The organism is Rhodovulum kholense, assembly GCF_003053725.1.
Taxonomy (GTDB): domain Bacteria; phylum Pseudomonadota; class Alphaproteobacteria; order Rhodobacterales; family Rhodobacteraceae; genus Rhodovulum; species Rhodovulum kholense.
Genome location: NZ_QAYC01000018.1, coordinates 1 through 56,344, shown reverse-complemented (window position 1 = coordinate 56,344; position 56,344 = coordinate 1). Strand labels below are relative to the sequence as shown.

Below are 56,344 nucleotides of genomic sequence, written 5' to 3'. Positions count from 1 at the left end.
GATGAGCGCCTTCATGTGCGGTCTCCCTTGCTGTCGGCCTTCTGCCCGACGGGTGCCAGATGCGGGCCGCCCGCGCGGCGGCGCTGCAATGCGATCAGCGCGGCATCGACCCGGTCGACCAGCTCGCGCCGCGCCGGGTCGCCCTGGGGCGGGGCGGCGTCCAGCATCCAGAATTCGGCCGAGGGGTCGCACCAGGGCCGCGCGCCCGAGCGCGCCAGCCGCAGCGTCAGGTCCTGACCGATGAAGCGGTCGCCCCAAAGCCCGCCGCGGAACCCGCCCGCCTGATCGAGAGCGGCCCGTGCGATCAGCGCGATCTCGGCCGGGATCGCGGCGGCCGGGCGCGGCGCGCCATCGGCGATACGGTGCCGCTCGAACCCGACCAGCGCGCAGACCGCGCCCCGGGGCGGCGTCGCGGCCTCGCTGCCGCCGAAATAGACCGACCCGTCCTCGTAGCAGAGCATCGGCGAGACGACGGCCGCGCCCGGAAGCCCCGCCGCGCCCGCACGCAGCCGGTCGAGCCAGCCGGGCGATTTGGGCAGGACCGAGGTCTGCCAGACCAGGATCTCGGGTGCGTCCGAGGCCGCCGCTCCGGCGTCGAGCCGGCCCGCCAGCGTCTCGTGATCGGGCACCAGCACCAGCGCCCCGGTCAGCCCGAAAAAGCGGAACTGATGGTCGAGTTCCTCGGCCAGCCGGGCCGCGCCCTCACGCCCGGCGACCAGGATCAGGTCAAGCTCGGATGCCTCGGGCTGGCCCGCGAGGCAGGCCATGACCGGATGCAGATGGGCCAGATCGGTGACCGGCATGACGGCGGCGACGGTGCGCCCGGCCGGGCCGCCCGCCAGCGGCTGCACCGTCAGACGGTTCGGTGCGCCGCGCCGGGGCAGGCTGGCGAGGAAGGGCGCCGCATGGTCCGAGATCAGGCTGCCCAGCGCCGGGTCGTGCGGCTGCAGCGCGCTGAAGACCGGATGCGCGGCGCCGGGGCCGTCGCAGGGGGTCAGCTCGACCGGCAGGAACAGGCAGCCGTCGTCCTTCATGACGAGTTCCAGGTAGGCCTCGGCGCCGTCCAGCTTTTCGGCCGGGGCCGAAACTGCGCAGACGAAGCCGTGCAGCCGTTCGCGCGGGTCGATCAGCCCCTGAAAGCGCGGATCGGGGGCGAAGGCGTCGTTCAGGTCGGGCCGGTCGGTACGGTGCCAGCGGTCGTGCAGCGGCGCGTACAGATTGGCCGAAGTCTTCAGGATCACCCTCTCGACCCGGTCCAGCGGATCGAGCAGCCAGCCGGTGACGAAGATCCCGCCCGCGGGCGTGCGCAGGATGCGGTCGATGGCGGCGGTGGTCGGGCCGGGATGTTCGGCCAGCGTGTTCCGCCCGTCGAAGCGCGGCCGGACGATCCGCTTGAAGGGTTCGACCGAGGCGCCCGAGGCCGCCAGCCGGGGCAGCATCGCGCGAACATGTTCGGTGGCGTCGGCACCTGCAATCGGCGCGGGCGCGTCGGGCACCAGATCGAGCCTGAGAAGCCCGCCCTCGTGTTCGACGAACAGCACCTTGCAGCCGTCGAGCCGCCCGGCCCAGTCCTTGACGAAGATGCAGAAGCCCGCGGCCGGGGCGAGGATGTCGTCGCGGCGGAAGACGGCCGCGACGGCCTCGACGCCCGCGGCCTGACCCAGAAGGCTGAGCGGCCCGGTCAGGCTGCTATGGGCCCAGCCCTGCAGGAAAAGCCCGCCGCATTCGGGGCGCACCACCAGTTCGACAAAGCCGTCGGCCTGCGAGGTCTCGCGCAGAAGATCGGTCTGGAACCGCTGCGCGGCCTCGCTGCCCGAGGCCTCGAACGCCTCGTCGAGAAACTGCACCAGTTCGGCGACCGGCGCGCCGGTCTCGCGCAGATGGGTGGCCAGTGCTGCGGCCTCGGTCGCGACCGAGGCGGGGGTGCCGACCTCTGCGACCGGGGCGCCCGAGGCATCGGTCAGCGCAAAGGGGCCAAGGGTCGCGGCGCCGAGGATGGCCAGCCCGTGCCAGCGCCCGTCTGCCTGCCAGAACCGCGCGGCCCAGGCCGGGGCCGCATCGCCCTCGGGCCGCGCCGCCTCGGGGGCGGGGGCGTCGAGGTCCGAGAAGCAGTGGATCGCGAGCGCCCCCCCCGGCAGCACGATCGGCCGGGGCTGCAGAATTGCGAGCGGGGCGGCGGATATGTCTTTCAGGGCGGTCATGCGGGCAGAACCTCGGTCAGCCGGGAATAGTGGTCGAGATGCCAGCGGGCGCTGTCCTCCAGCGTCGGCGGCGGGCGCAGGTTGGCCGACAGCCGCGCCCAAAGCGCGGGATCGGCGGCCGCGGCCTCCATCCGGTCAGCGAGCGCCACCGGATCGGCGCGCGGCACATGCAGCCCGTCGATGCCGTCGCGCACCAGCTCTTTCAGCCCGCCCTGAGCGGTGCAGATCACCGGACGCCCGGCGCGCTGGGCCTCGAGAGCGACGAGCGGCGCGTTCTCGTACCAGAGCGACGGGATCACGACCCAGTCGGCCTCGGCCATCAGCCCGTGCACCTGATCGCGGTCATAGGGGCCAAGGTGGCGCGCCAGCGGTGCTGCGGCGGCCAGTCCTTCGGCAAAGGCGGCCTCGGCCTCGGGGGCGGGGTGGTTCAGCCGCCCGTGCAGCGCCAGCCGCAGATCGGCGCCCCGGCCTGCCAGATCCGCGGCGGCCGTCAGCAGGACGCCCACGCCCTTGTGGGGCGCGAGATTGCCGAAATAGGCAAAGCGGTTGGGGCGCGGCCGGGCCGTGGCGGCGGGCAGCGCCAGCGGGGCAACCGCATTCGGCAGCACCGCGATCCGCTCGGCGGGCAGGCCCCAGGCGACGAAGCGGTCGCGCAGGTCGCGGCTGGGCGCCAGGATCGCGTCGATCTGATCGAGGATCGCCAGGAGCCGCGCCTTGCGCAGGGCATGCGCCCCGACCGCGATCTGCGGCAGGCACCGGCGGCAGGCATCGGCCGCGGGCCGGGTGCAGAGCCCGCCATCGCGGCGCAGCATCAACCCGTCGGCCGGGCAGATCGCCTGAAAGTCGTGCAGGGTCAGCACCAGCCGCGCGGCGGGACGCAGCCGCCGGATCAGCGGCACGATCTCGGCGCCGATCCGGTCGAGTCCGTGCAGATGCACGACGTCGGGTTCGACCGCCTCCAGCACCCGGGCGACGGCGCCGGCCCAGTCGGTGCCGTCCATCCGCCGCATAGAGAAGGCGTCATAGGCCCCGGTCCGCAGCAGAAGATCGCGGCCGATGCCGTGCAGGCTGCCGGGCCGGACCTCGGGATGGGTGAGCGAGGTCGAGGCGGCAAGGAACCGCGCCGAGATGCCCGGCCGGGCGTCGAGCGTGCGGCACAGGTCATGCGCGGCATGTTCGGTGCCGCCATCGGTGAAAGCGGGGTGGTCGTGGCAGATGACGAGGATCTTCACGGCTGCACCTCGGCGGACAGGATCAGGTCTTCGGCCAGGCGCACCGCCTCGGGACGCGGCGCGGGGGCGGCATGGGCGGTGGCGCAAAGCCCGGGATGCAGTGCGATCCGCGCGGTTTGATCCCGGCGCAGCGCCGCCGCCAGAAGCGCCATGTCGGCGCCGATGCCGGGCACGCGCAGCGGGCTGGCCAGCAGCCGGGCGCGGGCGGCGGCGTTCAGGCCGAGGCAGGCCTCGGGCAGCAGCCGCGCCGGGTCGTCCCCGGCGGTCAGACCGTCGCGCAGCGTGCCATCGTGGTTCATCAGGATCGCGCCGCCAAGTGCCGGGCCGGGCCGGTCGAGATCGGCGACCCAGTCGGTCAGCCAGTCGGCACCTTCGGGCAGCGTGTCCTGCGCCAGCAAGATCGACACCGGCGCCGTCACGGCCGCCAGGATCGCGCGGACCCGCTCGGCTGGCAGCAGGTCGCGGCGCGGCAGATCGGCGATCTCGACCCCGATCCCGTGGACGGCATGCAGATCGGCCGCGATCCGGCGCAGCGCGGGCACCGCATCGGGGTCGCGGTGATGCAGGATCAGGCCGGTCTCGCGGGCATCGCCAAGGGTCGCGGCCAGCGCATGGGGATAGTCGAGCGAGCCGTCGAGCGCGACGATCAGCGCGCTGCGCAGGGGGCGGGCGGGCCGGGCGACCGGCAGCAGCTCGGCCGCGATCCGGGGCCGGGAGGGCAGCGCGTCGCCAAGGACGGAGGCCAGCACCGGGGCCAGATCGGTGGCGGGCAGCGCCTCGAGAACCGGGGGCAGCGCCGCGGGCAGTGCGTCGATCCGCGTGGCCCCGGCGTGGGCGCGATGGCCCGAGCGATAAAGCAGCGACAGCGCGGCCTCTTCGCCCGGCTCGAACCCGGCGATGCCGGGCAGGAAGCCCACCTGCAGCCGCCCCAGCCGGGGATGGTGCAGCGGACGGCCCAGCGGCAACTCGGCGGTGGCGTCGCCGCTGGCAAGCGCGATCCCGGTCAGAAGCCGCCGGGGATCGGACACCGCCAGGATGTAGAACAGCCCATGCGGCGTCGCCATCAGCCGCTCGGCGCGGGCGGTGGGGCGGTCGGCCTCGGGGCAGGCGATCTCGGCCAGCAGCGCGGCGGCACTTTCGTCGCGTTCGGACAGCCGCGCCAGCCGGTCGCGCATCCGCTGGCGCAGCCGCGGCGCGCGCCGGGCGAGCCAGGGGCCGAGCGGGCGGCCGGGCTGGCGCCGGGCGGGCCCGGCCAGCCGGAGCGGCGCGTCCGACAGCGCGACCAGCGTGCTGTCGGCGGGCAGGCCCTGGGGCAGGAAGACATGCAGCAGCCGCCCCTTGCCCGAGGTCTCGACATCGATCTCGAAGCCCGACAGGCGGCGCACCCGCTGGCGGCTGACCACCACCAGATCGGTGAAGCCGTCCGCGGTCAGGCCGCGCGGCAGCAGATAGCTGGCAACGGCCGCGCTTTGCCCCACCGGGCACCAGGCGCGCAAGGGCAGGCTGGCGGGCGTCAGGCTTTCGAGCAGCTGGGCGATCACGTCGCGGAAGCCGTCGACCGAACCCTTGCCGAACAGCGACAGCCCGGTGGTCAGCAAAAGCCGCAGCAGCCGCCGGCCGCCATCGGGCGAGAGCCCGGCCATCAGCGCCAGCGGATCGACCAGCGGCGATTGCAGCGCCATCGGGTCGATCTCGGCCAGCGTCTCGCCGTCGCGCAGCACCCGCAGCCCGTCGCGGCAAAGCCGCCGCGCGGGCAGGCCCAGAAGCGTGACATGGCGCTGCCCGCCACCGGCGCGGGCCAACTGGCTGGCGATCTGCGGCAGGCACAGCAAGTCGTCGCCGCTGCGCGCCGAAATCGGACCCTGGCCCTGGCGGGCGTCGTCGGGCGCGTCTGCGGGACTGTCGAAGAACGCGGCCGCGACCGAATCCGACAACGGAACCACCTGCAGCCGGTGACGGCGGGCGGGCAGGCCGGGGCGGGAGGCGGGCTCGGCAAACTTGGGAAAGGGGGCGATGGCACTCATGGCTGGGGCGCTGGGTCCGGACGTGAGGGAGCAGGGGGGCGGGTCGTGGAAGGGGAAGGGGTGCGGACCGGCCCCAAGGGCCGGCCCGCCTCAGTCCGTTCAGACGACGGTAAAGAACTTCGACGGATCTGCCGCCACGTCGTCGTAGGAGACGCCGTAGAGCATCACGCTGTCGCCCTGGCCGAAGTCGATCAGGGTGTTGGCGCCGCCGATATCCATGGCGTAATCGGCCACGCTTGACGCGTCGGTCAGGGTGACGCCGCCCGGCAACGAGGCCGAGAACTGCACCAGGTCGCCCTCGGTGAAGTCCATCACCACGTCGCCGCCGCCGGAGAAGACGAACAGGTCGTCGCCCGCTCCGCCGATCAGCACGTCGTCGCCCAGGCCGCCGCTGAGCACGTCGTTCCCGGCTTCGCCGTTCAGGATGTCGTCTCCGTCGCCGCCGAGGATCGTATCGTCCCCGTCGCCGCCCTGCAGCAGATCGCCACCGGCGCCGCCATCGAGCAGGTCGTCGCCAGCGCCGCCGTAAAGCTGGTCGCCGCCGGTGCCGCCGAAGAGCTGGTCGTCGCCCGCCCCGCCGTCGAGCACGTCATCGCCTTCGCCGCCGTAAAGCTTGTCATCGCCAGCCTCGCCGTAGAGGTAGTCCGAGCCTTCGTCGCCGTAGAGCGAGTCATTGCCGGTCCCGCCTTCGAGCAGGTCGTCGCCCTCGCCGCCGTAGAGCTTGTCGTTGCCGGCATCGCCGTGCAGCGCGTCGGCCCCTTCGCCGCCATAGAGCATGTCGTCGCCGGTGCCGCCGTAAAGCTGGTCGTCGCCGGAATCGCCGAACAGCATGTCGTTGCCGTCATTCCCGTGAAGGATGTCCGACCCCGACCCGCCCGAGACGACATCGTCGCCCGAACCGCCCATCAGCATGTCTTCGCCACTGCCGCCCGAGAGCTGGTCATTGCCCGAGCCCCCCATCAGCAGGTCGTTGCCCGACCCCCCGTCGAGTACGTCGTCACCGGCGCCCCCGTTCAGGAAATCGTTGCCTTCCTCACCGAATACGGTGTCGTTTCCGTCCCCGGAAAGGGCCGTATCGTCTCCTGCCCCCGCGGCGATCAGATCCGCGGCGGACGTTCCGTAGACAAAGTCATTGAACGCACCACCTGGAATTGTGGCCATAGGTCCCTCCTTGACGTTTGTGCGCGTGTTTAGACCAAGGCCGTGTTGCCGCAATGCAGCTTACCAAATCCTTAACGGCCCTCGGGTGGGGGCTGCGGGAGTCGGTCAAAATGTGGTAAAAAGTGGCCGCATTTGTTACTTGCTGGATGCAAGTCATTGACGACGCAGGGTTAAGGCGGTCACATTCCTTAATGCCCGCCGATGGGCAGAGCCATTGTGCAATTGCAGCAATTTTCGGGATCGGTGTGGCGGCTGTTCATCTTTTGCCCATTGTCGCGCCACAGAGCAGGCGAGATGTGCAACCGCTCTAAGACAACCTGCGGTGGGGCCCGATCCCGGCCCGTCCGGGCCGTACGGCGGGGCGCAGATTCTCTGTCCGCCGGACAGGCGGCCGTAGCGGTCCCGTGGCCGGGAGGGCTTTTGCCCCCCCGGCACGGCCCCCGCTATAGCAGGAAGTCGGCCTCTGTCAGCAGGTGCAGCCCGTCGAGACGGATTTCCAGATCGACCCGTCCGTTGCCGCTGATATCCCCGAGGATCACCGTCGTTCCGGGCAGCGAGGTTGTGTCGACCCGCAACTCGCCCGCCGTGCCGCTGAAGGCCGCCGCCCCGACGAAGACGAAGTCCTGGTCTCCCGCCAGACCGTTATTGGCGTCTATGCCCGAGAGGTCGATCAGGTCCTCGCCGCTCTGGAAGTCGGAGATCACGTCGACCGACGCGCCCCGGCTGTGGCTTGCATTGTTGAAATCGAACACGTCCGCTCCGGCCATCCCGGTCAGCAGGTCGGCGCCCGCGCCGCCCTCGATCAGATCGGCCCCGGCCGAGCCGGTGATGGTGTCATTGCCGCTCTTGCCGTCGATACGGGTCACGCCGCTCAGGGCGATGGCGGAGAAGTCCATGACATCGGCGCCGTTCAGCCCGACCAGCGTGAAGCCGACATGGCCCCCGGACGAGATCGTCTCGATGTCGGTCAGCGTCGAGCCGGTGACCGTCATCGCCACCGAATTCGCGATCGCCAGGATCGTGTCCTGTCCGCTGCCGCCCCGGTAGATGTCGGTTCCCGCGCCGTCCGCCACCTGGAAGATGTCGTCGCCCGCGCGCCCCTCGAGAATGTCGTTGCCCTTGCCGCCGATGATGGTATCGGCCCCGGCCGTTCCCAGGATGGTGTCGCTGCCCGACCCGCCGTCGATGATGCCGATGCCGATCAGGGTGCTGGCCGAAAGGTCGATGAGGTTGCCGGCGGCCGAGCCCAGCAGCCGCACGCCTGTATGGCCGTCGGCATCGACGATCTCGACGCCGGTCAGCCCGGCAAGCCCAATGGTGACATTGTCCGCCAGGGCAAGGATGCGGTCTGCCGTCCCGCTGCCGCCGTCGATCATGTCATAGCCGTTCGACCCGGCTGCATAGAGGAAGGTGTCGTCGCCCGCCTCGCCGTTCAGCACATCGTCCCAGGCGCCGCCGGTCAGCGTGTCGTTGCCGCTGCCGCCGTCGATCAGGTCGTTGCCCGAGCCGCCGTCGATCAGGTCGTTGCCCGCGCCGCCCGAGAGGGTGTCATTCGCGCCGCCGCCAGAGATATCGTCATTGCCGTCGCCGCCGAAGATCGTATCGGCTCCGGCGTTCCCCGACAGGGTGCAGCCGAGGGCGGCGATGCTGGCATCGATCAGATCGCTGCCGCCGGTGCCGATGACGGTGAAGAGATCCTGTTTGAGGTCGCAGGAGATCGAGGACCCGTCGCTCAGCGTGGCCGTGCTGAGATCGGCCGCGAGGTCGAACGAGGCCGCAGTCGCGGTGCGGCCCGTTTCGTCGGCCTCGGAGTAGTCGAGGATCAGGTGATCGGTGCCTCCGGTCCTGGCGATCCGGGCCGAGGCGATGCCGATGCGGATGGTGTCGTCGCCGTGGGCAAGTTGGATCGAGGCGTATTCGATGCCCTTGATCCCGCCGTTCTGGCTGATGTCGAGATCGTAGTTGATGCCGTAATAGGGGGCGTTGATTCTCAGGTAGTCGTATCCGGCGCCACCATCGATGTCATCCTGCCCCAGCATGGTCAGGATATAGTCATCGCCGTCGCCGCCATCGAGCAGCGGGCTGCCTTCGCCCCCGATCAGCGTATCGTTCCCCGCCCCGCCGTGAAGCTCGCCGTCGCTATCGCCCGAGTCGAGATAGTCGTCGCCGTCGTCGCCCCAGAGTTCCGAGGCCGAGTAGAGATAGCCGTAGATGCTGTCATTCCCGGCGCCGCCATGCATGATGTCGTAGTCGGAATAGCCGGTGATTTCGTCGTCTCCATCTCCGCCGTAAAGGACCGAGTGCTCGTACCCGCCCCAGATCTTGTCGTTTCCGGCACCGCCATCGACCACGCCTCCATCGACATCTCCGAGGAATATGGAATCGTTGCCCGAAGAGCCGATGACTTCGACCTGGCGAAAGCCGTAAATCGTGGTATCCGCGACGCTGCCGTCATCCAGCGCTACGGAAATCTCGCCGTCGCTGAAGTTGATCGACGTGGCGCTGCGGCCGGTCATATCGGTTCCGGAATAATCGACATGGACCATGCCCTGGCCGTCCATTTCGCCAAGCGCGAACCCTGCATGGACGTCGCGATCCATCCCAGAGAGGTACAGATCGACCCGCTCGAAGCCGCTCCAGGTCACGCCGGTTCCGGCGCCGGTGGTCAGGTCGATGCTCTGGGCGCCGGACGTGCCGAGATTGAGGATCAGCGTATCGGTTCCCGCGCCGCCGGTGACCACATCACCGGTTCCGGCCCAGACTTCGTCATCGCCAGCCCCGCCGTCGATCAGGTCGGCGCCATCGCCGCCCCAAAGATAGTCGTTGCCCGCCCCGCCCAGCAGAGTGTCGTTGTCATCTCCGCCGGAAAGAAAGTCGTCGCCGGACCCGCCGATCACCATCATCCTTTCGACATTGTCGATGTCGAGATGGACGGAATTGTAGGTCGCGGACCAGCATCCTGCCGTGAAGGAGCCGCTCAGGCTGAAGCCGAGTGCCGAGGCGTCGAGAATGACGGTGTCGATGCCCCCCAGTGCATCGAAGCTCTGGTTGCTGCCGGACGGAACGATGGTTTCGGTATCGCCCCCATTGGTGAACATCGCAAGACCCCCATGTCATTGAAATTCGGAAATTAAAGGAATGTGCCCATTAAAAGACGCGCTCCCCCGGGGCATCGGGCCGAGGCAGGGCGATGGGTAGACGGACGACTCGTTAAAACAATGCAATCTTGATTAATCTTAATTAGGCGCGCCCGGGCATTGCGAGTCAACCTGCAATAAAGCGGAAACGGATTTGGAATCCGGGACTTTCGGGCGTTAATGAATGTAAGCGGAACCGGCGCCGGGGGCGGCGGTGAAAATTCCTCGTCAGGTCAGGACGATGGCCGGGGCCGCGTGGTCGCCGGAGCAGGCTGCGCGGCCGACAGGGCGGTGGACGACGGGCGATCTGACGCAGGCGGAACGGGTGCGGATGGGGCGGGCGCGTCAGGCACCGAAGGGGGTGGCGTAGACAAGCCGCGCCAGCGGCGGACTTCCGGTCGGGGCGGGCTCGTAGAGCGCGGTCACGTCCAGCGGATAGGGCGAGACGAGGTTCGCGGCCCGGCCCACGGAAAAGCCGAAGCGCGTGTAATAGTCCGGGTCGCCCAGCACCACCACCGGCCCCTCGACCACGTCGAGCGCGGCATGGATCAGCCGTCCGCCAAGGCCCAGGCCCTGCGATCCCGGCGCCACCGCGACCGGGGCGAGCGCGTACCAGCCCCTGGGCTCGACCATGTGAACCAAGGCCAGATAGGCGCGGATCTCTTCCTTGTCATTGGCCAGCACCCATTCCCGGGCCATGGCCTTGCCCAGGCGCAACGCCTCGACCAGCCTCGCCTCGTCGGGACGGGCGAAGGCGGCTTCGAGAAGCCGGGCGATGGGGCCGTAATCGGACGCGGTGGCGGGGCGAATGGTCATGGGGCGAACCTAGCAAATTCCGGCCCGGCGGACAGCGCCCGGGCGCCCGCGCATCTTGACGCAGGCGGCACAGAACTGTCGCGGGGCTGAGGCCAAAACGAAGAAAGGGGCCGCACATGGCAGCCCCTTTCCGGTGACCTGATAGGGCCGGTCGGCTTACATCATGCCGCCCATGCCGCCCATGTCGGGCATGCCGCCGCCGGCGGGCGCACCCTTCGGTTCGGGCTTGTCGGCAACCATCGCCTCGGTGGTGATCAGCAGGCCGGCGATCGAGGCCGCATCTTCCAGAGCGGTCCGGGTCACCTTGGCCGGGTCGATCACGCCGAACTTGAACATGTCGCCATATTCTTCGGTCTGGGCGTTGAAGCCGAAGTGCTTGTCGTCGCTTTCGCGGATCTTGCCCGCGACCACGGCGCCGTCGACACCGGCGTTCTCGGCGATCTGACGCAGCGGCGCTTCGAGGGCCTTGCGCACGATGGCGATGCCGGCGTGCTGATCCTCGTTGGTGCCTTCGAGATCGTCCAGCGCCTTGGCGGCCTGCACCAGGGCGACGCCGCCGCCGACCACGATGCCTTCCTGCACGGCCGCACGGGTCGCGTTCAGGGCGTCATCGACGCGGTCCTTGCGCTCTTTCACTTCGATTTCGGTCATGCCGCCGACGCGGATGACGGCAACGCCACCGGCCAGTTTCGCGACACGTTCCTGAAGCTTCTCGCGGTCGTAGTCGGACGAGGTTTCCTCGATCTGCTGACGGATCTGGGCCACGCGGGCTTCGATCTCGGCCTTGTCGCCGTGGCCGTCGATGATCGTGGTGTCGTCTTTCTTGATCAGGATCTTCTTGGCCTGACCCAGCATGTCGAGCGTGACGTTCTCGAGCTTCATGCCCAGGTCTTCCGAGATCACCTGGCCGCCGGTCAGGATCGCGATGTCCTGCAGCATGGCCTTGCGGCGGTCGCCGAAGCCCGGAGCTTTCACGGCCGCGATTTTCAGGCCGCCGCGCAGCTTGTTGACGACGAGGGTCGCCAGCGCTTCGCCTTCGACGTCTTCGGCCACGATCAGCAGGGGTTTCTGCGACTGGATCACGGCCTCGAGCAGGGGCACCATCGGCTGCAGCGACGAGAGTTTCTTCTCGTGCAGCAGGATGAAGCAGTCTTCGAGTTCGGCCGTCATCTTGTCGGCGTTGGTCACGAAGTAGGGCGAGAGGTAGCCGCGGTCGAACTGCATGCCTTCGACGACTTCGACTTCGGTGTCCATGCCCTTGTTTTCTTCGACGGTGATGACGCCGTCATTGCCGACTTTCTGCATCGCATCGGCGATGAAGCGGCCGATATTGGCTTCGCCGTTGGCCGAGATGGTGCCGACCTGGGCGACTTCGTCGGAATCGTTGACCGGACGCGAGGCGGCCTTGATCGCTTCGACGACCTTGGCGGTGGCCATGTCGATGCCGCGCTTCAGGTCCATCGGGTTCATGCCGGCGGCAACCGATTTCATGCCTTCGCGCACGATCGCCTGGGCCAGAACGGTGGCGGTGGTGGTGCCATCGCCGGCCTCGTCATTGGTGCGCGAGGCGACTTCCTTCACCATTTGCGCGCCCATGTTCTCGAACTTGTCTTCCAGTTCGATTTCCTTGGCGACGGTGACGCCGTCCTTGGTGATCCGGGGCGCCCCGAAGGATTTGTCGATCACCACGTTGCGGCCTTTGGGGCCCAGGGTGACTTTGACCGCATCGGCGAGGATGTTCACGCCTTTCAGCATGCGGTTGCGGGCATCGGTATCGAACTTGACGTCCTTGGCAGCCATGTCGCTTGCTCCTGACTATCTGTTGGTTTCTAGGGGCGATCCACTCAGGCGATGATGCCGAGGATGTCGCTTTCCTTCATGATCAGCAGTTCTTCGCCGTCGATCGTGACTTCGGTGCCCGACCATTTGCCGAAGAGGATGCGGTCGCCAGCCTTGACGCCCATCTCGATCAGCTCGCCCGAATCCTTGCGGGCGCCTTCGCCACAGGCGATCACTTCGCCTTCGGCCGGTTTTTCCTTGGCGCTGTCGGGGATGATCAGGCCGCCCTTGGTCTTCTCATCGCTTTCGACGCGGCGAACGAGAACCCGGTCGTGCAAAGGTTTGAATGCCATGTTCGAACGCTCCTTGGTTCTGGGTGTCGAGGTTTTGTCACTCGCACCCGGTGAGTGCTAACGAAGCCGGAGATAGGAAAGCCGCGACAGGCTGTCAAGCGCCGCGATATCGAAAAATCGGCCTCTGCGGGGCAGTCCGGCCGGGTGGCCGGGCGGGGCGCCGGGGCGGTCCCGGAAATGCCGCGGCGCACAAAGAGCGTGCAGGCGCCGGGTGACAAGCGGCACGGCCCCTTCTATAAGGGCGCCGACTTCAGACACCTGCAAATTGGGCGTATCACATGACGATCAAGGTTCTCGGCCACAAGGCCCCCGACACCGATTCCACCGGCTCGCCGCTGATCTGGGCCTGGTACCTTTCCGAGATCAAGGGCAAGGCCGCCGAGGCCAGGCTTCTGGGCGAACCCAATACCGAAGCCAAGTTCGTCCTGACCCGCTGGGGCTTCGAGCAGCCCGAGATCATTGCCGATGTCGCCCCGGGCGAGAATGTCGTCGTGGTCGACACCAACAACGTCGCCGAGCTGCCCTCGAGGATCAACGAGGCGAATGTGATCGCGATCATCGACCACCACCTGCTGCAGGGCGGGCTGAAGACCCGCTCGCCGATCGAGATCACCGTGCGCCCGGTGGCCTGCACCGCCACCATCATGCACGACCTGATGGGCGAGGACGCGGCGAAGATGCCCGACAACATCAAGGGCGCGATGCTGTCCTGCATCCTCAGCGACACCCTGGAATTCCGTTCGCCCACCACCACGCCGGTCGACAAGGCCGTGGCCGAAAAGCTGGCGGCCGAGCTGGGCATCTCGATCCCCGACTATGCCGCCGAGATGTTCGCGGCCAAATCCGATGTCTCGGCCTTCTCGGATGCCGAACTGCTGCGGATGGATTCGAAGGAATACGAGATCGCCGGCAAGAAATTCCGCGTCTCGGTGCTGGAAACCACCTCGCCCAAGACCGTGCTCGACCGCAAGGACAGCCTGATGCAGGCGATGACCGGCGTGGCCGAAGAGGATGGCGCCGATCAGGTGCTGCTGTTCGTGGTCGACATCCTCAAGCAGGAAGCGACGCTTCTGGTGCCGAACGATCTGGTCAAGGCGGTGGCCGAGAAGAGCTTTGCCGCCAAGGTCTCGGGCAATACCGTGGTGCTGCCGGGCATCGTCAGCCGCAAGAAGCAGATCATCCCGAACCTTCAGCTCTAAGCCCCGACACGACCCCCGGGGGCGCCGCATCCGGCGCCCCTTCTTGCAAGGATGCCCGCCCATGACTCCGATCATCGAGAGCCTCGACGAGGTCTCGTCCCGCTACAAGGCCTTGTTCGTCGATCTCTGGGGCTGCGTGCATAACGGGCGCGAGCCCTTTCCCGACGCCGTCGCCGCGCTGCAGCGCTATCGCAGCAAGGGCGGCAAGGTGGTGCTGATCACCAATGCGCCGCGCCACCGCAAGGCGGTCGAGGGGCAGCTGGAGGAGATCGGCGTCGCCCGCGACAGCTGGGACACCATCGCCACCTCTGGCGACAGCGCCCGCGCCGCGATGTTCCGCGGCATCGTCGGCAAGCGGGTCTATTTCATCGGCATCGATTTCGACCTGACCTTCTTCGATCCGATCCGCATCGTCCGCGACCCGGTCGAGATCGAGCGCGTGCCCCTGGAAGAGGCCGAGGGCATCGTCTGCACCGGCCCGTTCGATTCGCATGCCGATCCTGACGAGCTGCGCCCGCAACTGCTTTACGCCAAGCAGAAGGGGCTCAAGCTGCTTTGCGCCAACCCCGATGTGGTGGTCGACCGGGGCGAGACCCGCGAATGGTGCGCGGGCGCCATCGCCGAGCTTTATACCAGGATGGGCGGCGAGAGCCTTTATTTCGGCAAGCCCCAACCGCCGATCTACGATCTGGCCCGGCAGCGGCTGGCGGAATTCGCCGATGTGGCGGATGCCGACATCCTCTGCATCGGCGACGGCATCCGCACCGACATCGCGGGGGCCATCGGCGAGGATCTCGATTCGCTCTTCATATCTGGCGGGCTCGCCGCGGCCGAGACCGCGACCCGGCACCAGCCGGATCCCGAGCGGCTCGAGGCCTTCCTGAAACAGCACATGGCCAGCCCGACCTACGCCATCGGCTTCCTGCGCTGACCCTGCGGCACGTCTGTCCTGCCCTCGCGCCCCGGCCCCGTCCGGGGCGCAAGTCTTTGCGGCCCCTTCCATTTCCCTTGCCTTGCCGCGCGTTCCGGCCCAGCATTGACGGTGTGGGCGGCCCGGTTCGGGCGGATGGAGGCGAAATCGACGGCGCAAGTGTGGCGCAAGAAAGTTGCGACCGGACAACGAAACGTAACGAAAAATTACTCTCCCGCATTGCAGCATGGGCGCGGCTTCGCTATGCTGCAGCGCAACATGATCCACCGGGGGCTGGGAATGCTCGACAACATGCCACGCGGAACGATTTGCATCGAGGATATCGAGATCGGCATGTGCCGCCATCTGCGCAAGCAGGTGACCGACCGCGACATCGAACTGTTCGCCGAGGTCTCGACCGACTGCAATCCGGTGCATCTGGATGACGATTACGCCATGGAGACGATCTTCGAAGGCCGGATCGCCCATGGCATGCTGACCGCCAGCCTGATCTCGGCGGTGATCGGCGAACAGCTTCCGGGCCATGGCACGATCTATCTGGGCCAGAGCCTGAAATTCCTCGCCCCCGTGCGTCCCGGCGACATGGTGCTGGCCGAGGTCGAGGTCACCGGCATCGACCATTCGCGGCGCCGCGTGACCATGGATTGCCGCTGTATCGTCGACGGAAAGCCGGTTCTTAAGGGCGAGGCCGTGGTGCTGGCACCCAGCAAGAAATTCGATTGACGCGGCCCGGCCCCCGGTGCAATCGGGGGCCATGCAGACCTTTGCCTCCTGGACCGGTAACGCGACGGGCGACCGCGGTGCCGCGGCCGCCATCGGCAATTTCGACGGCGTTCACCTTGGCCACCGGGTGGTGATCGAGGCCGCGCGGACCGAGGCCGCGCGCCGCGGCGCGCCGCTGGGCATCCTGACCTTCGAGCCGCATCCGCGCGAATTCTTCGCGCCCGAGGCGCCGCCCTTCCGGCTGATGAATGCCGAGGCCCGTGCCAACCGTCTGGCCAAGCTTGGGGTCGATCACCTTTACGAACTGCCCTTCGATGCGCCGCTGGCCGGGCTCTCGCCCGAGGCTTTCGCGCGGCAGGTCATCGTCGACGGTCTGGGGCTGTCGCATGTCGTCGTGGGCGAGGATTTCTGCTTCGGCAAGGGCCGCGCCGGAACCGTCGGGGATCTGGCACGGTTCGGGGCCGAGATGGGCTTTGGCGTCACCGCCGTGCCGCTCTTGTCGAACCATGTGGGCGAGGTTTCCTCGACCTCGATCCGCCATGCCCTGACCGAGGGCCGCCCGCGCGATGCCGCCGCGATGCTGGGCCACTGGCACCGGATCGAGGGCGAGGTGCTGCATGGCGACGCGCGCGGCCGCGATCTGGGCTTTCCGACCGCCAACATGTCGATCCAGGGGCTGCACCGGCCGCGGTTCGGGGTCTATGCGGTCAGGGTCGACGTGCTGTCGGGGCCGCATCAGGGCACCTATGACGGCGCCGCCTCGATCGGTATCCGCCCGATGTTCGGCGAGAACGTCCCGAATTGCGAAAGCTACCTGTTCGATTTCGAGGGCGATCTTTACGGCACCCATCTGTCCGTCGCCCTGGTCGAGTTCCTGCGCGACGAGGCGAAGTTCGACGGGCTCGAGGCGCTGGTCGCGCAGATCGATGCCGATTGCGGGCAGGCCCGGGCGATCCTGACCGGCGACCTGCCGCTTCCCTTCGCGCCGGACTGAGACGGTGGCGCGCCTCACCCGCAAGCCCGCCCCCGACACGCTGCGCCCGCAGTTCTGGGACCGGGTGGCGCTGAAGGACATGACCCCCGCCGAATGGGAGGCGCTGTGCGACGGCTGCGGCAAGTGCTGTCTGAACAAGCTCGAGGATGCCGATACCGGCGAGGTTGTCTTTACCCGCATCGCCTGCCGCCTGCTGGATGACAGCACCTGCCGCTGCGCCAATTACCCGATCCGCAAGAGCATCGTGCCCGAATGCGTGGTGCTGTCGCCGAAGACGCTGGGCGAGGTCGCCTACTGGATGCCCTTGAGCTGCGCCTATCGGCGGCTCTGGGAGGGCCGCGGGCTGGCCGACTGGCATCCGCTGGTCTCGGGCGATCCCGAAAGCGTGCACGAAGCCGGGATGTCGGTTCGGGGCTGGACCATTCCCGAATTCGATGTTCCGCTTGAAGACTGGGAAGATCACGTCATCGAAGAGGAGCTGTGACAGCCATGCATTTTGCCTCGGACAACACCTCGCCCGTGCCGCCGCAGATCCTGGACGCGCTGATTGCCGCCAATCACGGCTATGCCATGCCCTATGGCGCCGATGCGATCATGGCCGAGGTCCGCACGGCGATCCGCGAGACCTTCGAGGCGCCCGACGCCGAGGTCTATCTGGTCGCGACCGGAACCGCCGCCAATGCGCTGTCGCTGTCGCTGCTCTGCCCGCCCTGGGCCACGGTCTTCTGCCACCGCAACGCCCATATCGAGGAAGACGAATGCGCGGCGCCGGAATTCTACACCGGCGGCGCCAAGCTGACGCTGGTCGAGGGGGCCGACGCCAGGCTGACCCCCGAGGCGCTGCGCGAGGCCATCGGCTTCGCCGCCCGGGGCGGCGTGCATAACGTCCAGCGTGGGGCCGTCTCGATCACCAACGCGACCGAACATGGCACGGTCTATTCCGCCGCCGAGGTGTCGGCGCTGTCGGCGGTCGCCGCCGATTACGATCTGCCGGTCCATATGGACGGCGCGCGCTTCGCCAATGCGCTGGTCGCGACCGGCGCCACGCCCGCCGAGATGACCTGGAAGGCCGGCATCGACGTGCTGTCCTTCGGCGGCACCAAGAACGGCTGCATGGGGGTCGAGGCGGTGGTGCTGTTCGATCCGGCCCATGCCTGGGAGTTCGAATTGCGCCGCAAACGGGGCGGGCATCTCTTCTCGAAGCACCGCTATCTGTCGGCGCAGATGGCCGCCTATCTGAAGGACGGGCTCTGGTTGAAGCTCGCGGCGCGGGCCAACGACGCGGCGGCGCGCCTGTCGCAGGGGCTTGCCGCGCTCGACCGGGCCGAGCTTCTGCATCCGACCGAGGCCAATGCCGTCTTTGCCGCCTTCCCGCGCGAGGCGCATCGCCGCGCCCAGGCGGCCGGGGCGCAGTATTACCTCTGGCCGATGGACCAGTCGCTGGAAGGCCCCGGCGACGTGCCCCTTTCGGCGCGGATGGTCTGTTCCTGGTGCACGACCGACGAAGAGGTCGACGCGCTTCTGGCCATCGTCCGGGGCGACTGAGCCGCGCGCCCCGGTCCTTGGCCGGGTCCGGATCTAGAGCTTGCCGGACAAGTGCAGGTCGAGATCGTCAAGCCGGTCCTGCCCCCAGAACCTCTCGTCGCCTTCGGTGATGTAGAAGGGCGACCCGAAGACGCCCCGCGCGGTCGCCTCTTCCAGATTGGCGGCATAGGTTTCGGCCCCCGCCAGCAGCCCCCGGTCGGCCAGCGCCGGGTCGAAGCCCGCGGCGCCCAGACAGTCGCGGATGACCGCATCCTCGGCCAGATCGCGTTCTTCGGCCCAGCAGGCGCGCATCAGGCTGTGCACGAGCCCGCCCAGATCGCCGCCGCCCGCGGCCTGCGCGGCGATGATCGCATAGGCGGCGGGCGCCGGGTTGGTCGGAAAATGCGCCGGGGTCAGGGTCAGCGGCAGCCCGGCCTTGGCGGCCTGCCGGCGCAGTTCCTGCAACCTGTAGGCTTTGCGCGCCTCGGACCTCTGGGGCAGGGGCGTGCCGCCGGTGCGGGCGAAAAGCGCAATCAGATCAAGGGGCTTGTAGGTGATGGTCGCGCCGTGATGGGCCGCGATCCGTTCCAGGCGCCCGCCGGCCAGATACGCGTAAGGCGAGATCACCGTGAAGAAATAGTCGATATGGGCCATCCTGACGCCCCCTCCCTCTCAAGGTTTTCAAGACCGTACCTCGGTGCTAAGCGCTGTCAACGTATCGTTACACGCGCGAATCGGCCGCCGCCGGAGACATCCCCATGCACAATATCCATGAACCGAAACTGATTTCGGGCAACGCCAACCGTCCGCTTGCCGCCGCCATCGCCCGGCGGATGTCGATGCATCGGGGCATCAATGTCGACCTGGTCGACGCCCGGGTCGAACGGTTCAACGATCAGGAGATCTTCGTCGAGGTCTACGAGAACGTCCGCGGCGAGGACATGTTCGTGATCCAGCCGACCTCGAACCCGGCGAACGACAACCTGATGGAGCTGATGATCATGGCCGACGCGCTGCGCCGGTCCTCGGCCGCCCGGATCACTGCCGTGATCCCCTATTTCGGCTATGCCCGTCAGGACCGTCGCACCAAGGCCCGCACGCCGATCAGCGCCAAGCTGGTCGCGAACCTGCTCACCGAATCCGGCATCGAGCGGGTGCTGACCATGGATCTGCATGCGGCCCAAATCCAGGGTTTCTTCGACATCCCCGTCGACAACCTCTATGCCTCGCCGATCTTCGCGCTCGATATCGCGCATGAATTCAACGGGCTCGCCCCCCAGACCACCGTGGTTTCGCCCGATGTGGGCGGCGTGACCCGCGCCCGCGAACTGGCGCAGCGGATCGGGTCGGGGCTGGCCATCGTCGACAAGCGCCGGGTGCGTCCGGGCGAGGTGGCCGAGATGACCGTGATCGGCGATGTCGAGGGCCAGATCTGCTTCATCGTCGACGACATCTGCGACACCGCCGGAACGCTGTGCAAGGCTGCTGACAAGCTGATCGAGGCCGGAGCCAAGGAGGTGCATGCCTATATCACCCATGGCGTACTGTCCGGTCCCGCGGTCGAACGCATCCGCAATTCGCAGCTGAAATCGGTGGTGGTGACGGATTCGATCCAGCCGACCGATGCCGTCCTCGCGACGCCCAATATCCGCATCGTGCCAACCGCGCCGCTGTTCGCTCAGGCGATCATGAACATCTGGCAGGGCACCAGCGTGTCCTCGCTCTTCGAACACGAGACGCTCGCCCCGATCTACGAGGGGCTCTACGCGCCGCGCCGCGTCTGACCGGCAGGGCCATGAGGGCCAAGGCACCCCGGCGGCTGGCGGCGGACGATCCGGCGCTGGCCGGGGTGCTGGACCTCATCCGCCGGAGCTTTGCCTATATGGACGGGCGCATCGACCCGCCCAGCTCGATGCACCGGCTGCGTCTGGCCGATATCGCCGGGCACTGCGCATCGGGCGAGGTCTCGGCCATCGGCGCGCCGCCTTTCGCCTGCGTCTTTCTCACGCCCCGGCCCGACCGGCTGTATCTTGGCAAGCTTGCCGTCGACCCGGCGCGGCGTGGCGAGGGCCATGGCCGGGCGCTGGTCGATCTGGCCGAGACGCGGGCCAGGGCGCTGGGCCTGCCGTGTCTGGAACTGCAGACCCGGGTCGAACTGACCGAAAATCACCGCATCTTCGGCGCGCTCGGGTTCCGGCCGACCGGCACCAGCGCACATCCGGGGTATGACCGCCCGACCTCGATCACGATGGAACGGGCCATCCCCTGACGCCCGCCGCCGGGACGGCCGGGTCTTCAGGCCCGGTCGGCGAAATCTTCGGGGGCATCGGCCGAGGCGATCGAACTGTCGGGCGGCGTCTCTTCCGGGGACGGGCGCGGCGCCGGATCGGTGGCGCGGCGATGGGCCGTGCGCGACAGCAGCGCGGTGTCGAGTTCGCCGTTCAGCTCGCGGGCGCGGCGCAGATAGCCCTCGTTCTTTTCGGCGGGCACGCCGGGTTTCCACAGATCGGCCAGTTCCCTCACCATCCGCCGGTCGAAGTCGTAATAGGCGCTTTCGCGCTCGCGTGCCTCGGTGCTGCTGAGCCCCATCGCCTCCAGCGAATAGCGCGCCACGCGCAGCGAACTGTCGAAGAGTTCGCGCACGATCTTGTCGGCCCCGGCCCGGTACAGCTCGTAGGCATGCGCCCGGTCGCGGGCGCGCGCGATGATCGTCAGATCGGGCCGCACCCGCCGGGCGAAGATCACTACCCGCGTCGTCGCTGCCGGATCGTCCAGCGCCACCACGAAGACCTGCGCCGTCCCCAGCCCGGCGGCCATCAGCGTCTCGGGGCGGGTCGGGTTGCCGAAAAACCCCTTGATGCCGAACTTGCGCATCAGGTTGATGGTGGCCAGGTCGTCGTCGAGCATGGTCGCGCGAAAGCCCGACATCTGCAGCATGCGCTGGACCACCTGCCCGAACCGGCCGATCCCGGCGATCAGGATCGGGTTGCGTTCGTCGATTTCGTCCGGGGCATGGTCGGGACCGATCCCGGCCACCGAAAGCCGCCGCGACACCATCTCGTAGACGAAGAAGAATAGCGGCGTCATCAGCATTGTCAGCGCGATCACCAGCAACAGCGTCTGGGTCAGGCGTTCGGACAGCACGTCCTGCTGGACGGCGAGCCCGAGGATCACGAAGCCGAATTCGCCGGCCTGGGCCAGACCGAGGGTGAAGAGCCAGCGATCCCGTCCCTTCAGCCGGAAAAGCCGGCCCAGGGCGGCCAGCACCAGCCCCTTGATGACCATCACGCCCAGCGCCAGCGCAAAGATCCCCAGCGGGTCGGCCAGCAGCACCTGAAAGTCGATGCCCGCGCCCACGGTGATGAAGAACAGCCCCAGCAGCAGACCCTTGAAAGGCTCGATATTGCCTTCAAGATCGTGGCGGAACTCGGAATCGGCCAGCACCACGCCCGCCAGGAAGGTGCCAAGCGCGGGCGAGAGGCCAACCATGCCCATCAGGACCGCGATGCCGATCACCAGCAGCAGCGCGAGCGCCGTGTACATCTCGCGCAGATGCGCCATGCTGACAAAGCGGAAGACCGGCCGGATCAGGTAATGCCCGGCCAGGATCACCACCGCGACCGCGCCCAGCGTCACCAGCGCCACCCCCCAGCCCGGCAGCCCGGCGACCAGCGACAGGTGCTCGGCGCCATGGGGCGGCTGGGCGGCCTCCAGGGCCGGGCGCACCACCGACCCGTCGGGGGCGATCCGGGCCTTGGGCGCGGCCACCAGCAGCGGCAGCGCGACCAGCATCGGGATCACCGCGATGTCCTGGGCCAGCAGCACCGAAAAGCTCGCCCGCCCGCCATTGGTCGGCATCAGCCCCTTTTCGCTCAGGGTCTGCAGCACGATGGCGGTCGAGGACAGCGCAAAGACCAGCCCCACCGCCAGCGCCTGTTCCCAGCCGAGCCCCAGCGCCGGGATGGCCGCCGCCATGATCGCCAGCGTTGTCAGCGTCACCTGCAGCCCGCCAAGCCCGACCAGCCGGGTGCGCATCCGCCAAAGCACCTTAGGTTCCAGTTCGAGCCCGATCAGGAACAGCATCAGCACCACGCCGAATTCGGCGACATGGCGGATATCCTCGACCTCGGCCCCGACGAGGCCCAGCGCCGGGCCGATGGCGATGCCGGCCGCGAGATAGCCGAGAACCGAGCCCAGCCCCAGCCGCGCGGCCAGCGGGACGGCGATCACCGCCGCGGCGAGACAGATCAGGGCGGGAAGCAGGAAGGCATCCATATCTGGGGGAATCCGGGCATCAGAAAAGCGATTTCGTCAAAGCATAGGGGGGACGCCGGCATCCCCCAAGCGAGGTTTGCACCCGGTGTCGCGGAAATCGGCCGGATCAGCCGCCCGGCAGGTCCAGCACGATGTTGCGGCCGTGCTTGACATAGCGCAGCTGGGTTTCGCCGATGGCGGCGACCTGGCCGCCGTCGATGCTGTCGCCGACCTTGACCTTGACGAAGCGGCCGGACGGCAACCGCAGCAGGGCGCGGCGGTCGGCTGACGAGCCGAAGACGCCGATCAGGTTCAGATCGCGCAGGTTGATCGCGTCGGGCAGGGTGGCTTGCTTGGCGACCGAGGCGGTGGTGGGCACCGAGGGGGCGACGGCGGCGGCCGCCGCCGGGACGGCGGGCGCCGCGGCAACGGCGCGCTCTTCGAAATCCGACGGCCGCGAGGCCGGACGCAATGAGGCGACGAGCGCGTTTTCGGGCAGATCTGCCGAGGCCTCGGCCTCGCCTTCGCCATCGGCAAGATCCTCCAGCGCGGCTGTGACCGCGGCGTCGGTATCGAGCGCGGGCGCATCCGCGACCGCTGCCAGATCGCCGGGGCGGGCGCGCGGATGCAGGCCGGGCGCCTCTGCCTCTGCGGGGGGCTCTGTCCGGGCCAGAAGCGTGTCAGGACGGGCGCGGGGAAGCCGCCCGGCCAGCCGCGCGGCCACCGCCGGATCGGCGGGGATGACGGCGGGCGTCGCATCCGTGGCGCTTTCGGTCGCTGGGGCCGTTTCGTTGCTCGGGCGCGCTGGCGGGCGCGGCGTGGGCGCTCCGGCAGAGACGACGATCTCGGGCTCGGTCCCGGCGGTTTCGGCCCGGGACGCATCGTTCGGTGCGACGTCGCGATCGGCTTGCGAGGCCTGATCCGAAGGCGACTCCTCGGGGCTGGCTGCGTCCGGGGCCGGGGTGTTGCGGCCAGTATCGGGGCCAGTATCGGAGCCGGCATCGGGGGCTGCGTCGGCGGGACGGCCGGGTGGCGTGACCTCGGGGCGCGCGTCATAGACCGGCACCCCTTCGGTGGTAATCTCGGCGCCTGCGGCGGTATCGCCGGGCGCGGGCACCGCAACCGGTTCGGGCTCCGGTACCAGCCCGTCGGGCCGCGCTGGCGGCACCACGGCGGGCGACCCGGCATGAACGGTGACACCCTCGGGGGTCAGCGCGCCTTCGGGCGTCGCCTCGACGAGGCCGCGCGCGTCCAGCTCGAAGGTCTGGTCGGGTCCGGGCGGGTCGGCTTGCATCGGCAGCGCCTGATCGACCGCGCGCGCGATCTGCGGATCGGGCAGGTCTTCGGCTTCGGGCGGGCGCGGCGGCGGGTCGATTCCGGCGACGAAAAGATCCTCGATCCGGTCCTGCGGCGGGGCACCCAAGGGATCGGGCGCGCGCTGCCAGATCCCGGTGCTGGCATAGGCTTCCAGCGCCTCGGCAGCCGTCAGCGGTGCGGGAACCAGAGCTTCGGGCGGTGGGGGGGCCTCGGTCGGGCCGGCGGATGCGGGATCGGTGGCGCCCTCTTCAACCGCTCCGGACGTATCGGGGGCCGGGTCCGGCGCGCCGTCGTCGGTTTCGGTCTCGGGAAGCGCTTCCGGGACGGGATCGAGCCCGTCATCCGGCGAGAAGCTGTCATCTTCTTCCAGACCGATATCAGGGCCGACGCCGTCCGGCGCCTGCGGACCCGCCGTGCCGCTGTCGGACGTTGTCGAAGCGGACCCCGAGGCTGGCGACAGATTGGCCGCGGGGGGCGGTGCATCCTCGCCGCGGGTCAGGACCAGGGCGCCAAGGACCAGTGCCGCCGCCACGGCCAGTCCGGCGCCGCCCAGCTTGAGGATCTGTCCCAGGTCCGGCCCGGAAGACGGGCGCTCGGCGGCGCGGAGGTCGAGCCCGCCGAGCGGCCGCGGCGCCGCCCCTGCGCCCTGGGCCGCAACGCGCCGCTGAGGTCCCGGGCGCGAGGCGGGCGCAGGGATCGCGGGGCGCTGTGCGGGGGCCGTGACAGTTGGGCTCGCTGCGGTGGCAGGCGCGACCGCCGGGGCCGCGATCTCGGGCGCCGGGCGCCGGTCCGGCGCGGAGAGGCGAACTTCGGCTTGAGCCGATGCGCCCGGAATACGTGTCGGGCCGGGCGCGGCGGGGCGTTGGGCCGTTTTGGCCTCTGCCGGGGCGTTGGGTCCGATCGAGGCGGCCGCGCCGTCGGCCCGCGCGGGATCGGAGCCAAAGGCCGCCGGAACCGGCGCCGGGTCGATCGCCGGTTGAGGCGGCTTTGCTGGCTTTTCGGCTTCGTCGGGCGGGGGCGCCTTGCGGCGCGGCGCGGTTTCGGCCTTCGGAGCCTTTTGCGGCGCGCGTTCGGGTTCGGCGCGCTCGCCCCCGGTCAGCAACGAAGCGGCTGCGGCAGTGGGTCCGAAGAACGCCTCGCCCTCGAATTTCGAGGCGGGCGGCCGGGCGACGAAACAGACCGGGTCGAACTGATGCGCCCGGGCAAAGGCTTCGGCCTCGGCCAGGGTCTCGCGCGCGACCACCGCCAGCCTGGCGCCGCCCGCCGTCTCCTGCCAGTCGAAGATCAGGTCGCTCACCGCATAGGGGGTCAGCCCGTCCAGCCCGCGCAGCAGGCTCGCGCGCTTCTCGGCGCGGCTGTCGCCCTCTAGGGGAAGCGTCGTGTACAGCACCTGGCTGTCGGGCAGCACCAGCTTGACCAGCGGCCGCCCGTCGGCAAGGTTTCCGGCCGTGGCACGCAGCAGCCGCAGCGTCTCGGCCAGCCCCGGGTCGTGCAGGGACACGTCGCCAAGCGACCGCCAGCCGCCCTTGGCCCGGTGCTGAAGTCCGATCCCGTCCTCGGAGAGCGTCAGCGCGAAATCTGGTTTCATTGCGGCTCTCTACACCGGTTATGCCCCGGGTCCATAGCTCGATCCCGCGGACTATAGCAGGAAACCGCCGACCGGCAGAAGGGGGGACGGCAAAGCGTGACCGTCCGCGACTTGCCGCAGTCCGGTCCAGCGCCACCTAAGGACGACCGAAAGAACGAGGAGATTTTTCATGCGTCTTGCCCCCCTTGCCCTGCTGGTCGCGGTGCTGGCGGTCCCGGTGGCTGCCGCTGCCGCGCCCGAACTGCGCGTGACCGGCACCGGCACCGCCACCGCCGCACCCGACATGGCGACGATCCGGCTGGGCGTGAGCCATGAGGCTCGCACCGCCGTCGAGGCGATGGACCGGGTTTCGGCCGATCTGGCCGACGTGCTGTCCGAACTGCGCGCGGCCGGGCTTGAAGGTCGCGACATCCAGACCTCGGGGCTCAGCCTTTCGCCGGTCTGGACCGACTATTCCAGCGGGTCCGATCGCAAGATCACCGGCTACAGCGCCTCGAACGGCGTCACCGTGCGGGTGCGGGCGCTGGACGGGCTCGGGCCGCTGCTGGACACGGTGATCGGCGAAGGCGCCAACACGCTCGACAGCCTCAGCTTCGGGCTGCAGGACCCCGGCCCGGTCCAGGACGAGGCGCGCCGCGCCGCGGTGGCCGAGGCGATGCGCAAGGCGCGGCTCTTTGCCGAGGCCTTGGGGCAGGGGCTTGGTCCGCTGGTCTCGCTGACCGAAGAGGGGGCCGAGGCGCCGATGCCGATGAAGATGGCCGCCCGGGCGCTGGGCGAGTCGATGCCGATGGCCGAGGGCGAACTGGAGATCGGCGCCACCGTCACCATGGTCTTCGAGCTGAGCGGCGCCGACTAGGCCCAGCGAGAAAGGCCGCGCCCCGGCGGGGACGCGGCCGCTTCGTCAGATCTGCGCCAGCGCCTGGTCGAGATCGGCGATCAGGTCGTCGGCATCCTCGATCCCGATCGAGACGCGCACCACGTCGGGATTGGCGCCTGCTGCGATCTGCTGCTCTTCGGTCAGCTGCGCGTGGGTGGTCGAGGCCGAATGGATCACCAGCGACCGGGTGTCGCCCAGGTTCGCCACATGGCTGAACAGCTGCACCGCATCGACGAACCTGACGCAGGCGTCATAGCCGTCCTTCAGCGCGAAGGTGAACAGCCCGCCGGTGCCCTTGGGGCAGATCCGTTTCGCACGCTCGGCATAGGGCGAGGAGGGCAGCCCGGCATAGGTGACGCGGGCCACCTTGGGATGGTTTTCCAGCCAGCCCGCGACCTTGACCGCATTGGCGCAGTGCTTCTGCATCCGCAGGCTCAGGGTCTCGATCCCCATCAGCGTGTAATGCGCGCCCTGCGGGTTCATCGTCATCCCGAGATCGCGCAGACCGATGGCGATCGAATGGAAGGTGAAGGCCGCGGGGCCGAAGGTTTCGTGGAATTTCAGGCCGTGATAGGCGGGCTCGGGCTGGGAGAGCGACGGGAACTTGTCGCTGGCCGACCAGTCGAATGTGCCGGAATCGACCACCACGCCGCCGGTCACGGTACCGTTTCCGGTCAGGTACTTGGTGGCCGAATGCACGACCAGCGTCGCGCCATGTTCGATCGGGCGGCACAGATAGGGCGTGGCCGAGGTGTTGTCGACGATCAGCGGCAGACCGGCCGCGTCGGCGACCTTGGCCACCGCGTCGAGATCGGTGACATAGCCGCCCGGGTTGGCGACCGACTCGCAGAACACCGCGCGGGTGTCGTCGTCGATGGCGGCCCTGACCGCGTCGAGATCGTCGAAATCGACGAATTTCGCCGACCAGCCGAAGCGCTTGATGGTCTGGCTGAACTGGGTGACCGTCCCGCCGTAAAGCCGGGTCGAGGCGACCACGTTCCGCCCCGGCCCCATCAGCGGGAAGATCGCCATGATCTGCGCCGCATGGCCCGAGGAACAGCAAACCGCGCCGGCGCCGCCTTCCAGCGCCGCCACCCGTTCGGCCAGCACCTGCACCGTGGGGTTGGTCAGCCGCGAATAGATGAAGCCGACCTCTTTCAGCCCGAACAGCGCCGCCGCATGGGCGGCATCGCGAAAGACATAGGAGGTGGTCTGATAGATCGGCACCTGGCGCGCGCCGGTGGCCGGGTCGGGCTTGGCCCCGGCATGGATCTGCAACGTATCGAACCCGTACGGACGCTCTTGGCTCATCGGATCGGAACTCCCCTGTTCCCGGTTTTTCGAAGCATTAGGCCATCGCCTTGCACCGGGCAACACGAGCCGCCTGAAAAGAACACCCGTCCCGCGCGTACCCGCGCCCGGCGAACGCCGGACCGGCGGGCGGCAGCTGCGCGCACCCCTGTCCTTCTTCTTGGCTTAAATACCCCGACACCGTCCTCACAACGCGCCCAGATGGCGAAGCAGCGCGGCCAGCTCGCCGCATTCGGCCGGACCCAACGCCGCCTGTGGCGCAACCGGCGCGCCGACCTCGAACCCCTGCAAGGTCAGCCCCGCCTTGATCGCCGCGGCAAGATTGTGGCGTGCGAAAGCCTCGTTCACCGCCCAGAGCCGCCGTTGCAGCGCCATCGCCGCCTCCCAGTCCTTCGCGCGGCACAGCCGGTACAGTTCGGCGCTTTGCCGGGGCACGATGCAGGACGGTCCCGCCATCCAGCCAAGCCCGCCGATCATCATCACCGCGACCGTGACATGCGACGAGGCCGCGAAGATCCCCAGCCGGTCCTCGACCCGGTTCAGCACCGACAGAAGCCGCCCGGTATTGGTCGAGGCATCCTTCAGATAGGCGATGCGGGGATGGTGGCTGAGCGTCTCGATGGCCGAAAGGCTGAGGTCGGAGCGCTGGAAATTCGGGTTGGTGTAGATCGTCACCGGCAGGTCGGTAGCCTCGGCCAACGCGGTGAAATAGGCGACGACCCCGGCATCGGATACCGGGAAATAGGCCTCCATCACGCCAAGGATGCCATCCGCGCCCAGCGCCGCCCAGTCCCGCGCCTGCGAGACCGCGTCGGCCGTGGCGGTCGAGGCGACGCCCGCGATCACCGGCACCCGTCCGGCCACGGCCTCGACCACGGTTTCGACCACCGCGGCTTTCTGCGCGCGCGTCAGATAGGCAAACTCGCCGGTCGACCCCAGGGGGCAAAGCCCTTGCACCCCGGCACCGATCAGATGATCGCAAAGCCGCGCCAGCACCGGCCGGTTGACCTCGCCGGTCTCGGTCAGCGGCGTCGGCAGATAGGGGATCACCCCATGAAGGTCCTGTCTCATCGGGTCCTCGTCAGTCGGTCCAGAGCTTTTTTCTTTTCAGCTGGTTGCGGATCGCCTGTTCCTTTCGTGGCAGATCGGCGCGGTCGAAAAGCGCCCGCGCCTCGGCGCCCTTGCCGCGATACAGGAACCGCCGCATCGGCGGATGCGCCTTGAGCACCCGCTTGATCCGGTTGGGGGCCGCCGCCGCCTCCATCGCCGCGATCGCCCGGTCGCTTTCGCGCGCATAGAACAGCGGCAGCCGCCGCCAGTGGCAGGTGATGTCGCCGTCGAGTCCGTCAAGCTCCGGTCCGGGCCGCCCGCCGCCCTCGGCATGGATCGTCAGCGGCAAGGCGACCTGATCGAGCCAGGGATCGAGCGGCTGGCACACCAGTTCGGGCGGCGGGTCGTCGCGGATCGCGGTGGCGTAGTCCAGAAACCGCTGTCCGAAGCGGCGCGGGCAGCCGGCAAAGAACCAGCCCGCGTTGAAATAGAGATAGCGCCGCCAGTGATCGACCGGCCGGCCGGGATCGAGCGAGCTGTCGAAATCGAGCCCAAAGCGCGCGTAAAGCGCCCGCCAGATCGCATCGGGGCCGGGGCCGTAAAGGGTGGGCACGGGCCAGGTGCCCTCGCGCCGCATCGAAGCCGAGGGCCGGGCAAAGTCGATCTTCAGCGCCGAGAGCGCGCCCATGACCAGCGTGTCGCTGTCGAAGAACAGGAAGGGTTCATCCTGCGGAAGCGCCAGCAACGCCTCGATCTTGTTGCCGTAGGGATAGGCGGCCCCGAAGACCCGGGACTCGAAGGGCAGGATCTCGGCCCCGAGATCGGGCAGCAGGTCCCGGGCCGCCGGATCGGCGATTCCGGGATCGTCGGGCCAAAGCGGGCCGGGCTGCGGCTCGGCCACGAAAAGCCGCCCGGAAAAGTCCGGGTCGGCGGCGCGCAGCGAGGCTGCGAACAGCACAGCCTCGTAGGTCAGGCGCCCGGCCTGGCCCACCACCACGATATTGACTGCGGGCGTCCTCGCCTCGGTCATGTCATCCCCCGTCCTGGCGCCAGTATAGGGCGCGGCGGGGCGGGCCGAAACGCAAACGCGCCGCCCGTGACGGGGCGGCGCGTCGTTCCGGTGGGCTGTCGGGCCTCAGCGACCGGCGATCAGGCCCATCTGTTCGAGCTTGAGGATCACCTGCTGGGCGCAGTTATCGACGTCGATCCCGGTGGTGTCGACCCGGAGCTCGGGCGTCTCGGGCGCCTCATAGGGGTCCGAGATGCCGGTGAATTCCTTGATCTTGCCTTCGCGGGCCAGTTTGTAGAGCCCCTTGCGGTCGCGCGCCTCGCATTCTTCCAAGGGCGTGGCTACATGCACCTCGCAGAAGGCGCCATAGGCCTCGATCATCTCGCGCACGCCGCGCCGCGTCGCCGAATAGGGCGCGATCGGGGCGCAGATGGCGATGCCGCCGTTCTTGGTGATCTCGGAGGCGACATAGCCGATGCGGCGGATGTTGATGTCGCGGTGTTCCTTCGAGAAGCCCAGTTCCGAGGACAGATGCTTGCGCACCACGTCGCCATCCAGAAGCGTCACTGGACGGCCGCCCATCTCCATCAGCTTGACCATGACCGCATTGGCGATGGTCGACTTGCCCGAGCCCGAAAGCCCGGTGAAGAAGACGGTAAAGCCCTGCTTCGACCGCGCGGGACGGGTCTTGCGCAGCTCGGCCACCACTTCGGGGAAGGAGAACCATTCCGGGATCTCCAGCCCTTCGGCCAGACGGCGGCGGAGTTCCGTGCCCGAGATGTTCAGGACGGTCACGCCCTCTTCGATCTCGTCGGCGGGCTCGTACTGGGCGCGTTCCTGCACATAGACCATGTGCCGGAAATCGACCATCTCGATGCCGATCTCGTCTTGGTACTGGCGGAACAGCTCCTGCGCGTCATAGGGGCCGTAGAAATCCTCGCCGGCCGAGTTCTTGCCCGGGCCGGCATGGTCGCGGCCGACGATGAAATGGGTGCAGCCGTGGTTCTTGCGGATCAGCCCGTGCCAGACCGCCTCGCGCGGACCGGCCATCCGCATCGCGAGGTTCAGCAGGCTCATCGTGGTGGTGGCCTGCGGGTACTTGTCCAGCACCGCCTCGTAGCAGCGGACGCGGGTGAAGTGATCGACATCGCCCGGTTTGGTCATGCCGACGACCGGATGGATCAGCAGGTTGGCCTGCGCTTCCTTGGCGGCGCGGAAGGTCAGTTCCTGGTGGGCGCGGTGCAGCGGGTTCCGGGTCTGGAACGCCACGATCCGGCGCCAGCCGAGCTTGCGGAAATAGGCGCGCAGCTCGTTCGGGGTGTCGCGGCGGGCGCGGAAATCGTAATGCACGGGCGGCTGAATGCCGGTCACCGGGCCGCCCAGATAGATCCGGCCCGCGGTGTGGTGCAGGTAATAGACCGCCGGATGCGCCAGATCGTCGGCGCCGAAGACCTTTTCGGCCTCGCGATGCTTGTCGGGCTCCCAGCGCGAGGTCACGGTCATGGTGGCGAGGATCACGCCTTCCTGGTCGCGCAGCGCAATGTCCTGCCCGATCTCGATCTTGTCGGCGAACTCGGTCGAGACGTCGAGCGTGACTGGCATCGGCCAGAGCGTGCCGTCCTCAAGCCGCATCCGCTCGACCACGCTGTCGTAATCGGCCTGGTCGAGAAAGCCCTTCAGCGGGTTGAACCCGCCATTCATCAGAAGTTCCAGATCGCAGATCTGGCGCGGCGTCAGGTCCCAGCTGGGCAGGTCGCCGGCTTCGACCTTCAGTTTCTGGGCGCTTTCGTGGGAGACATAAAGTTCGGGGATCGGAGCGAGGTTTGAAATCGACATAACTGGACCTGGTGATTCATGCGGAATGCGCGGCAGGGCGGGCCGTGGGCCCGGGTCGGGTGCGGCTTATCCCGCAACCCGCGCGCGTTGCAAGCCATTGCCCCGGGAATCTCTCAAAAAGGTTAGGCGCGCCGGATTTTCGACAATATATGCGCTTTTCTTCGCAGATTGGCAGTGCCCGCGAAACAGGGTCGTGTCGGCTCCGCCCATCGTGGAACAGTCGTGCCGGGACGGTGCGGCGGTTCAGGGCTCGGTCGACAGTTCGGGCATCAGCTCGGGCCAGGGGCGCGCCTCTCCGGCGGGCGCGACCAGAGGCGGGGCCGGGTCGAACAGCACCAGATGGGTCAGCTCGGGTCGGCTGCGCGACGGGTACAGCATGCCCTGGGCGTTGCGGGCGCGCGCGGCGTCGGAAAAGGCCCAGGTGGGCGAGGGGCTGCCAAGGGCGCGGATATCCTGCCAGACGACCGAGGCCCGGGTCGGATCGGGCAGGGCGCGCAGATCGACCAGCCGCTCGGCCGAGACCGAAAGCGGCTGGATCATCCGCGCGGCGGCGCCGGGTCCAAGATAGCGGGCGATGGCCACGCCCGCGCCTTCGGGCGTGAGCGAGGCGTAAAGCACGGCCTGGCCCGAATGGTGGAACCGGCCCTCGGGGCTCTGGACCGGGGCGCAGGGCGCGGCGGCCCGCTCGGCGGGCAGGATCCGCCAGACGATACCCTTGAACGCGATCACGCCTCCTGCGGAACCTCCGCGCCATGGCCAAGCGGCAGGGTCATGTCCTTGCCCTCGTCGAGCCCGGCCTCGGCAAGGAAGCGTTCGGCCTCCAGCGCCGCCATGCAGCCCATGCCCGCCGAGGTCACGGCCTGACGGTACTTGTGGTCGGTCAGGTCGCCCGCGGCGAAGACGCCCGGGATCGAGGTGGCGGTCGAGTCGGGCCGGGTCACCACATAGCCGCCCATATGGGTTTCAAGCTGGTCCTTCACCAGCTCGGAGGCCGGGGCGTGGCCGATGGCGATGAAGACGCCCTTGCAGGCGATCTCGCGGGTCTCGCCGGTCTCGACATGGCGAACCCGGATGCCCTCGACGCCCAGCGGCGTCTCGCTGCCCAGCACCTCGTCGAGATTGTGGTCCCAGAGGACCTCGACCTTGGGATGGGCGAACAGCCGTTTCTGCAGCACCTTTTCGGCGCGGAGCGTGTCGCGGCGGTGGATCAGCGTGACCTTCGAGGCGAAATTGGTCAGGAACAGCGCCTCTTCCACGGCCGCATTGCCGCCGCCGATCACCACGACCTCCTGGCCGCGATAGAAGAACCCGTCGCAGGTTGCGCAGGCCGAGACGCCGAAGCCCTTGAACTTCTCTTCCGAAGGCAGGCCCAGCCATTTCGCCTGCGCGCCGGTCGCGAGGATCACCGCGTCGCAGGTATAGGTGGTGCCGCTGTCGGCAAAGGCGGTGAAGGGCCGCTTCGACAGATCGAGCCGCGAGATGTAGTCGGACACGATCTCGGCGCCCATGGCACGGGCATGGGCCTCCATCTTGACCATCAGGTCGGGGCCCTGGATCTCGGTCTCGCCGGGCCAGTTCTCGACCTCGGTGGTAATGGTCAGCTGGCCGCCGGGCTGGATGCCTTGGATCAGCACCGGGTCCAGCATCGCGCGCGAGGCATAGACGGCGGCGGTATAGCCCGCCGGGCCCGACCCGATGATCAGCACGCGGACATGTCTTTGCTTGGTCACTTGCAGATACCTTTCTGATGCCCGGACGTTTATAAATGGGGCCATGGGGGATGGCAAACGTGGCTTCGGGCCGGGCTTTGCACAAGTGGGGGAAGGATTTTCGATGGATCGAGTCATTCTGGCGGTCGCCCTGGCATTGGCCGCGGCACCTGCGGCACGGGCTCAGGACGCCGCGGGCGGGGATACCGCACAACAGACCGGCTCCGTGACGATGCCCGAGCATTGCGCGGTTCTGGACAGCTCCGGGATCATCTCGGTGGTGGTCTGCGACGGTCCGCGGGACGAGGCCACCTTTGCCGAGGCGGGCCGGGCGGCCTGCGGCGCGCGGCGGCCCTGCGGGGCCTGGATCTGGCCCTCGCGCGATGTGGCTCCGGCACAGGCACCGGCCAACCATGACGGGCTGACCCAGGCCGAGGTGGTGACGTCCTACGGCGTCTGGGTGGCCGAGCGCGAGCTTTTCGTCCGGATCGAGCGGGCCGAGTGACGGTCGCCTGCGGACCGGACCGAAGACAGGAAAGGCCCGCGCGGTGACGCGGGCCTTCCCATGTCGCGTTCAGGCCGTTCGGCCCCGCCCCGATTGCGGGACAGGTCGGCGGCTGGGTCAGGCCGCGGCGCCGCGGCGGCGGAGGAAGCCGAAGGCGCCGAGCCCGGCCAGCAGCATCGGCATCGCCGCCGGCAGCGGAACCACGCCGGTATTGCCGCCGGTATCGTCGATCACCTGACCGATCTTCGCCTCGATCGCCGCGCCATAGGCGGTGAAATTGGCGACCGGGATCACGAAGCCCGTCGTCGTCGCGTTCGGCAGGTTGTCGAGATCGGTCGCGATCACCCCGGCATCCGCATCACCGCTGGTGCCCAGCCCCGCGATCCGTGCCATGTAGCCTTGCGCGGAAGAACTGCTGACGCCGCTGCCGACCGCCTCGAAGCTGATCCCGTCGATACCCGAGGTATGCGCGGCCAGCGCGGCGGCTTCGGTAGCGGACTGCGAGTTCGGAGACCCGTCCGTGGTGATGTTGATCAGGCTGGTGGCGCCGAGCCCGCCGTCGTTGACGAAAAGATTGGTGATGTAGGTAATGGCCCCGGCGGTGTCGGTTCCGCCGTTGTCCTTGTAGGCGCTCAGCACCTGGGTCTGGATCGAGGCGATATTCGCCGCGGTCACGATCGTCGGCGGGACGGCCGTGTAGGACCCGTAGCCGTAAGAGGTCACCGCCACGCGGTACTGGTTTTCGCCGCTGGTCGGGATTTGCGACAGAGCGGCCGACAGGGCCGATGCCGCGCTGCTGAAGTCCGATGAACTCACGCTGCCCGACCCGTCCAGCACGAAGCCGAGGTCGATGACGGCAGCGCTGGAGGCCCCTGCGCCAAACAGAATGCAGACTGCCGTGGTTGCCCCCTTGAGGGCACTTTTCGTATTCATAATGATGTTCCTTCCTACAATAATGGAAGGGGCAGCAAAGATAACAATTTTCCCGAAACGGGATGTACCCCCCTAGCATACCCCTACGGCAAGCCTCGCCGAATGTTCTCGTTGCGGCAAGCGATTCGAGCCCATTCGGCCGGTTTTCGGTATTGCCGCCCGGTCCGGCTGGCGCTACGGGTGCCGATGCGCTCCCGTTGGCCCTGCCGGTCTGCAGATCGCGATCTGCGTTGCGGGCCGGGCCCGGGAAATTTATATATCTTGCGCGGCCGGGAAATATTATTGCGCGGAGGGGCGCGCAAGCATATGATCCGCGAAAAAAGAACCGAAGGAGCAGCCATGCCCGGCAGCCGACTTGACGCCATCGACCGCAAGATTCTTGCCGAACTGCAGGCGGACGGGCGGATGACCAATGTCGAACTGGCCCGACGCGTCGGGATTTCGGCTCCGCCCTGCCTGCGCCGGGTGCGCACCCTGGAAGAGGCCGGGTTCATCCGTGGCTATCACGCCGATATCAACACCCGCGAACTGGGCTTCGAGGTTCAGGTCTTCGCCATGGTCGGTCTGCAAAGCCAGGCCGAGGCCGATCTGTCCCGGTTCGAGGCGCGCTGTCGCGCCTGGCCGCTGGTCCGCGAATGTCACATGCTGAACGGCGAGGTCGATTTCATCCTGAAATGCGTGGCGCCCGACCTCTCGACCTTCCAGAGCTTCCTGACTGAGGAACTGACCGCCGCCGAGAACGTGGCCAGCGTCAAGACCTCGCTGGTGATCCGCTGCGCCAAGGATGAACCGGGCGTGCCCTTCGACGTGCTCGAGGCACGGCTGAGCAAGAGCGCCTGACCAAGGGCGCCCGGGTCGTCGGTCGGCCCGTTCCGGTGGCGGCAGGGATCAGGCGGCGTTCAGCCCGTCCAGTTCGAAGGCGGTCAGGCGCGCGACCGACATCGCGCCGAATCCGGAAAATCCGCTGACATGAGGAAAGAGCGACAGAAACCGCATCCGGTTGGCATTGTCGATCAGGATGCTGGCGTTCTCGCCGGGGTGATAGCTTTCCACCTCGACGCCATTGGCCAGCAGCACCTGCTGGCCGCTCAGCGCCAGATGGAAGACGCGGGTCGGCCGCACGACGCGCAGCGCGATCAGCGCCATGCCGTCAACGAAGCCGGTGGCGGGGGCGAAGGCGGCATCCGTTCCCGTCAGGGCGCGGCAGCCCGGATGGCGGACCAGCATCCGCGCCCGGGGGCCAAGCACCAGATCGGGCATCGGCCGCCCCAGCCCCAGGCTGTCGGCGGTGATCCGGGTCAGAACCGGGATCTCGCCGCGCCGGTCGGTCGGCGGGGTCAGAACGGTCGATCCGATCCAGAGCAACGTTTGCGGCCCGGCTCCGGCGGTCTCGACGGTCATGCCGGGCGCCAGATCCTCGACCGCGACCGGGCCTTGCGGGGTGGCGATCAGGGTGCCGTGCGCAAAGGCGCAGAACGCCTCGTCGACATGCGGGTCGGCGGGCATGGCGCGGGCAAAATCCTGGGGTGTGCCGTCCGGGGTCATCCCGCGGACTTCGTAGCGGCGCATCGCCGGTTGCGGCGCGGCGGCAAAAGACGCGGCCAGGGCCTGCGGCGGGACAAAGCTGGAGCTGCCACCGTAGTGGGTTCCCATGCGATCGTTCCTTTCGGTCCGGTCACATCTGCCATGGCCCCCACCAAGACGCAGATAGACGAAGTCAGTTTGCCAGAGCGCCGGAGGGGCGTCAAAGCCCTCGCGCAATTGCCCTTGGAGCAGGAGACAGCGACCGCCAAGGGCGCGCACTGTTGCCAGAAGCGGTCAGAATTCGATCCGGCTGCCGACCACCAGGCCGATCGACGGGTCGTTATGGACCCCGACGATTCCCCCCAGCCGCAGCCAGGTGCCCTTTCCGATCCGGCGCGAGACGGCGGGCGACAGCTTGACCGTCCGCGGTTCGGTGGCGGTATCCTCGCCCCATAGCTCCAGCGTCAGCTGGGTCCGTGGGTTGGGCATGACGCCCAGCGTGATGTCGAGCTTGTAATCGACCAGCGCGCTTTGCGGGCGGGTATCGGTGCGGGCGTCCAGATTGATCCAGCCGCTGCCGTCGGGGGTGGTGAAACCGGTGCCCCAGCTCAGGCCCGTCCGGATCACCGGCTCGGTCAGCCCGCCCGGCGCGCCCGTCGCCCCGGCCCCGAATTCGGTCGCAAGCCGCCCCGGCAGCCAGCCGATCCCGGACCCGAACCGCAGGAACAGGATCGCCTTCCAGTCGTCGGCGTCATCGCCCTGGCCCGCGTCGAGCCCCAGCGTCAGCTTGGGCGTCAGCCCGTATTCGCCATAAAGCGAGCCGTAGCCCCACTGGCTGCCATAGGTCCGGTCGCGATCCGCCTCGTAGGAAAAGGACAGAAGGCCTGCACCCTTTTCCTTCAGCCAGGCCCCGGCCGAGACCGGTTGCGCAAGGGCAAGAGCCGCCAAGGCCGCCGGAGCGATCCGGGCGCCGTGCGACGGACGGGACGCAGGGGGACCGCCGGGGTGCATCGCGGGCTCCTTTCGCCGCAAGCTTCGGTCAAACATGGTTAACCCAGGGTTAAGCACAAGCCTGACGCGAGCCTAGCACGGGGCGGCCGACCTCGCGCCCGGCCTGACGCCAGGGCATGCGGCGCGTCCGCCGTTGTGGCCGGGGCGGCACAGAAAGGCCCTTCCGGGCGGATCGAGCCCGCGCGGATTGGGGCTGTGCATCCTCGCGCGCTGCGGTATTCTGCGGCGCGGCATGGCAGACGGGGGAGCACATGGCTGGCACGATCATCACCATCGCCCAGCAGAAGGGCGGGTCGGGCAAGACCACGCTTGCGGCCAATCTCGCCGTGGCCTTCCGGCGCCGGGGCATGGCCGTCGCGCTGATCGACACCGATCCTCAGGGCAGCCTCGGCCGCTGGTTCATGGCCCGGCTGGAAGGGCGCGAGGCGCCCGACATGGAATTCTCGACCGCGTCGGCCTGGGGCGTCGGCTACGAGACCGCCAAGCTGGCCCGCGCCCATGACGTGGTGCTGATCGATACGCCGCCCAAGGCCGACAGCGATCTGCGCCCGGCACTCCGTGCCGCCGATCTGGTGCTGGTGCCGGTCGCGGCCTCGCATGTCGATCTTTGGGCGACCGAGGGCGTGCTGGATCTGGCCCGGCGCGAGGACAAGCCCGCGATCGTGGTTCTGAACCGGCTGAAAGCCAATACCCGGCTTGCCGCCGAGGTGGCCGAGACGGCAGGCGGCATGGATGCGGCGCTGGCGGCTGTGCGGCTGGCCAATCGCGTGACCTATGCCGAAACGCTGGGCCGCGGCCTCGGCGTGCAGGAGGCGGGTCGCAAGGGCCCCGCCTCGGACGAGATCGACGCGCTGGCCGAAGAGGTTCTGGCCGCGCTGGCCGACTGAACCCTACCAGCCCTCGGTGCCGGGGCCGCCCTTGACGATGCCCAAAAGGTTGGGCGTGACCCAGCCGCCATAGAACCCGCCCGGCTGCGGTGTCGCGGCGACGCCGCCGACGCGGCAGGCCTCGACCTTCCCGGCATAGAAGGCGACATGGTCCCTCAGCGCCGCGAAGGCGGGGGTCGGGTCCGGATAGCTCCAGCCCGCGCCCGGCGCGGTGCGCCCGCCCGCGGTCAGGTCGAAATAGGCCGCCCGGCCCTTCCATTCGCAAAAGCTTCGCCCCGCGCCCGGCCGCAGCACCCCGGGCGCCACGTCCTCGGGCGGAAAGTAATAGGTCGGGGCGTGGTGGGTTTCGAGCACGCGCAGACCGCGCCGGGTCCGCGCGACAAGCGCGCCGCCAAAGACGACCTCAAGCGTCTCGCCAACGGGTTCGAGCGCGGGCGGACGGGGATAGGCGCGGACATCTTCGGGCAGCAGGACCATGGTCGGCAAATAGCCCGGCGCGCCGGGGCCGCAAGCCGTCTGGCCCGGCCCGGGACCGGCGCGCGAATTGACGGCGCCGCCCGGGCGCGGCAGGTTCGGGGCATGACCAGAGCCTTTCTCGTTCTCGGGGCGGCGATGCGGGCGCCCGGCCAGCCGGGTCCGGCGCTGATCCGCCGGGCCGAGCATGCGGCGGCCCTGTGGCGCGCGGCCCCCGAGGCGTTGATCCTGGCCTCGGGCGCGGGCGGCGAGGCCGAGGCGATCGTGGCGATCTGCCGGGCTGCGGGCGTGCCGCCCGACCGGCTGATCTGCGAGACCCGGGCGCGGAGCACCGCCGAGAACCTGGCTTTCTGCCGCCCGATCCTCGCGGCGCGGGGCATCGCGCGGGTGACGCTGGTCACCGATGGCTATCACGCGCCCCGGGCGCTGTTTCTGGCGCGGCGGGCCGGGATCGAGGCCGATGCCGACAGCCCCGCGCGCCCGGCGGGGCCACCCGGCCGTCACGCCATGCGATTGCTGCGCGAGGCAGCGGCGGTTGCCAAGGCGCTGGCGCTCAGCGCGACACGCCGACCGTGACGCGGTCGCCGCGCCCGTTCTGACCCCAGATCCGGACCACCACGGTGGCGTCTCCGGCCATCAGGTCGCGCGCGGCGGCCGGGTCGATGCTGCCGCGCATCACCATCTGTTCCATGGCACCGCGGTTCTCGGCGCTGGCGAAGAAGCGGTCGCCCCGGTCGCCGGGGTCGCGCCGCCCGAAGCGGTGGAAATTGGCGCGGTCCTGACGCAGCACCTGCCAGGGCGCGGTCAGCCGCGCCCCCTTGGAATTGTAGAGATCCTGAGGGCCGATAGTGGCCACGTATTCTTCCAGAAGATCATCAGCCTTGGCCGCGCCCGATGACAGGCACAGCGCCAGAGCCGCCGCAGCGGCGGGAAGGACGGGTGTCATGGCAACATCCCCCTTTTGCCTCATTCGTTGATGCGCGCTTCCGGCCTCAGGCTTGGCTCCAAGGCGTTAGCGAAAGGTTGACCGCCCAGTGACGCCGCCGCGTCAGTCGAAGCTGGCGGCGACCTCGTACATCACCGGCTCGAAGCTCTTGCACAGGTCGGCAAAGCGCCGGGTGCGCACCCGCATCTCGTCGCTGCGCAGCATCGCCTGGAAATCCTCGCGCCGCCGCCATTGCGAATAGTTTGCGATCCGGGTCTGGGCGTCGTTCACATGCAGCGCCGCGCCGATGAAGCCGGGTTGCTTCGAGATGAACTCGGCCAGCGCCGTCTGCAACTCGTCCAGCAGGTCCTGGCAGGTGCCGGGCGTCACCTCGAAGGTGGTGATGATGGTCTGCAGGTCTGCCTGGGGGGTGATCTGGGGCATGGTGGTCTCCGATCTGTCCTGGGTCGGGTTGGTGCTCAGCGCACGACGTGAACGGCGCAAGGGGCGTGGCGCACCACGCGGGCGGCGGTCGAGCCGAGGAAATAGTCCTTCAGTTCGGGCCGATGCGAATGCATGACGATGCAGTCGACGCCATGGCGTTCGGCATAGTCGACGATGGTCATCCCGGCATGGCCGGTCACCACCCGGATCTCGACATCGCCGACACCCGCCAGCGCGCCGGTCAGTTCCGCTCTGATCGTCGCGCGGGTCTCTGCTTCCTGCCCTTCGGGAAGATATTGCGCCATGTAGGGCGGGATCGCCTCGGCCACGGTCAAGACCGTGATCGTCCCGTCCGCGGCACGCAGCCGCCGCGCGATCTCCAGCACATCGGCCAGATCGGGCGCATGGTCCACTGCCACGGGAACAAGAATATTGGCATACATCGCTTCGGCACCTCCCCGCCTGACGCCGAGCATCGCAGCGCTTCGGCCCGCGATCCTTGACGCAAATCATGTGCTTGCAGCCTAGAGATGTCGGAAGGCGGTGGGAACCGGTTTCGCGCGACCCAGCGCCCCGGGGACGGTTCGCGCCCTCGGTCTGCGTCCTCAGTCTTCTGCGGGCGCGGCCAGCTGGCCCTGCACATGCTGCACGATGGCGTCGAGAATGGCGATGCGATGCGCCCCGGGCGGACGGATCGCGTAATAGCCGACGCCGATTCCCGGCAGGAAAGGAATGCCGACCAGGGCGACTCCGGCCGCGCGGATCGAGATTTCGTCGACGATCGCGATCCCCATCCCGTCAGCCGCGAAATGGCAGCAGTTCAGCATCGAGCTTTCGACGAGGCTTGCCGGCGCGGCGGTGGCCTGCGCCAGCGCGGTGTCGAGCGCGAGCCGGACCGGCGAGTTCCGTCCCGGGATCAGCAGCCTCTCGCCCGCGAGATCGTCGGGGGTACAGACCGCGCGTCCGGCCAGCGGATGGCCGGGCGGCACTGCCGCGACCGCCGTCATCTGGCGCAGGCGCTGGGCGCGGGCATCCATGCGCTGGCGGCGATAGACGAAGCCGATGTCGTATTGCGCATTCTCGACCATGTCCCAGATGTGGCGGCTGTTTTCGACATCGATCACCAGCGGCACGTCGCGGCGGTCGCCGATCACCTCTCGGATGGCGCGTTGCAGATAGGGGCGCACCAGGGAGGTGACGGTGCCGATCCGGATCACGACGTTCTTGTGATCGCGGATGTCCTCGGCGGCCTGGGCGATCTGGTCGAGCCCGAGATAAAGCCGTTCGACCTCGCGATAAAGCAGCGTCGCCTCGGGCGTCGGATCGAGCCGGGCGCCGCGCCGCTGAAACAGCGACAGCCCGATGGTGTCCTCGAGGTCGCGGATCAGACGACTCACCGCGGGCTGGGTGACATGCATGGCGGCAGCGGCCGAGGTGATGCCGCCGGTCATCATCACGCTTCGAAACGCCTCGATCTGCCGGTGGCGCAACCGCATGATCTTATTCCTGTATAACATTCACGCATGATGCAGACACTAAATACAATTTCATGCCGATTCCCGAAATGGCTAATTTTTGATCGGCCCTGCGCGGAAGACACGGGTCGCCCTTGTGAGCCGCGCCCCTGTGATACGGAGGACTATCCGGATGAAACACGTTGCCTCTGCGGCCATCCTCGCGGCCTTCGCCGCCCTTGCGCCCAGCCTCGTGTCGGCGCAGGCGCTGACCATCGGTCTGGCGGCCTCGACCACCTCGATGGACCCGCAATTCTATGTCGTCGGCCCGAACAGCGCGATGGCGCGCAACATCTTCGACGGGCTGGTCAACCAGGACGACAAGCAGCAGATCCAGCCGGCGCTGGCCGTCTCCTGGAGCGTGATCGACGACACCACCTGGGAATTCAAACTGCGTGAAGGCGTCACTTTCCACGACGGCAGCGACTTCACCGCCGAGGATGTGGTGGCCAGCCTCAACCGGGTTCCGCTGGCCTCGAAGAACAGCCCCAGTTCCTTCATGCCCTATGTCAAGGCGATCACCTCGGTCGAGGCGGTCGATCCGCTGACCGTGCGGATCACCACCGCCGAGCCGACGCCGCTTTTGCCGAACGATCTCAGCCGGATCGCGATCCTGCCCGCCGAGGATGCCGGGGTCACGACCGAAGAGATGAACGCGGGCAAGGGTGTGATCGGCACCGGGCCGTTCAGGTTCGTGTCCTGGGTGCCGGACAGCGAGGTCAAGGTCGCCCGCAACGACGCGTACTGGGCCGGTCCCGCCGCCTGGGAAGACGTGACCTTCAAGATCTTCAAGAACAACAGCGCCCGGGTTGCGGCGATGCTGTCGGGCGATGTCGACATGATCGAGAGCATCCCGACCGCCGATACCCGCCGCCTGAAATCTTCCGGCGATCTCAAGGTGGTCTCGGTTGCGGGCAACCGGGTGATGTATCTGCACATGGATCAGGGCCGCGAGGTGTCGCCCTTCGCCACCGGGCCTGACGGCAAGAACCCGCTGCGCGACGAACGGGTCCGCCGCGCGCTGTCGCTGTCGCTGAACCGCGAGGCCATCGTCGACCGGATCATGGACGGTCAGGGCGTGCCCGCGGGCCAGCTCGTGCCCGAAGGCTATTTCGGCTACGATCCGTCGATCGGGGTCGATCCCTACGATCCGGCGAAGGCCAAGGAACTGCTGGCCGAGGCGGGCTATCCCGACGGCTTCAAGCTGACCTTCCACGCCTCGAACGACCGCTATCCCAATGACAGCCGCGTGGCCCAGGCCATCGGCCAGTTCTTCAGCCGGATCGGCATCGACACCTCGGTCGAGACCCTTCCCGCCAGCGTCTATTTCTCGCGCGCCTCGAACCTCGAATTCAGCTTCATCATGGGTGGGGCCGCGGTCGAGACCGGCGAGGCCTCGGGCGTGCTGGGGCCGCTTTTGGAAACCTATGGCGACAGCGCCGGGCGCGGCAACCGCGGCCGCTATTCCAACCCCGAGTTCGACGCGACCCTGCAGCAGGCGCGCCAGACCCTCGACGATGCGACCCGCCGCGAGCTGCTGCAAAAGGCCACCCGCATCGCGATGACCGACCTTGGCGTGATCCCGGTCTTTTACCTCGCCAATACCTGGGCGCTCGAGGACGGGATCGACTATCCGGGCCGGTCCGACGGCTACACGCTGGCCTATGAGGTCCGCCCGGAATGAGCGCGGATGCGGGCCCGGCCTTTCGCGGCGTCTTTCCCTATCTGGTCTCCCCGCTCGACGCGTCGGGCGGGGTCCGGGAGGACGTTCTGGCCGCGCTTGTCGAGCGGCTGATCGCGGCGGGGGTTCACGGGCTCGCGCCGCTCGGCAGCACCGGCGAATTCGCCTATCTCTCGAACGATCAGCGGCTTGCCGTCGCGACGGCCACGATCCGTGCCGCCAAGGGCCGGGTGCCGGTGGTGCCGGGCGTCGCCTCCACCTCGACGGCAGATGCGGTGGCGCAGACGCGCGCCATGGTCGCCGCCGGGGCCGACGGCATCCTCGCGATCCTCGAGGCCTATTTCCCGGTCGGCGAGGCGGGCGTCGAGGCCTATTTCACCGCCATCGCCGAGGCCGCCGAGGGCCTGCCGGTGGTGCTTTACACCAATCCGAACTTCCAGCGCTCGGACCTTACGCTGCCGGTGATCGACCGGCTGAGCCGGGTGCCGAACATCCGCTACATCAAGGATGCCTCGTCCAATACCGGGCGGCTTCTGTCGATCCTGAACCGCTGCGGCGACCGGATCGAGGTCTTCGCCGCTTCGGCCCATATCCCGGCCTGCGTGATGCTGATCGGCGGCGTCGGCTGGATGGCGGGTCCGGCCTGCATCGTCCCCGAGCAGAGCATCGCGCTGTACGACGCGGCCCGCGCGGGCGACTGGGCGCGGGCGATGGAGGTGCAGCGTTCGCTCTGGCGCATCAACGAGCTTTTCGCCCGCCATTCGCTGGCGGCCTGCATCAAGGCCGCGCTCGAGTTGCAGGGCTTCGACGTGGGCGACCCGGTCGCCCCGCAGGTCCCGCTCGACGCGACGGCCCGCGACGAACTTGCCGAGGCGCTTGGCGCCATCGGCGCCCTGTGACCGGCCCCGCCGGGTTCACCTCTTCGATGGACGGCACTCCCATGACGGCTTCTCTTCCTGTCATCTTCGACTGCGATCCCGGAATCGACGACAGCATTGCGCTTTTGGGCGCCTTCGTCGCGCCCGAGCTCGATATCCGGGCGATCCTGCCGGTCTGCGGCAACCAGCCGCTGGACCGGACGCTGCGCAATGCGCTGCAGATCTGCGAACTGGGCGGCCGGAAGGACATTCCGGTGCATCCGGGCGCCGCAAGGCCGCTCTGCCGCGATCCGATCCACGGGCTTTTCCATGGCGAGACCGGGCTTGGCGCGGCGCGGCTTCCCGAGCCGCATAAGCGGCCCGAGCCGACCGGCGCGGTCGAGGCGCTGATCGATCATCTGGGCCGCGCGGTGCGGGAGGAGGGGCCCAAGATCACGCTGTGCTGTCTGGGGCCGCTGACCAATCTGGCACTGGCGCTTCGGATCGCGCCCGACATCGCTGGAGGCATCGAGCGGGTCGTGATGATGGGCGGGGCGTTCCATGCGCCCGGCAACCGGTCGCTGACCTCCGAATTCAACATGCTGGCCGATCCGCATGCGGCCGCGGTCGTGTTTGCCGCCGGGCTGCCGATGACCGTGCTTGGGCTGGATGCCACCCATCAGGTGATCCTGCGCCCCGAACATGTGGCCCGGTTCGTGGGGGCCAGCGGACGGATTTCGGCGGCGATGGCCGGGCTGATGGCGTCCTGGGACCGCAACGATCCGAAGCGTTATGGCACGCGCGGGGGGCCGCTGCACGACCCTCTAGTCACCGCCTTCCTGCTGCGTCCCGACCTGTTCGAGACGCGGCCCGCCCGGATCTTCGTCGAAACCGAAAGCCCGCTTTGCCTCGGCCAGACCGTGGCCGACTGGTACGGCCAGTCGGGCGCGCCCGCCAATGCCGATATCGTCCTCAAGGTCGATGCCGAGGGCGTCATCGATCTCTATCTCGGGCTTCTGACACAGTACGAGATGCGTGGCGCCGCATGAGCCCCACCCGGATCATCATCGACTGCGATCCGGGCGTCGATGACGCGGCGGCGATCCTGATGGCGCTGGGCTCGCCCGAACTCGATGTTCTTGGGGTCACGACGGTTGCGGGGAATGTCACGCTGTCGGCGACGCTGACCAATGCCTGCCGGATCGTCGGGCTGGCGAGGCGCCCGGATGTGCCGGTGATGGCCGGGGCGCGGGCACCGCTTCTGCGCGATCAGATCTTCGGCAAATATGCCGAGATAGGCGCCTTTCCGGCGCAGCTGGTCGGGATGGGCCGGGTCGAGCCCGCGGCCGAGAATGCCGTGCGCTTCATCGTGCGCATGGCCCGCGCGGCGGCACGGACCCAGTCCCCGCTGACGATCTGTGCCATCGGGCCGCTGACCAATATCGCGCTGGCGCTGCGGCTGCATCCGGAAGTGGCGCGGGGCATTCGCCGGATCGTCTGCATGGGGGGAACCTTTCACGCTCCGGGCCATCGCAGCCCCTGGGCCGAGTTCAACATGCTTGCCGACCCCCATGCGGCCGCCATCGTCTTCGGCTCGGGCGTGCCGCTGGTGCTGTTCCCCCTGGACGTGACCACGAAGGCGCTTTTTACCGAAAGCCATGTCGCGGCCTTCCGCGCCAGCGGCTGCGAGGGGGGGCGGGCGCTGGCCAACCTCTTGACCGAATACGACCGCAGCGACCCGGCCCGATACGGCCGTCTGGGCGGGCCGCTGCACGACGCGATGACCGTGGCCTGGCTGCTGCGGCCGGGGCTGTTCACCGGGCGTCCGGCCCGGGTCGAGGTTCAGCTGACCGGTCCGACGATCGGTCAGACCTTTGCCGATTTCGCCGCGCCGTCGCCGCGCGCGGCGGTCATGACCGGGGTGGACGAGCCGGGCTATATCGCGCTGGTATCCGAGAGGATCTCCGCGTCGGGCCGGGCCGGACATCGCGGGCCGGGCGCGGGGACGCAGAAAGGGAAGGCGGAATGAGCGGATATCTCTTCAGCCGACTGCTGCAGACGCTGGTGACGCTGTTCGTCATGTCGGTGCTGGTCTTCGGCGGTCTGCACATGGTCGGCAACCCGGTCGACGTGCTGCTGAGCCCCACGGCGACCCCCGCCGAGCGGCTGGAGGTGATCCGGTCCTTCGGGCTCGATCAGCCGGTCTGGGTGCAATACGGGATTTTCCTCAAGAACGCGCTGTCGGGCGATCTGGGCAATTCCTTCGTCTACAACCAGCCCGCGCTGCACCTGATCCTGCAGCGCATGCCCGCGACGCTGGAGCTGGCGGCAGCGGCCCTGGTCATGGCGCTGGCGCTTGGGCTGCCGCTGGGGGTCTATGCCGGGCTCAGGCCGAACGGCATTTTGGCGAAGTCGATCATGGCCTTCTCGATCCTGGGCTTCTCGCTGCCGACCTTCTGGATCGGGCTTGTGATGATCATGGTCTTCGCGGTCCAGCTGGGCTGGCTGCCCTCGTCGGGACGCGGCGACACTGTCGATGTGTTCGGCGTGCCGCTGAGCCTGTTCACCCTCGACGGGCTCGCGCATATCGCGCTGCCGGCCTTCAACCTCGCGCTGTTCAAGATCTCGCTGGTGATCCGCATCACCCGGGCGGGCGTGCTCGAGACGATGCAGCTCGACTTCGTGCGCTTCGCCCGCGCCAAGGGTCTGCCCGAGGGGCGCATCGTCCGCATCCATGTGCTGAAGAACACGCTCATTCCGCTGATCACCGTGATCGGGCTGGAACTCGGCTCGCTGATCGCCTTCGCGGTGGTGACCGAGACGATCTTCGCCTGGCCCGGCATGGGCAAGCTGATCATCGATTCCATCGCCGTGCTCGACCGGCCGGTGATCCTGGCCTACCTGATGATCACGGTCGTGATGTTCAGCCTCATCAACCTCGCCGTCGACATCCTGTATTCCATCGTCGATCCGCGCGTCCGGCTGGAGGGCAACTGAGATGGCCGCCCCGTCCGAAACCGCCCGTTCCGTCCATGCGGATGCCGCTGCGGCGTCCGCTTCGGTCTCGCCCTTCCGCCAGACGCTGGGCAAGCTTCTGCGCGACCCGCTGGCGCTGATCGGCCTTCTGGTTGTGACGCTTCTGGTGATCGGCGCGGTCTTCGCGCCGCTGATCGCGCCGCAGGACCCCTACGATCTTGCCCAGCTCGACATCATGGATGGCCGTCTGGCCCCCGGATCGCAAAGCATGACCGGCATGATCTACCTGCTGGGGACCGACGATCAGGGCCGCGACCTGTTCAGCGCGATCCTGTTCGGGCTGAGGACCAGCCTTCTGGTGGGGATCGCCAGTGCCGCCATCGCGCTGGCCATCGGTGCCTCGGTGGGGCTGTTCAGCGCCTATGCGGGCGGGCGGACCGATGCCTTCCTGATGCGGATCGTCGATATCCAGCTCAGCTTTCCGGCGATCCTGATCGCGCTGATCTTCCTCGCGATCCTCGGGCAGGGGGTCGACAAGATCATCCTCGCGCTGGTGGTCACCCAATGGGCCTATTACGCGCGCACCGTCCGTGGCTCGGCGCTGGTCGAACGCAAGCGCGCCTATGTCGATGCCGCGCGCTCGATGGCGCTGCCCGACCGGCGCATCCTCTTCCGCCACATCCTGCCGAACTGCCTGCCGCCGCTGATCGTCGTCGCCACCATGCGCGTGGCCTATGCGATCATGCTGGAAGCCACGCTGAGCTTTCTCGGCATCGGGCTGCCGGTGACCGAGCCCTCGCTGGGGCTGCTGGTGTCGAACGGCTACGAATACCTGCTGTCGGGCGATTACTGGATCAGCTTTTACCCGGGCCTCGCGCTTCTGGTGCTGATCGTATCGATCAACCTCATCGGCGACTCGCTGCGTGACATCCTCAATCCCCGCAGGGAGGGCTGACTCATGGCGGACCCCGTTCTTTCGGTTCAGGACCTGACCACCTCCTTCCGCGTCGATGGCCAGTGGCGGAGCGTCGTTCGCGATGTCAGCTTCGATATCGGCCCGCAGGAGACCGTCGCCGTGGTGGGCGAGTCCGGCTCTGGCAAAAGCGTGACCGCGATGTCGATCATGCGCCTGCTGCCGCCCGGCAATGCGCGCAGCACCGGCCGGATCGAGTTCGAGGGCGAGGATCTGCTGGCCGGGCCGCTCGAGCAGATGCAGGCGATCCGGGGCAACCGGATCGGCATGATCTTTCAGGAACCGATGACCTCGCTGAACCCGGTTTTGAAGATCGGCAGCCAGATCACCGAGGTGCTGCGCCAGCATCGCGGGCTTGATGGTGCGGAAGCCGAGGCCGAGGCGGTGCGGCTTCTGGACCGGGTGCGCATCCCCTCGGCGGCGGCGCGGCTGGGCGAATATCCGATGAACTTCTCGGGTGGGATGCGTCAGCGCGTGGTGATCGCCATCGCGCTGGCCTGCGCCCCCCGTCTGTTGATCGCCGACGAGCCGACCACCGCGCTCGACGTCACGATCCAGGCGCAGATCCTCGAACTGATCAAGACCTTGCAGGAGGAAGAGGGCATGTCGGTCCTCTTCATCACCCATGACATGGGGGTGGTGGCCGAGATTTCGGACCGGACCGTCGTGATGTATCGCGGCGAGGTGGTCGAGAAGGCCACGACCGAGGCGATCTTCCGCGAGGCGAGACACCCCTATTCCCGGGCGCTGCTGTCGGCGGTGCCGCAGCTTGGCGCCATGGCGGGGCAGGACCGGCCGCTGCGCTTTCCGCGGGTCGACATGGCGACGGGCGAGATCGCGCCGCCGCCGCCCACCGCCGATACCGTGCGCGTGAATGAACCCCCGGTGCTGAAGGTTGACAATCTCGTCACCCGCTTTCCGGTCCGCAAGGGCATCCTGCGCCGGGTCGTCGGCCGCATCCACGCCGTCGAGGATATCTCGTTCGAACTGCGTCAGGGCGAGACGCTGTCGCTGGTCGGCGAAAGCGGCTGCGGCAAGTCGACCACCGGCCGGTCGCTGATCCGGCTGGAAGAGCCGTCAGGCGGCACTGTCGGGATGGACGGGCATGACGTGCGCGGGGCCGGGCATTCGGAGCTGACGAAGATCCGCCGCGACGTGCAGATGATCTTTCAGGACCCGTTCGAAAGCCTCAATCCGCGCATCCGCATCGGCGAGGCCATCGCCGAACCGATGATCGTGCACGGGCTCGTGTCCCGTCGCGAGGCGCCCGCGCGGGTGGCCGACCTGCTGGAGCGGGTCGGGCTGTCGGGCGAGATGATGCAGCGTTTCCCGCATGAATTCTCGGGCGGGCAGCGTCAGCGGATCTGCATCGCCCGGGCGCTGGCGCTGGAGCCCAAGCTGATCGTGGCCGACGAATCCGTCTCGGCGCTGGACGTGTCGGTGAAGGCGCAGGTCATCAACCTGATGCTCGATCTGCAGGAACGCTACGGGCTTGGTTATCTCTTCATCAGCCATGACATGGCTGTGGTCGAACGCATCAGCCACCGGGTCGCGGTGATGTATCTGGGCGAGATCGTCGAGATCGGGCCGCGCGCCGCCGTCTTCGAGACCCCTCAGCACCCCTATACCCGCAAGCTGATCGCTGCGGTGCCGGTCGCCGACCCGTCGCGCCGCCGCCGTCGGGTGGTGGCGGGCGACGAGATCCGCAGCCCCTATCGCCCGGCCGATTATGTCGCCCCGAAACGGCTTTACCGCGAGGTCGGAGAGGGGCATTTCGTTCAGATCCACGAAAGCGAGGCCGCCGCATGATCGTCACCTTCGGATCGCTGAACGCCGACCTGATCTTTTCGGTCGAGACGCTGCCGCAGCCGGGCCAGACCCTGATGGCGCAGGGCTTCACCACCGAGGCAGGCGGCAAGGGCGCCAATCAGGCGCTGGCCGCGGCGCTGGACGGTGCCGAGGTGGCGATGGCGGGGGCGGTCGGACAGGACGCGTTGGCCGAGGTCGCGCTGGCCGGGCTGACGGGCCGGGTCGATCTGACGCGCGTGGCCCGGCTGGAGGCGCCCACCGGCTGTGCCGCGATCCATCGCGATCCCGAAGGCCGGAACGAGATCGTGGTCGCGGGCGGGGCCAATCTGGCAGCATCGTCGGACAGCGTCGAGGACGCGCTGCTGGACCGGGCCTCGCTCCTGCTGTTGCAGCTGGAGAACGACCCAGCCGAGATCGCCCGGCTGATCCGGCGCTGCCGCCCGGCGCGGGCGCTGTCGATCCTGAACCTCGCCCCGGCCTACCGGCTCGACCCCGAAGTGCTGGGGCTTTGCGATCTGATCGTCGTCAACGAGGACGAGGCGGGGGCGATGGCGGGCTGGCTGGGGTGCGCGCCTGATCCGCGTGCGCTGGCCGACGCCTCGGGCGCGGGCATCCTGCGCACGCTGGGCAGCGAGGGGGCCGAACTGTGCTGGCAGGGACAGGAGATTACGATCCCGGCGGTCGCCTGCACACCCAAGGACACCACCGCCGCCGGGGACTGTTTCGTCGGCGTCTTTGCCGCCGCGCTTGACCGGGGAGAGACGCCCGAGGCGGCGCTGCATCGGGCCGCCGCCGCCGCCGCCATCGCCTGCTCCCGGATCGGTAGCCAGTCGAGCCTGCCAGAGGCCCGCGATACCGATGCGTTGCTGGCGCGCTGATCGCGCAGGCCCCGGGCCGACCTTACCGCACGCCGATTTCGGCCAGCGCCGCCATCAGCTGCGGCGGCAAATCGTCCTCGTCGGGACGCGCGGCGGGCAGGTCGCGCGGCGCGTCGTCGGCCTCGAGATAGCGCCAGCCCTGAAACGGGCGGCGCGGCACCGCCTCGGTGCGGATCACCTCGGGGTCGAGCACGATGGCACAGCGCGACACCCCGTCCTCGCCAATGACCTCGTCGAGCCTGAGAACGCGCTGGCGGGCGAGGATCGCGCCCTTGAAGACCCAGTAAAGCGAACCGCCGTCGAGCAGGTCGGCCGCGCGTTTCGGCCACATCCGGGTGACGTGCCGCGGCAGGCCGTCGGGCAGGGCGGCACGGCGTGCGGTCTGCCAGTCGATCAGGTCCTCGACCCGGTCCGCACCGACGCAGAGCTTCACCAGATTGACATGGCCCCCGGCCATCCTGTTCCCACCAGATTCTGTTAATGAAAACCCAACCTAAGCTAGCCGTAGCGGAGTTCAAGCGGTTCCGGCGCATATACGGGCAGTGGAGCGGTTGCACTGCCGGGGCTCAGCCCCTATGCTGGTCTACCTCTCTTCGCACCCGAGGATTCCCCGCATGAGCCGTTTCGCAGCCCCCATCGCCGAGCAGATCTGGGACATGAAGTACCGCCTGAAGGACGCCGAGGGCGCGCCAGCCGATGGGACGGTCGAAGACACCTGGCGCCGGATCGCCCGCGCCCTGGCCCAGGCCGAAGCCGACCCCGCGAAATGGGAAGAGGTGTTCTTCGAAGCGCTGGAGGATTTCAAGTTCCTGCCTGCGGGCCGGATCACTGCGGGCGCCGGGACCGGCCGGGCGGTGACGCTGTTCAACTGCTTCGTGATGGGCACGATCCCCGACAGCATGGCCGGCATCTTCGACATGCTGAAAGAGGCCGCGCTGACCATGCAGCAGGGTGGCGGCATCGGCTATGATTTCTCGACCATCCGGCCCAAGGGCGCGGATGTGAAGGGTGTGGCCGCCGATGCCTCGGGGCCGTTGTCCTTCATGGATGTCTGGGACGCGATGTGCCGCACGATCATGTCGGCAGGCTCGCGCCGGGGCGCGATGATGGCCACCATGCGCTGCGACCACCCCGATATCGAGCAGTTCATCACCGCCAAGCAGGACCCGGCCCGGCTGAGAAACTTCAACCTCTCGGTGCTGGTGACCGACGCCTTCATGGAGGCGGTGAAGGCGGGCGGCACCTGGGAGCTGCAATTCGACGGCAAGGTCTATCACACCGTCGAGGCGCGCGATCTGTGGAACAAGATCATGCGCGCGACCTATGACTATGCCGAGCCGGGCGTGATCTTCATCGACCGCATCAACCAGATGAACAACCTCGCCTATTGCGAGACCATCGCGGCGACGAACCCCTGCGGCGAGCAGCCCCTGCCGCCCTATGGCGCCTGCCTGCTTGGCTCGATCAACCTCGCGCGGCTGGTGGCGGAGCCCTTCGAGGCGGGGGCCGCGCTGGACGAGGCGGCGCTTGAGACGCTGGTTGCGACCGCGGTCCGGATGATGGACAACGTGGTCGACATCTCGCGCTTTGCGCTCGACGCGCAGCGCCACGAGGCGCAGGCCAAGCGGCGGATCGGGCTGGGCGTGACCGGGCTTGCCGATGCGCTGCTGATGGTGGGCCTCCGCTACGGGTCCGAGGAGGCGGCGCGTCAGACCTCGCGCTGGTTGCACCGGATCGCCCGCGCCGCGTATCTGGCCTCGGTGCAATTGGCGAAGGAGAAGGGCGCCTTCCCGCTGCTCGATACCGAGAAATACCTGGAGAGCGGGGCCTTGGCGCATATGGATGCCGATGTCCGTGCCGCGATCGCCGAGCACGGCATCCGCAACGCCCTGCTGACCTCCATCGCGCCGACCGGCACCATCAGCCTTTATGCCGGCAACGTGTCCTCGGGGATCGAGCCGGTCTTTGCCTACAGCTACAAGCGCAAGGTCCTGCAGCGCGACGGCAGCCGGACCGAGGAAGAGGTCGTGGACTATGCCGTCCAGCTCTGGCGCGACAAGTTCGGCGCGGCCGAGTTGCCCGATTATTTCGTGAATGCCCAGACGCTGTCGCCCTCCGAACATGTGCGGATGCAGGCGGCGGCCCAGACCTGGGTGGATTCCTCGATCTCGAAGACCATCAACTGCCCCGAGGATATCGCCTTCGACGCCTTCAAGGACGTCTACATGCAGGCCTACGAATCCGGCTGCAAGGGCTGCACCACCTACCGTCCGAACGACGTGACGGGCTCGGTCCTGACGGTCTCGGAGAGCTCGGACGAGACGCCCGAGGCCGAAACCGGCGCCGATGTGGTCTATCTGTCGGACCCGCTGGACCGGCCGCACGCGCTGGAGGGCAACACCTACAAGCTGAAATGGCCCGACAGCGAGCACGCGATCTACATCACCATCAACGACATCGTCATCGCCGGGCGCCGCCGTCCCTTCGAGGTCTTCATCAACTCGAAGAACATGGAGCATTTCGCCTGGACGGTGGCGCTGACGCGGATGATCTCGGCGGTGTTCCGGCGCGGCGGAGATGTGAGTTTCGTTGTCGAGGAGCTGAAGGCCGTGTTCGATCCTCGCGGCGGGGCCTGGATGCAGGGCAAGTACATCCCCTCGATCCTGGCGGCGATCGGCGGCGTGATCGAGCGGCACCTGGTTGCCATCGGCTTCATCGAGGCCGAGGGCAAGGGGCTGAAGGCCGATCCCAAGTATCAGGCGATGGCGGTCGGCGACACCGCCCGCGGCCCGTCCTGCCCCAGCTGCGGGACCTTCGGAATGCACATGGTCGAGGGCTGCATGACCTGCGTGAGCTGCGGGTATTCGAAATGCGGCTAAAGCGCTTTCTCTGCTGATGTTGTAGGACCCACTAAAACCTGTCCATTTCCGGGGTAATTTGTCCATTCCGGCACAGGATTAATGACCACCGGCTGCGCTGCAGTCGGTGGTTTCTTTTTATATCAGTGGCTTGCGCGTCTGGCGGATTTGCGGCCTTCGATGCTCCGTCGGAGCGCTCCGTCCTGGTGCGCGGCGTTGACGGCCAGCCGCGCTTTCGGCATCCCTCAGGGCAAATCCGGCCGGGTTCTTTTCAACATCCCCCTCCAGCAGAAGCTCTGCCCGAGGGCGTGGCGCAATGCGCCAGAAAGGACCTCCAGGCATCCAGAGCGCCGCCGACATCGCCGCCGAGCGGACGGCCGAGGCGGAGGCCGCCCTGCCGGAGCCCGAACCCGACGACGCCCTGCCGCCACCGGAGGAGCCGGAACCCGAGGCGTCTCCCGCCGCGGATCCACCCGCCCGCCGGGGACGCAAGCCCGCCGCAAAACCCCACCGGCCGGCCGCGTCCCGCCCTGCGGCACTGCTGCATCTTTCCGCCCCTGGCGAATTGCATGCCGGCCAGCGGGCGGCTGGCGGCCCTTTGAAGGTGGCGGCTCTCGGTGCCGCGTCCCAAGCTGCGCCCACAAGACGACCACACCCGGGACATTCGCCGCGACCGCACCAGCATCGCAGATGCCGATCTTGGCCCTGCAAGACTCGTGCATCGCCAAACCGGCCCTCGACCCTGCCGCGATCTGCGCGGGACAAGAGATCGAGCCAGCCGTGACGGTCCTCGCATTCGTGGTCAGGCGCCACGACCCGTATTGCCTGTGTGTGGCAGGATCGGATAGGGCCCGAAGATTGCATGAACAGGAATCGGAGAACACGTGTCCACAGGAGCTATCATTAGTCTGGCGGCCTATTTCCTCCTGATGATCGGGATCGGGATCTACGCTTACAGGAAATCGACAGCCACGTCCGAGGATTACATTCTTGGCGGAAGAAATCTGTCCCCCGCCGTCGCCGCACTCTCCGCCGGGGCGTCCGACATGTCCGGCTGGCTGCTGCTGGGCTTGCCCGGAGCCCTCTATGCCTCGGGTCTGGTCGAAGCCTGGATCGGCATCGGCCTCTTTCTGGGGGCGCTCGTCAACTGGATGGTCGTCGCGCCGCGCCTGAGAGAACAGACCGAGCGCTATGACAACGCGCTGACCATCCCGGCCTTCCTGGCCAATCGCTTCCCGTCGCGGGGCGTCACGCTGCGCATGGTTTCAGCGGTGATCATCGTGGTCTTCTTTGCCGTCTACACGGCCTCGGGCCTCGTCGCAGGGGGTAAGCTCTTCCAGAGCGCCTTTGACGGCAGCTACCAGTTCGGCGTCTGGCTGACCCTCGGCGTCGTGCTGGCCTACACTGTGGTCGGCGGTTTTCTGGCCGTGTCTCTCACGGATTTCTGCCAGGGGCTGATCATGATGCTGGCGCTGATCATCATGCCCGCGATCGTGCTCTATTCCGGTAAGGGCGCCGGCTTCGCCCAGGCCCAGGAGACGCTCTCCGGGGTCGAGGGGTTCACCTTGAAGCTCTGGTCCCCCGACATGACGCTCATCGGGTTCATCTCGCTGCTCGCCTGGGGCCTTGGCTATTTCGGCCAGCCGCACATCATCGTCCGCTTCATGGCGGTGAAGAGCGTCGCCGCAGTCGCGACCGCACGCAATATCGGCATGGCATGGATGGGCATCGCGCTGATCGGTGCGGTGGGCGTCGGCATCTTCGGCCGCGCCTATGTCGAGCGCAACGGCGTGGTGATCGAGGATAGCGAGACGATCTTCATCTATCTCGCCGACACCCTGTTTCCCGGGCTGATCACGGGCTTCTTTCTGGCAGCCCTTCTGGCCGCGATCATGTCGACGGTCTCGAGCCAGCTTCTGGTCTCGTCCTCTTCGCTGGCCGAGGATTTCTACAAGCTCGTGCTCAACAGGGGCGCCTCCGAGAAGACCCTCGTGGCCATCGGGCGCATCTCCGTGATTGCCGTCGGTGCCGTCGCCGCCCTGATTGCAGGCGATCCGGAAAGCGAGGTCCTGGGGCTGGTCGCCAACGCCTGGGCGGGCTTCGGAGCGGCATTCGGTCCCCTGGTCATCCTGTCCTTGACCTGGCAGCGCATGAACGGTTCCGGCGCCGTGGCGGGCCTGGTGGTGGGCGCGGCGACCGTCGGGCTCTGGATCTTCACCGGTCTGAAAGCGGTCACCGGCCTTTATGAGATGATCCCCGGCTTTGTGCTCGCATGGCTCGCGATCTACCTCGTCAGCCTTGCGACCGAGGATCGGGGCGAGTTCCGGTCGACGATAGCCACACCGGATGAATGAGACCTGTAGGCAGAGGCCGAAAGCGGGCCTCTGCATTTGCCCACGCTGCCGCCATGGGGACTCTCGGCCGCGGGAGTGCTGGCACGAATGAGCTTGCAGATCCACCTTGAGGGGGACGATCGATGATCCGCCGTCGCAAGGCCGCGAAGGGGGGGCGCCTTCGGCCGGTCCACCGTCACGCCGCGCGTTGGCGGGCGAAACTTGCTCGTTCGCTGCCGATTGCCGGCGTTGAGCATCCCGGCCCCAGCTGCCTGCGGAATCCGAAAGCGGTCGTTCATTGCGGTTGCGGCACGCCCTGGGGCTGCAACGGTCCGCCGACGGCAGATACCGTTGCGAAACTCGCTTGAGCGTCTGCAGGATGGCGTATTTTGGGAAACAGTGAACCGAAATCACTCTCAACGGCATTCGTATCGAGGTAAACGGTTCTGAAAACGTATCGATCAAAGCGCCTAACTGTTCCATCCCGGATGATCACATAGACCCTCGCCGGTCTGCCCTGTTCATGTGTGCCCTGCTCCCCAACCTTGGACCGCCGGAAGTTGGATTTTTCCGGCTGCCTCACGATGACGGGCCGGTGACGCCATCGGGATAATGCATGGCAATCGGGACGTTGTATCCGATCGCGCTGTGGGGTCGGTCCTCGTTGTAGTGTCGACGCCAAGCTTCCAACTTTTCGCGGGCGTCGGCAAGGCTCATGAACCAGTGGGCATTCAGGC

At 68.1% G+C, this 56,344-nt stretch carries 51 protein-coding genes (1 of these 51 cut by a window edge); 23 read left to right on the top strand and 28 right to left on the bottom strand.

Features of this window, described 5'->3' with window-relative positions:
* The 9 genes from C8N38_RS17965 to C8N38_RS17925 form a co-directional block, all read right to left on the bottom strand.
* Window positions 1-15, bottom strand: partial view of a glycosyltransferase family 4 protein gene (locus C8N38_RS17965; protein WP_108028516.1) — the beginning only. The gene continues 1,272 nt to the left of window position 1, outside the view; only the first 15 of its 1,287 coding nucleotides appear in the window; the start codon lies at window positions 13-15; its stop codon lies beyond the left edge, outside the window.
* Window positions 12-2,201, bottom strand: coding sequence for a hypothetical protein (locus tag C8N38_RS17960; RefSeq protein ID WP_108028515.1), 2,190 nt, complete (start codon window positions 2,199-2,201; stop codon window positions 12-14). The genes C8N38_RS17965 and C8N38_RS17960 overlap by 4 nt, the downstream gene beginning before the upstream one ends.
* Window positions 2,198-3,433, bottom strand: coding sequence for a glycosyltransferase family 4 protein (locus C8N38_RS17955; RefSeq protein ID WP_108028514.1), 1,236 nt, complete (start codon window positions 3,431-3,433; stop codon window positions 2,198-2,200). Before C8N38_RS17955 ends, C8N38_RS17960 begins: the two co-directional genes overlap by 4 nt.
* On the bottom strand, window positions 3,430-5,457 hold the full coding sequence (locus tag C8N38_RS17950; protein WP_108028513.1) for a hypothetical protein: 2,028 nt from the start codon (window positions 5,455-5,457) through the stop codon (window positions 3,430-3,432). The genes C8N38_RS17955 and C8N38_RS17950 overlap by 4 nt, the downstream gene beginning before the upstream one ends.
* Window positions 5,458-5,556: 99 nt before the next feature.
* Complete coding sequence (locus C8N38_RS17945; RefSeq protein WP_108028527.1) at window positions 5,557-6,618, bottom strand: calcium-binding protein; 1,062 nt, start codon at window positions 6,616-6,618, stop codon at window positions 5,557-5,559.
* 443 nt (window positions 6,619-7,061) lie between these two features.
* Entirely contained in the window at window positions 7,062-9,716 is a 2,655-nt protein-coding gene (locus C8N38_RS17940) for a calcium-binding protein (RefSeq protein WP_108028512.1), read from the bottom strand.
* Between the two features lie 384 nt (window positions 9,717-10,100).
* Complete coding sequence (locus tag C8N38_RS17935; RefSeq protein WP_108028511.1) at window positions 10,101-10,571, bottom strand: GNAT family N-acetyltransferase; 471 nt, start codon at window positions 10,569-10,571, stop codon at window positions 10,101-10,103.
* Window positions 10,572-10,727: 156 nt separating this feature from the next.
* Entirely contained in the window at window positions 10,728-12,371 is a 1,644-nt protein-coding gene (gene groL, locus C8N38_RS17930; protein WP_108028510.1) for a chaperonin GroEL, read from the bottom strand.
* 44 nt (window positions 12,372-12,415) lie between these two features.
* On the bottom strand, window positions 12,416-12,703 hold the full coding sequence (locus C8N38_RS17925; RefSeq protein ID WP_075787017.1) for a co-chaperone GroES: 288 nt from the start codon (window positions 12,701-12,703) through the stop codon (window positions 12,416-12,418).
* Window positions 12,704-12,981: 278 nt separating this feature from the next.
* Between C8N38_RS17925 and C8N38_RS17920 the strand changes: the two genes are divergently transcribed.
* From C8N38_RS17920 to C8N38_RS17895, 6 genes are all read left to right on the top strand, one after another.
* Window positions 12,982-13,902 carry a manganese-dependent inorganic pyrophosphatase gene (locus C8N38_RS17920; protein WP_108028509.1) on the top strand — a complete coding sequence of 307 codons (921 nt, stop codon included), beginning with the start codon at window positions 12,982-12,984 and terminating at the stop codon, window positions 13,900-13,902.
* A 61-nt stretch (window positions 13,903-13,963) separates the two neighbouring features.
* A complete protein-coding gene (locus C8N38_RS17915) occupies window positions 13,964-14,833 on the top strand; it encodes a TIGR01459 family HAD-type hydrolase (RefSeq protein WP_108028508.1) in 870 nt (289 codons plus the stop codon).
* Between the two features lie 279 nt (window positions 14,834-15,112).
* Window positions 15,113-15,556 (top strand): MaoC family dehydratase, encoded by a 444-nt coding sequence (locus C8N38_RS17910; RefSeq protein ID WP_075787675.1) that lies wholly within the window; start codon window positions 15,113-15,115, stop codon window positions 15,554-15,556.
* A gap of 31 nt (window positions 15,557-15,587) precedes the next feature.
* Window positions 15,588-16,550: a bifunctional riboflavin kinase/FAD synthetase gene (locus C8N38_RS17905; protein WP_108028526.1), complete on the top strand. Its 963-nt coding sequence runs from the start codon at window positions 15,588-15,590 to the stop codon at window positions 16,548-16,550.
* A 4-nt stretch (window positions 16,551-16,554) separates the two neighbouring features.
* Window positions 16,555-17,034 carry a YcgN family cysteine cluster protein gene (locus tag C8N38_RS17900; RefSeq protein ID WP_281258237.1) on the top strand — a complete coding sequence of 160 codons (480 nt, stop codon included), beginning with the start codon at window positions 16,555-16,557 and terminating at the stop codon, window positions 17,032-17,034.
* A gap of 5 nt (window positions 17,035-17,039) precedes the next feature.
* Window positions 17,040-18,095, top strand: a complete 1,056-nt coding sequence (locus C8N38_RS17895) for a threonine aldolase family protein (RefSeq protein ID WP_108028507.1) — start codon at window positions 17,040-17,042, stop codon at window positions 18,093-18,095.
* 33 nt (window positions 18,096-18,128) lie between these two features.
* Here C8N38_RS17895 and C8N38_RS17890 read toward each other — a convergent pair whose 3' ends face one another.
* A complete protein-coding gene (locus C8N38_RS17890; RefSeq protein ID WP_108028506.1) occupies window positions 18,129-18,728 on the bottom strand; it encodes a 2-hydroxychromene-2-carboxylate isomerase in 600 nt (199 codons plus the stop codon).
* 104 nt (window positions 18,729-18,832) lie between these two features.
* Here C8N38_RS17890 and C8N38_RS17885 point away from each other — a divergent pair, with 104 nt between their 5' ends.
* The gene (locus C8N38_RS17885; RefSeq protein ID WP_108028505.1) at window positions 18,833-19,858 is read left to right on the top strand and encodes a ribose-phosphate pyrophosphokinase; all 1,026 of its coding nucleotides are present in this window, start codon (window positions 18,833-18,835) and stop codon (window positions 19,856-19,858) included.
* 11 nt (window positions 19,859-19,869) lie between these two features.
* Entirely contained in the window at window positions 19,870-20,343 is a 474-nt protein-coding gene (locus C8N38_RS17880) for a GNAT family N-acetyltransferase (RefSeq protein ID WP_108028504.1), read from the top strand.
* Window positions 20,344-20,369: 26 nt separating this feature from the next.
* Here C8N38_RS17880 and C8N38_RS17875 read toward each other — a convergent pair whose 3' ends face one another.
* Both C8N38_RS17875 and C8N38_RS21450 read right to left on the bottom strand, forming a co-directional pair.
* Entirely contained in the window at window positions 20,370-22,349 is a 1,980-nt protein-coding gene (locus C8N38_RS17875) for a cation:proton antiporter domain-containing protein (protein WP_108028503.1), read from the bottom strand.
* Between the two features lie 106 nt (window positions 22,350-22,455).
* Window positions 22,456-25,233 (bottom strand): hypothetical protein, encoded by a 2,778-nt coding sequence (locus tag C8N38_RS21450; protein WP_158272380.1) that lies wholly within the window; start codon window positions 25,231-25,233, stop codon window positions 22,456-22,458.
* 169 nt (window positions 25,234-25,402) lie between these two features.
* On the opposite strand from C8N38_RS21450, the gene C8N38_RS17865 reads away from it, so the two are divergent.
* Window positions 25,403-26,089, top strand: a complete 687-nt coding sequence (locus tag C8N38_RS17865) for an SIMPL domain-containing protein (protein ID WP_108028502.1) — start codon at window positions 25,403-25,405, stop codon at window positions 26,087-26,089.
* A gap of 45 nt (window positions 26,090-26,134) precedes the next feature.
* Here C8N38_RS17865 and C8N38_RS17860 read toward each other — a convergent pair whose 3' ends face one another.
* From C8N38_RS17860 to trxB, 6 genes are all read right to left on the bottom strand, one after another.
* Window positions 26,135-27,421, bottom strand: a complete 1,287-nt coding sequence (locus tag C8N38_RS17860; protein WP_108028501.1) for an O-acetylhomoserine aminocarboxypropyltransferase/cysteine synthase family protein — start codon at window positions 27,419-27,421, stop codon at window positions 26,135-26,137.
* A 186-nt stretch (window positions 27,422-27,607) separates the two neighbouring features.
* Window positions 27,608-28,492: a dihydrodipicolinate synthase family protein gene (locus C8N38_RS17855; protein ID WP_108028500.1), complete on the bottom strand. Its 885-nt coding sequence runs from the start codon at window positions 28,490-28,492 to the stop codon at window positions 27,608-27,610.
* A gap of 10 nt (window positions 28,493-28,502) precedes the next feature.
* Window positions 28,503-29,501, bottom strand: coding sequence for a hypothetical protein (locus tag C8N38_RS17850; RefSeq protein WP_108028499.1), 999 nt, complete (start codon window positions 29,499-29,501; stop codon window positions 28,503-28,505).
* 105 nt (window positions 29,502-29,606) lie between these two features.
* A complete protein-coding gene (locus C8N38_RS17845) occupies window positions 29,607-31,316 on the bottom strand; it encodes a bifunctional sulfate adenylyltransferase/adenylylsulfate kinase (RefSeq protein ID WP_108028498.1) in 1,710 nt (569 codons plus the stop codon).
* 243 nt (window positions 31,317-31,559) lie between these two features.
* Entirely contained in the window at window positions 31,560-32,045 is a 486-nt protein-coding gene (locus tag C8N38_RS17840; protein ID WP_108028497.1) for an RES family NAD+ phosphorylase, read from the bottom strand.
* The gene (trxB, locus tag C8N38_RS17835; RefSeq protein WP_245895793.1) at window positions 32,042-33,046 is read right to left on the bottom strand and encodes a thioredoxin-disulfide reductase; all 1,005 of its coding nucleotides are present in this window, start codon (window positions 33,044-33,046) and stop codon (window positions 32,042-32,044) included. The genes C8N38_RS17840 and trxB overlap by 4 nt, the downstream gene beginning before the upstream one ends.
* Window positions 33,047-33,149: 103 nt before the next feature.
* On the opposite strand from trxB, the gene C8N38_RS17830 reads away from it, so the two are divergent.
* Window positions 33,150-33,530 carry a hypothetical protein gene (locus C8N38_RS17830; protein WP_146176306.1) on the top strand — a complete coding sequence of 127 codons (381 nt, stop codon included), beginning with the start codon at window positions 33,150-33,152 and terminating at the stop codon, window positions 33,528-33,530.
* 117 nt (window positions 33,531-33,647) lie between these two features.
* Here C8N38_RS17830 and C8N38_RS17825 read toward each other — a convergent pair whose 3' ends face one another.
* Window positions 33,648-34,463, bottom strand: coding sequence for a VPLPA-CTERM sorting domain-containing protein (locus C8N38_RS17825; protein WP_108028494.1), 816 nt, complete (start codon window positions 34,461-34,463; stop codon window positions 33,648-33,650).
* A gap of 339 nt (window positions 34,464-34,802) precedes the next feature.
* On the opposite strand from C8N38_RS17825, the gene C8N38_RS17820 reads away from it, so the two are divergent.
* The gene (locus C8N38_RS17820; protein WP_108028493.1) at window positions 34,803-35,303 is read left to right on the top strand and encodes an Lrp/AsnC family transcriptional regulator; all 501 of its coding nucleotides are present in this window, start codon (window positions 34,803-34,805) and stop codon (window positions 35,301-35,303) included.
* 48 nt (window positions 35,304-35,351) lie between these two features.
* Here the strand turns inward: C8N38_RS17820 and C8N38_RS17815 are convergent, their stop codons facing one another.
* Both C8N38_RS17815 and C8N38_RS17810 read right to left on the bottom strand, forming a co-directional pair.
* Complete coding sequence (locus C8N38_RS17815) at window positions 35,352-36,116, bottom strand: Hint domain-containing protein (protein ID WP_108028492.1); 765 nt, start codon at window positions 36,114-36,116, stop codon at window positions 35,352-35,354.
* Between the two features lie 165 nt (window positions 36,117-36,281).
* Window positions 36,282-36,935, bottom strand: coding sequence for a hypothetical protein (locus C8N38_RS17810; RefSeq protein ID WP_158272379.1), 654 nt, complete (start codon window positions 36,933-36,935; stop codon window positions 36,282-36,284).
* A gap of 314 nt (window positions 36,936-37,249) precedes the next feature.
* On the opposite strand from C8N38_RS17810, the gene parA reads away from it, so the two are divergent.
* Window positions 37,250-37,885, top strand: a complete 636-nt coding sequence (gene parA, locus C8N38_RS17805; RefSeq protein ID WP_108028490.1) for a ParA family partition ATPase — start codon at window positions 37,250-37,252, stop codon at window positions 37,883-37,885.
* Window positions 37,886-37,888: 3 nt separating this feature from the next.
* Here the strand turns inward: parA and C8N38_RS17800 are convergent, their stop codons facing one another.
* On the bottom strand, window positions 37,889-38,362 hold the full coding sequence (locus C8N38_RS17800; protein WP_108028524.1) for a DUF427 domain-containing protein: 474 nt from the start codon (window positions 38,360-38,362) through the stop codon (window positions 37,889-37,891).
* Window positions 38,363-38,464: 102 nt separating this feature from the next.
* On the opposite strand from C8N38_RS17800, the gene C8N38_RS17795 reads away from it, so the two are divergent.
* The gene (locus C8N38_RS17795) at window positions 38,465-38,935 is read left to right on the top strand and encodes a YdcF family protein (protein ID WP_108028489.1); all 471 of its coding nucleotides are present in this window, start codon (window positions 38,465-38,467) and stop codon (window positions 38,933-38,935) included.
* Here the strand turns inward: C8N38_RS17795 and C8N38_RS17790 are convergent.
* The 4 genes from C8N38_RS17790 to C8N38_RS17775 form a co-directional block, all read right to left on the bottom strand.
* Window positions 38,913-39,305 (bottom strand): hypothetical protein, encoded by a 393-nt coding sequence (locus tag C8N38_RS17790; protein WP_108028488.1) that lies wholly within the window; start codon window positions 39,303-39,305, stop codon window positions 38,913-38,915. The genes C8N38_RS17795 and C8N38_RS17790 overlap by 23 nt on opposite strands.
* A 102-nt stretch (window positions 39,306-39,407) precedes the next feature.
* Window positions 39,408-39,728 carry an antibiotic biosynthesis monooxygenase family protein gene (locus C8N38_RS17785; protein ID WP_108028487.1) on the bottom strand — a complete coding sequence of 107 codons (321 nt, stop codon included), beginning with the start codon at window positions 39,726-39,728 and terminating at the stop codon, window positions 39,408-39,410.
* Window positions 39,729-39,763: 35 nt separating this feature from the next.
* Complete coding sequence (locus tag C8N38_RS17780; RefSeq protein ID WP_108028523.1) at window positions 39,764-40,171, bottom strand: universal stress protein; 408 nt, start codon at window positions 40,169-40,171, stop codon at window positions 39,764-39,766.
* A gap of 162 nt (window positions 40,172-40,333) precedes the next feature.
* A complete protein-coding gene (locus tag C8N38_RS17775; protein WP_108028486.1) occupies window positions 40,334-41,224 on the bottom strand; it encodes a LysR family transcriptional regulator in 891 nt (296 codons plus the stop codon).
* Between the two features lie 151 nt (window positions 41,225-41,375).
* Between C8N38_RS17775 and C8N38_RS17770 the strand changes: the two genes are divergently transcribed.
* The 8 genes from C8N38_RS17770 to C8N38_RS17735 are packed head-to-tail and all read left to right on the top strand — an operon-like array spanning window position 41,376 to window position 50,416.
* Window positions 41,376-42,926: an ABC transporter substrate-binding protein gene (locus C8N38_RS17770; protein ID WP_108028485.1), complete on the top strand. Its 1,551-nt coding sequence runs from the start codon at window positions 41,376-41,378 to the stop codon at window positions 42,924-42,926.
* Window positions 42,923-43,822 carry a dihydrodipicolinate synthase family protein gene (locus C8N38_RS17765; RefSeq protein WP_108028484.1) on the top strand — a complete coding sequence of 300 codons (900 nt, stop codon included), beginning with the start codon at window positions 42,923-42,925 and terminating at the stop codon, window positions 43,820-43,822. Before C8N38_RS17770 ends, C8N38_RS17765 begins: the two co-directional genes overlap by 4 nt.
* A 41-nt stretch (window positions 43,823-43,863) precedes the next feature.
* Complete coding sequence (locus tag C8N38_RS17760) at window positions 43,864-44,829, top strand: nucleoside hydrolase (RefSeq protein ID WP_108028483.1); 966 nt, start codon at window positions 43,864-43,866, stop codon at window positions 44,827-44,829.
* Window positions 44,826-45,809: a nucleoside hydrolase gene (locus tag C8N38_RS17755; protein WP_108028482.1), complete on the top strand. Its 984-nt coding sequence runs from the start codon at window positions 44,826-44,828 to the stop codon at window positions 45,807-45,809. Before C8N38_RS17760 ends, C8N38_RS17755 begins: the two co-directional genes overlap by 4 nt.
* Window positions 45,806-46,777 carry an ABC transporter permease gene (locus tag C8N38_RS17750; protein WP_108028481.1) on the top strand — a complete coding sequence of 324 codons (972 nt, stop codon included), beginning with the start codon at window positions 45,806-45,808 and terminating at the stop codon, window positions 46,775-46,777. Before C8N38_RS17755 ends, C8N38_RS17750 begins: the two co-directional genes overlap by 4 nt.
* A gap of 1 nt (window position 46,778) precedes the next feature.
* Window positions 46,779-47,711, top strand: coding sequence for an ABC transporter permease (locus tag C8N38_RS17745; RefSeq protein ID WP_108028480.1), 933 nt, complete (start codon window positions 46,779-46,781; stop codon window positions 47,709-47,711).
* Window positions 47,712-47,714: 3 nt separating this feature from the next.
* On the top strand, window positions 47,715-49,538 hold the full coding sequence (locus C8N38_RS17740) for an ABC transporter ATP-binding protein (RefSeq protein ID WP_108028479.1): 1,824 nt from the start codon (window positions 47,715-47,717) through the stop codon (window positions 49,536-49,538).
* On the top strand, window positions 49,535-50,416 hold the full coding sequence (locus C8N38_RS17735; RefSeq protein ID WP_108028478.1) for a ribokinase: 882 nt from the start codon (window positions 49,535-49,537) through the stop codon (window positions 50,414-50,416). Before C8N38_RS17740 ends, C8N38_RS17735 begins: the two co-directional genes overlap by 4 nt.
* 22 nt (window positions 50,417-50,438) lie before the next feature.
* Here C8N38_RS17735 and C8N38_RS17730 read toward each other — a convergent pair whose 3' ends face one another.
* Window positions 50,439-50,873, bottom strand: a complete 435-nt coding sequence (locus C8N38_RS17730) for a DUF1489 family protein (protein ID WP_108028477.1) — start codon at window positions 50,871-50,873, stop codon at window positions 50,439-50,441.
* Window positions 50,874-51,030: 157 nt separating this feature from the next.
* On the opposite strand from C8N38_RS17730, the gene C8N38_RS17725 reads away from it, so the two are divergent.
* Together C8N38_RS17725 and putP are read left to right on the top strand one after the other, a co-directional pair.
* Window positions 51,031-53,295: an adenosylcobalamin-dependent ribonucleoside-diphosphate reductase gene (locus C8N38_RS17725; RefSeq protein ID WP_108028476.1), complete on the top strand. Its 2,265-nt coding sequence runs from the start codon at window positions 51,031-51,033 to the stop codon at window positions 53,293-53,295.
* A gap of 863 nt (window positions 53,296-54,158) precedes the next feature.
* The gene (gene putP, locus C8N38_RS17715) at window positions 54,159-55,628 is read left to right on the top strand and encodes a sodium/proline symporter PutP (protein WP_108028474.1); all 1,470 of its coding nucleotides are present in this window, start codon (window positions 54,159-54,161) and stop codon (window positions 55,626-55,628) included.
* A 558-nt stretch (window positions 55,629-56,186) separates the two neighbouring features.
* Here putP and C8N38_RS17710 read toward each other — a convergent pair.
* On the bottom strand, window positions 56,187-56,344 hold a 158-nt coding region (locus C8N38_RS17710), incomplete at its 5' end, for an integrase core domain-containing protein (RefSeq protein ID WP_146176305.1).

Excerpts from the sequence above, each read along its gene's own strand:
- C8N38_RS17960 (WP_108028515.1), bottom strand. The coding sequence starts at position 2,201 with ATGACCGCCCTGAAAGACATATCCGCCGCCCCGCTCGCAATTCTGCAG.
- C8N38_RS17950 (WP_108028513.1), bottom strand. The coding sequence starts at position 5,457 with ATGAGTGCCATCGCCCCCTTTCCCAAGTTTGCCGAGCCCGCCTCCCGC.
- C8N38_RS17945 (WP_108028527.1), bottom strand. The coding sequence starts at position 6,618 with ATGGCCACAATTCCAGGTGGTGCGTTCAATGACTTTGTCTACGGAACG.
- C8N38_RS17940 (WP_108028512.1), bottom strand. The coding sequence starts at position 9,716 with ATGTTCACCAATGGGGGCGATACCGAAACCATCGTTCCGTCCGGCAGC.
- C8N38_RS17935 (WP_108028511.1), bottom strand. The coding sequence starts at position 10,571 with ATGACCATTCGCCCCGCCACCGCGTCCGATTACGGCCCCATCGCCCGG.
- groL (WP_108028510.1), bottom strand. The coding sequence starts at position 12,371 with ATGGCTGCCAAGGACGTCAAGTTCGATACCGATGCCCGCAACCGCATG.
- C8N38_RS17925 (WP_075787017.1), bottom strand. The coding sequence starts at position 12,703 with ATGGCATTCAAACCTTTGCACGACCGGGTTCTCGTTCGCCGCGTCGAA.
- C8N38_RS17920 (WP_108028509.1), top strand. The coding sequence starts at position 12,982 with ATGACGATCAAGGTTCTCGGCCACAAGGCCCCCGACACCGATTCCACC.
- C8N38_RS17915 (WP_108028508.1), top strand. The coding sequence starts at position 13,964 with ATGACTCCGATCATCGAGAGCCTCGACGAGGTCTCGTCCCGCTACAAG.
- C8N38_RS17910 (WP_075787675.1), top strand. The coding sequence starts at position 15,113 with ATGCTCGACAACATGCCACGCGGAACGATTTGCATCGAGGATATCGAG.
- C8N38_RS17905 (WP_108028526.1), top strand. The coding sequence starts at position 15,588 with ATGCAGACCTTTGCCTCCTGGACCGGTAACGCGACGGGCGACCGCGGT.
- C8N38_RS17895 (WP_108028507.1), top strand. The coding sequence starts at position 17,040 with ATGCATTTTGCCTCGGACAACACCTCGCCCGTGCCGCCGCAGATCCTG.
- C8N38_RS17890 (WP_108028506.1), bottom strand. The coding sequence starts at position 18,728 with ATGGCCCATATCGACTATTTCTTCACGGTGATCTCGCCTTACGCGTAT.
- C8N38_RS17885 (WP_108028505.1), top strand. The coding sequence starts at position 18,833 with ATGCACAATATCCATGAACCGAAACTGATTTCGGGCAACGCCAACCGT.
- C8N38_RS17880 (WP_108028504.1), top strand. The coding sequence starts at position 19,870 with ATGAGGGCCAAGGCACCCCGGCGGCTGGCGGCGGACGATCCGGCGCTG.
- C8N38_RS17875 (WP_108028503.1), bottom strand. The coding sequence starts at position 22,349 with ATGGATGCCTTCCTGCTTCCCGCCCTGATCTGTCTCGCCGCGGCGGTG.
- C8N38_RS21450 (WP_158272380.1), bottom strand. The coding sequence starts at position 25,233 with ATGAAACCAGATTTCGCGCTGACGCTCTCCGAGGACGGGATCGGACTT.
- C8N38_RS17865 (WP_108028502.1), top strand. The coding sequence starts at position 25,403 with ATGCGTCTTGCCCCCCTTGCCCTGCTGGTCGCGGTGCTGGCGGTCCCG.
- C8N38_RS17860 (WP_108028501.1), bottom strand. The coding sequence starts at position 27,421 with ATGAGCCAAGAGCGTCCGTACGGGTTCGATACGTTGCAGATCCATGCC.
- C8N38_RS17855 (WP_108028500.1), bottom strand. The coding sequence starts at position 28,492 with ATGAGACAGGACCTTCATGGGGTGATCCCCTATCTGCCGACGCCGCTG.
- C8N38_RS17850 (WP_108028499.1), bottom strand. The coding sequence starts at position 29,501 with ATGACCGAGGCGAGGACGCCCGCAGTCAATATCGTGGTGGTGGGCCAG.
- C8N38_RS17845 (WP_108028498.1), bottom strand. The coding sequence starts at position 31,316 with ATGTCGATTTCAAACCTCGCTCCGATCCCCGAACTTTATGTCTCCCAC.
- C8N38_RS17830 (WP_146176306.1), top strand. The coding sequence starts at position 33,150 with ATGGATCGAGTCATTCTGGCGGTCGCCCTGGCATTGGCCGCGGCACCT.
- C8N38_RS17825 (WP_108028494.1), bottom strand. The coding sequence starts at position 34,463 with ATGAATACGAAAAGTGCCCTCAAGGGGGCAACCACGGCAGTCTGCATT.
- C8N38_RS17820 (WP_108028493.1), top strand. The coding sequence starts at position 34,803 with ATGCCCGGCAGCCGACTTGACGCCATCGACCGCAAGATTCTTGCCGAA.
- C8N38_RS17815 (WP_108028492.1), bottom strand. The coding sequence starts at position 36,116 with ATGGGAACCCACTACGGTGGCAGCTCCAGCTTTGTCCCGCCGCAGGCC.
- parA (WP_108028490.1), top strand. The coding sequence starts at position 37,250 with ATGGCTGGCACGATCATCACCATCGCCCAGCAGAAGGGCGGGTCGGGC.
- C8N38_RS17800 (WP_108028524.1), bottom strand. The coding sequence starts at position 38,362 with ATGGTCCTGCTGCCCGAAGATGTCCGCGCCTATCCCCGTCCGCCCGCG.
- C8N38_RS17795 (WP_108028489.1), top strand. The coding sequence starts at position 38,465 with ATGACCAGAGCCTTTCTCGTTCTCGGGGCGGCGATGCGGGCGCCCGGC.
- C8N38_RS17790 (WP_108028488.1), bottom strand. The coding sequence starts at position 39,305 with ATGACACCCGTCCTTCCCGCCGCTGCGGCGGCTCTGGCGCTGTGCCTG.
- C8N38_RS17785 (WP_108028487.1), bottom strand. The coding sequence starts at position 39,728 with ATGCCCCAGATCACCCCCCAGGCAGACCTGCAGACCATCATCACCACC.
- C8N38_RS17780 (WP_108028523.1), bottom strand. The coding sequence starts at position 40,171 with ATGTATGCCAATATTCTTGTTCCCGTGGCAGTGGACCATGCGCCCGAT.
- C8N38_RS17775 (WP_108028486.1), bottom strand. The coding sequence starts at position 41,224 with ATGCGGTTGCGCCACCGGCAGATCGAGGCGTTTCGAAGCGTGATGATG.
- C8N38_RS17770 (WP_108028485.1), top strand. The coding sequence starts at position 41,376 with ATGAAACACGTTGCCTCTGCGGCCATCCTCGCGGCCTTCGCCGCCCTT.
- C8N38_RS17765 (WP_108028484.1), top strand. The coding sequence starts at position 42,923 with ATGAGCGCGGATGCGGGCCCGGCCTTTCGCGGCGTCTTTCCCTATCTG.
- C8N38_RS17760 (WP_108028483.1), top strand. The coding sequence starts at position 43,864 with ATGACGGCTTCTCTTCCTGTCATCTTCGACTGCGATCCCGGAATCGAC.
- C8N38_RS17755 (WP_108028482.1), top strand. The coding sequence starts at position 44,826 with ATGAGCCCCACCCGGATCATCATCGACTGCGATCCGGGCGTCGATGAC.
- C8N38_RS17750 (WP_108028481.1), top strand. The coding sequence starts at position 45,806 with ATGAGCGGATATCTCTTCAGCCGACTGCTGCAGACGCTGGTGACGCTG.
- C8N38_RS17745 (WP_108028480.1), top strand. The coding sequence starts at position 46,779 with ATGGCCGCCCCGTCCGAAACCGCCCGTTCCGTCCATGCGGATGCCGCT.
- C8N38_RS17740 (WP_108028479.1), top strand. The coding sequence starts at position 47,715 with ATGGCGGACCCCGTTCTTTCGGTTCAGGACCTGACCACCTCCTTCCGC.
- C8N38_RS17735 (WP_108028478.1), top strand. The coding sequence starts at position 49,535 with ATGATCGTCACCTTCGGATCGCTGAACGCCGACCTGATCTTTTCGGTC.
- C8N38_RS17730 (WP_108028477.1), bottom strand. The coding sequence starts at position 50,873 with ATGGCCGGGGGCCATGTCAATCTGGTGAAGCTCTGCGTCGGTGCGGAC.
- C8N38_RS17725 (WP_108028476.1), top strand. The coding sequence starts at position 51,031 with ATGAGCCGTTTCGCAGCCCCCATCGCCGAGCAGATCTGGGACATGAAG.